Genomic DNA, 56350 nt, shown 5'->3' on the forward strand with positions numbered 1-56350 from the left:
GGGGGCGGGGAAGCCGGCCGCCGAGGCCGGCAGCGTGCCGACGGCGGTCAAGCTGCCGACCATCAGGAGGCCGGCCAGGGCGAGGTGCCTGAGTCTGCTGCGTCTCACGGGAGTTGCCCTTCGTCGTTCCAGCAAGGTGGGGGTGGAACAACCGCAGTCTGAGAGCGCTCTCGTCGGGTTGGGTCGAGCTTAGCCAGGCAGCATCGTCAGGTCCATGCCAATGCAGCCCCTTTCCGGAGCACTCCGCCCCGTCCGCCGGGTTGGCCGGTCCCGGACGGGGCACTCAGTGCTGCGTCCTTGCAGTGACGGCTTGTGGACACGGGAGGCACGCATGGCGGTGCGGCATCGGTTGATCCAGGCGAGCCCCCGGGCGGTGTGGGACGTCCTCGCCGACGGCGACCTGTACGTGCGGTGGGTGGTGGGACCCTCGAAGGTCGTCCCCAAGTCGGGCCCGTGGCCACGGGTCGGTGCGACGATCGCCTACGAGGTGCGCCTCGGTCCGCTGCGGCTGAACAACGAGTCGGTCGTCAGACACTGCGTGGAGGGCTCCCAGCTGGAACTCGAGGCGAAGGCGGGCAGACTCGGCACCGCCCGGATCGCCATCGAGCTGCGTCCGTGGGGCGAGCAGTGCCTGCTGATCGTGGACGAACACCCGTTGCGCGGCCCCGGCGGACTGCTGCACAACGTGGGCCTCGAGGCGTTCCTCCAGGTGCGGCACCGGGCGATGCTCGCCAGGCTCGCCGAACTGTGCGAGTCCCAGGCCGGTGACCAGTGCCGGCCCGACCCGGCGAACACGGCCGGATCCGTGGCGTTCGGGCCGGGAGCCGGGCGTGCCTGACGCGGTCGTGGTCGGGGCCGGCCCCAACGGGCTGGTGGCGGCGAACCTGCTGGTGGACGCCGGCTGGAGCGTGGAGGTGCTGGAGGAGCAGCACGAGCCGGGCGGAGCGGTGCGGCACGACAGCGGGGTCGCGCCCGGCTTCGTCAACGACCTGTTCAGCTCCTTCTACCCGCTCGCCGCCGCGTCCCCGGTCCTCGCCGGACTGCGGCTGGAGGACCACGGCCTGCGCTGGGCCCACGCGCCCCATGTGCTGGCCCATCCCCTGACCGACGGCACGTGCGCCGTCCTCGACCGCGACGTCGGCACCACCGCCGCCTCCCTCGACGTCTTCGCACCGGGGGACGGCGCCGCCTGGGACCGCCTGCACGGGGTGTGGGACCGCTACCGGGCGGACATCCTGGACGCCCTCTTCACCCCCTTCCCCCCGGTCCGGGCCGGCGCCCGGCTGGCTCTGCGGCTGCGCGCCGGGGGCGGGCTCAGGCTGGCGCGCACCCTGGTGCTGCCGGTGCGCCGGCTGGGCGAGGAGGAGTTCCGCGGCGAGGGCGGCAAGCTGCTCCTGGCCGGCAACGCCCTGCACGCCGACCTCGCGCCCGAGGCCGCGGGAAGCGGCGGCTTCGGCTGGCTGATGTCGATGCTCGGACAGACCTACGGCTTTCCCGTGCCGGTCGGCGGCGCCGGAGCCCTCACCGCGGCGCTGGTCCACCGGCTGCGCGCCCGCGGCGGCACCCTGCGCTGCGGGCGACGCGTCGAGCACGTCCTGGTCCGCGACCGGCGCGCGGTGGGCGTACGCACGGCCGGCGGGGAGACCGTCGCCGCCCGGCGCGCCGTCCTCGCGGACGTGTCCGTGCCCGCCCTATACGGCGAGCTCGTCGCCCCGGAGCACCTGCCGGACCAGGTCCTCGCCGACCTGCGGCGCTTCCAGTGGGACTTCGCCACGTTCAAGGTGGACTGGGCGCTGGACGGCCCCGTCCCCTGGCGGTGCGGGGACGCGGCGCGCGCCGGGACCGTGCACCTGGCCGACGGTCTCGACGAGCTGACCCGCTTCGCCGCCCAGATCGCCATGCACCAGGTCCCCGACCGCCCCTTCGCGCTGTTCGGCCAGATGACGACCACGGACGCGACCCGCTCACCCCGCGGCACGGAGTCCGCCTGGGCCTACACCCACGTCCCCCACGACGTCCGGGGCGACGTGGGCGAGGAGGGCGTCACCGGCCGCTGGGACCTGGAGGAGCAGGAGATCATGGCCGACCGCGTCGAGCGCCAGGTGGAACGCTTCGCGCCCGGTTTCCGCGCGCTGATCCGGGCCCGGCGCGTGCTCGCACCGCCGACGCTCCAGGCCATGGACGCCAACCTGGAGGGCGGTGCCATCAACGGCGGCACCACCGCCATGCACCAGCAGCTCGTCTTTAGGCCCGTGCCCGGCACCGGGCGCCCGGAGACCCCGGTGGCCGGCCTCTTCCTCGCCTCCGCGGGCGCCCACCCGGGAGGCGGCGTGCACGGGGCGCCGGGTGCCAACGCCGCACGCGCCGCGCTGCGGCAGCACCGGTTCGCGGGCCTGACGCGGATGCAGCGGGCCCTGACCCGTCGCGACCGCACCGGCGACAAACGGTGACCGCCAGTGACCGGCCCCGCCTCCGTCCCCGCATCCCCCGAGCAGAGGACCGAACGGTGACGGACCGAACGGTGACGGACAGCCCCCTCCGCCACCGCGTCGTCGTGGTGACCGGCGCCGCCCGCGGACTGGGCGCGGCCCTGGCGCAGGGCTGTGCCCGCCGAGGCGCCCGGCTCGCCCTGCTCGGCCATGAGAAGCCGCGGCTGGACGCCGTGGCGGCGGCCCTGCCCACGCCGGCGCTCGCCGTCGAGGTCGACGTCACCGACGCGGCCGCGCTGGACGAGGCGGCCGGCGAGGTCCGCGGGCGCCTGGGGCAGCCGTCGGTCGTGGTGGCGAACGCCGGAATCGCGGAGGGCGGCCCGTTCGCCACCTCGAACCCGGCCGAGTGGCGTCGCGTGGTCGACGTCAACCTGACCGGCAGCGCCCACACGGCCCGGGCCTTCCTGCCGGACCTGGTCGACACGGCCGGCTACCATCTCCAGATCGCCTCGCTGGCCTCGCTCGGCGCCGCCCCCATGATGAGCGCCTACTGCGCCTCCAAGGCGGGCGTGGAGGCCTTCGCCCACTCGCTCCGCGCCGAGGTCGCCCACCACGGGGTCGCCGTGGGCATCGCCTACCTCAGCTGGATCGACACCGACATGATCCGCGACGCCGACCGGTACGCGGTCCTGCGCGAAGTGCGCGCGCACATGCCCGCTCCGGCCCGCCGCATCCTCCCGGTGGACGAGGTCGCCGCCCGGGTGGTCGGTGCCGTGGAGCACCGCCGCGCCGCCGTGTACGTGCCCGGATGGCTGCGCATCGCCCAGGTGGCGCGGACGGCCCTGCCGCCTGTCGTCCTGCGCGTCACCCGGCGTGACCTGCCCCGGCTGGAGGCCGAGGGGGCCACGGACCCGACCGGCCCCCTCGGCGCGGGCGGACTGGCCGACCGCGCGGCGGCGGGCAGAGGGGCGTAGGGCCCGTCCGGCGATGTCCGCCTGCCTCGCGACGCCGGGCGGGCGCGCTCGCAGCGTTGCGACACCCCCACCTGGCGGAGCCACGAGGGCGTGCCGGGCCGCGCCTCGCGATCGCAGGCACCACGGACCACGAGGCCTTCGCCCTCGGGCGGACGACGGACACGCCGGACGGGCCCCGGCGCCGTACGCGCCGCCGGTGTCAGCGAAGCGCCCCGAACCTCCGTGCCAGGGCGCGCAGCAGTGCCGAACGGCCCCGGTCGGGGACCGTCCACAGCGTCTCGCCCCGCACGCCCCACCGCTCCAGCAGGGTGTTGGCCGCGAGGAACCCCGAGGTGGCGGCGCGCTCCATCAGGGCCACGGGCAGATCCGTACGGACCAGGTCCCCGGCGACGACGACGGCCGGGTCGGGCGTGCGGACCGTCGGACGGTCCCGGTACCCCCCGACGGCGAACAGGGGGCAGTCGGCCCGCCACTCGTGCCGGGCGGCGACGACGCGGGCGTGCCGGGTCTCCGGGTACACCTGGTGCAACCGGTCGACGAGACCCTTCTCCTCCACCTCCCGGACGGCCGTCGACGGCAGGGCGTAGGCGTGGAGCTCGACGACCGAACCCCCGGTGCGCGCCGACCAGCGCGCCGCCTCGCCCTCCCAGTGGGACAGCACGCTGACGTTGTCCAGTGCGCCGTAGCCGCCGGTGCCGAGGAAGCCGGGCCGGCCGGGCGCGACCGGGCGGTCCAGCCACAGCCGGGAGACCAGGAACGGCGGGGCGTTGCGCAGCCGTGCCACCCGCGCGCGCCACCCGGCGTCCCCCAGACGCGGTGAGCGGCCCACCACCCCCTTCAGTCCGCCGACGTCCAGAGCGAGCACGACCGCGTCGTACGGCCGGCAGCCGGCGCCGTCGACCACCAGACGGCCACCGGAGGGGCCCGACGGACCGGGCAGGACGGCCTCGACGGGGGCGGACGTCCGCACCTCGACCCCGCACCCCGTCAGGTGCCGCACGAGCGGATCCCACAGCGCCTGCGGAAAGGGCTCGCGGGGCACGTCGAACAGCAGTCCCTCACTGGAGCCGAGGAAGTAGATGTGGAACATCAGCGCCATCTCCGCGGCCGACAGCTCCCGCGGATCGGCGAAGAAGCTGCGGGAGAACACCTCGAAGGCCAGATGCCGGGCGGCCGCGGGAAAGCCCAGCGCGTCGAGGAAGTCGTGGGCGCTGACGTCGTCCAGCCGCTCGTGGACGCGGCGCGTACGGACGTCGAGCAGGGACAGGGCCACGGCGGGGCGCAACGCCGGCAGGTCCCGCGGCCGGAAGCTGGGGCTCAGCGCGACGAAGCCGAGCGCGCTCCACGGGGGCGTGCGCGGTACCCGGCGGAAGCCGTCGCGCAGCCCGCTGCTGTGCACCAGCGGATAGTCCGGCAGGCCGGTGAGCATGTCCAGCGCGGGATCGGCACGGCGCAACAGTCCCCGCAGGTTGTAGTACTGGCGGAAGAAGGCGTGGAAGCCCCGGGTCATCGTCGCGCGGGCGCCGCCGGGCAGGGCGACCGGCCAGCCGGCGACCCGCCCGCCGAGCACGGGCTCGCGCTCGTGGAGCACCACGCGCACGCCTCGCTCCGCGAGCACGGTCGCCGCCGCCAGTCCGGCGACGCCGCCGCCGACCACCGCGACGGACGGCGGGTCCGCGGTCACCCGCTCCCGTCCCGGCCGGGGACGGACGGCCTGTGCGCGCCGGTCCCGGCCCGGAGGCCGTGTCCCCTCGCCCCCGTTCACCGCGCGGCACCCGTCTCGGCGTCGGCCCGGCGGCCGAGGAAGGTGTGGGCGATGCCCGTCTGCCAGCCCGGCAGCGGCAGGACCCGTACCTGTGCGAACCCGGCCCGGCCCAGCCGTGCGCCGAACGCCGGCGCGGTGTCGAAGGCCGTGACGCTGCGCCACAGGTGCCGGTACAGGTCCCGGTCACCGGTGACCGTGCCGAGCGGCAGGATGACGCCCCGGCACACCGCCGCCCACACCAGCCGGTCGGCGGGCCGGCCGCCGAGCGCGTACTCGTGTACCGCCAGCCTGCCGCCCGGGGTCAGGAGCCGGTGCACCGCGCGCAGGACGGCGTCGGGATCGGCCAGGTTGCGGAACAGATAGGCGGCGAAGACCGCGTCGAAGGGGCCGGGCAGCCGGGCCCGGCGCGTTTCCTCCGCACGGGCGTGCACGAACCGCACCCGCGACGGCCAGTCCTTGGCGCGGGCCCGGCGCAGCATACCCGTCGAGGCGTCCACGCCCACGATCTCCGCGCCGGGGAACGCGGCGGCCAGTGCCGCCGTCGACGCGCCCGTGCCGCAGCCCAGGTCGAGTACCCGGTGGCCCGCGCCGCCGTCCGGGAGGCGCAGCCGGCGGGCGGAGCGGCGCAACTGGGCGTGGTAGCCGGGGTTGAGCGCGACGAGGCGGTCGTAGCGGCCCGCACCGTGGTCGAAGGCGGCGGTCAGCGCGGCGTCGCGCAGCAGGGGCATCGCAGCTCCAAGGGGCGGGGGTCGCTCAGGGCCGGCGGCGGGGCAGCCACGGCAGTTCGGCCGCCGTACGCAGCATCGGCAGGACGGGGGTGCGCACGCCGACCGCGAGGTCCTCGTACCACCGGCACCGTCCGTCGAGGAAGCGCAGCAGCCGGTGGACGGGGACGCGGTCGAACAGCCGGAAGAAGAGGTCGGGGCCGTCCACCCGGCCGGTGTCCAGCGCGCGCAGCAGCACCGCGTCCATCAGCCGGGCCCGCGCCGGGTACGGGGGCGGCGGCACCGGGCGGCGGCCGGCGCGCACGGCACGGGCGATGGCCTCGGACTGCCGCTGCACGGCGGCGAAGGTGTAGCCGGTGGAGGCGCGGGTCGCCCCGCCCGCGACCCCGATCCGGAAGACGGAGGCGGGGACGGAGCCGGGGCCTTCCGCCTGCCGCGCGAAGACGGCGTCGGTCATCGGGATCACCCCCTGCTCCGTCGACAGGATCTCCGTGCCGCCGGTGCGCAGGACGCGGCGCGTGTAGTCCTCCAGGGCGCCGTCGTACTCGGCGGACGTCAGCGGCGCGGGCCCGAACTCGGTGTACTCGACCAGCGCGGTGTGCCGGCCGGTGGGGAGCACGTAGCCGAAGGACAGGCCGCGCGCGGGCCGGGGGGTGCGGAAGTCCATCAGGTCGACCACCGCCGGGTCGAAGACCGGCCGCTCGGTGCGGACGAACCAGCCGCGGAAGTGCTGGAGAAGGCGGGTGCGGGCGGCGGGCGGCCGGTCCGGCGGGCGGGAGTCGAACACGGAGCGGGCGCGCAGGCCGATCCGGGCCCCGGCGGCGTCGGTGGCCGTCACGCACGCGGTCCCGTCCGGCAGCGGGGTCACCGTGCCGACGGTCGCCTCCAGACGCCGCAGCCCCGGCCGGTCCTTCAGGTCACGGTCCACCATCGCCTCGAAGTCGTCCGAGCGGATCATCTTGTAGCGCGCGGGCGCGAGATGCCTGCGTACGACCGCCCCGTCCCGGCTCCGCACCCGCAGCCACTCCCACGACGCCGTCGTCGCCGGGTCGAAGCGGCCCGGCCCGGACTCCCAGAAGCACCAGGTGCGGCGGGGCACCCGCAGCGGCCCCGGGGGCGGAGCCACGAGGACGACGCGGGGCCCGGGGCGGTGGGGCGTGCCGGCCGGGAGCCGGTGCGCCAGGGACAGGCCCGCCGCCCCGGCCCCGACGATCACGATGTCCGCCTCGACCACGGCCTCTCCTTCCCTCACCCGGCGGGGCCCGTCCCGCCGCACCGGACCGGGGGCGTACGACGGGGGTACGAGGGGCCCGCGCCCGGGGGTGCGCGACGAGCGCGCGACGGCTCGGCTCCGGCGCAGTATTCCGTCCCCGCGCCGACCGCGGACGCACGGCGCGCTGGACTGCCCGGGGCGGGTGCCCGCCGGGCGGGTGACCGCAGGGCCCGAAAGGGCCCGGACCGCGTCGTGCGGCACGCGGACGGGGAAGGCATGACGCCGAGCCTCCGGCGGACGGCGGCCGGCGCGGGCGGTGTGCCCGCAGCACGCCGCCCGGCCGAAGCAGCCGGCGTACCCGGCACGGCCCGCCGCCGCGCCGACGACGAGAGGACCCGGGATGTGCCCCAGCACCGCCGACCACGGCAGCCGACCGCCGCGGGACCGGCCGCCCGCGGGACGGGGCCCGCGATGACGCGGACGGTGACCGGACGCACCGACCACGTCGTGGTCGTGGGCGCGGGGCTCGCGGGTCTGTCGGCCACCCTGCACCTGCTGGGCTCCGGACGACGGGTGACGGTCGTGGAACGCGACCCGCTGCCCGGCGGCCGTGCCGGGCGGCGGGAGCTCGGCGGCTACCACCTCGACACGGGCCCGACCGTCCTGACGATGCCGGAGCTGGCCGACGAGGCCTTCGCCGCCGTGGGCGAGCGACTGGGCGACCGCGTCGACCTGCTGCCCCTGCACCCCGCCTACCGGGCGTGCTTCGCCGACGGCGGCACACTGGACGTGCACACCGACGCCGCCGCGATGGAGGCGGAGGTCGAACGGTTCGCCGGACCGCGGGAGGCGGCCGGATACCGGCGGCTGCGGGCCTGGCTGCGACAGCTGTACGCCGTCCAGATGCGCCGGTTCATCGACGCCAACTTCGACTCGCCGCTCGGCCTGCTCACGCCCGACCTGGCCCGGCTCGCCGCCGTCGGCGGCTTCGGCCGGCTGGACGCGCGCATCGCACGGTTCCTGACGGACGAACGGCTCAGGCGCGTCTTCTCCTTCCAGGCCCTGTACGCCGGTGTCGCACCCTCCCGGGCGCTGGCCGCCTACGCCGTCATCGCCTACATGGACACCGTGGCCGGCGTGTACTTCCCGCGCGGCGGCATGCACGCCCTGCCCCGCGCCATGGCCGCCGCCGCCACCGACGCCGGAGCCGACCTGCGCCTCGGCCAGGACGTCACCCGCCTGGAACGGTCCGGCAGCCGCGTCACGGCGGTCGTCACCGCCCACGAGCGCATCCCCTGCGACGCCGTCGTCCTCACCCCCGACCTGCCCGTCGCCCACCGGCTGCTGGGCCGCCGTCCGCGCCGGCCGGTCGCACTGCGGCACGCGCCCTCCGCCGTCGTCCTGCACGCCGGCACCACCCGCACCTGGCCGCACCTCGCCCACCACACGCTCTCCTTCGGCGCGGAATGGCGGCGGACCTTCGACGAACTGACCAGGACCGGCACCCTGATGACCGACCCGTCCCTGCTGATCACCCGCCCCACCGCCGGGGACCCCGCCCTCGCCCCGCCGGGCCGCCACCTCCACTACGTCCTCGCGCCCTGCCCCAACACCGACATCGGGCCCGGCGCCCGCGACTGGAGCGACCTCGCGCCCCGCTACCGCGACCGCCTGCTCGCCACCCTGGAACGCCGGGGACTGCACGGCGTCGCCGCCGCCATCGAGGAGGAGTGCCTGGTGACGCCCGCCGACTGGACCGCCCAGGGGCACGGAGCGGGCACGCCCTTCTCCGTCGCCCACACCTTCGCCCAGACGGGGCCCTTCCGTCCCCGCAACCTGGTGCGGGGCACGGACAACGCGGTCCTCGCGGGCTGCGGGACCACCCCCGGGGTCGGCGTGCCGACCGTGCTGATCTCCGGCAAGCTGGCCGCCGCCCGCATCACCGGATCACCGGTACGCCGTACGGCGGCGCGGGGCGGACGCCGATGACCCGCCGCGAACTGGACGCCGCCGGCATCACCGACCCGGCGCTGCGCGCCGCCTACACCCGGTGCCGGACGCTGAACGCCCGCCACGGACGCACCTACTTCCTGGCGACCCGCCTCCTGCCCGCCGACCGGAGACCGGCCGTGCACGCCCTGTACGGCTTCGCACGGCGGGCCGACGACATCGTCGACGACCTGGGAGCCGACGCCACACCCGCCGAGCGCGCCGCCGCCCTCTCCCGCCTCGAAGGGCGGCTGAGGCAGGCACTGGCGGGCCTGGGACCCGCCGGCGAGCCCGTGGTGCTCGCCCTGGCCGACACCGCCGCCCGGTACGCCATCGAACCGGCGCACTTCACCGACTTCATGGTCTCCATGCGCAGCGACCTCACGGTCACCGACTACGCCACCTATGACGACCTGCGCGCCTACATGCACGGCTCGGCCGCCGTCATCGGCCTCCAGATGCTGCCCGTACTGGGCACCGTGACCAGCCGGGCCCTGGCCGCCCCGCACGCCGCCGCGCTGGGTGTCGCCTTCCAGCTCACCAACTTCCTGCGGGACGTCGGCGAGGACCTGGACCGCGGCCGGATCTACCTCCCGGGGGACCTGCTGGCCGCGCACGGCGTGGACCGGTCCCTGCTCACCTGGAGCCGGCGCACCGGCCGCCACGACCCGCGCATCACCACCGCGCTACGGGCGGCGGAGGACCTCACCCGGGCGGCCTACCGCGAGGCCGCGCCCGGACTGGCGATGCTGGACCCGGTGGCGCGGCCCTGCGTCCGCACCGCCTACGTGCTCTACCGGAACATCCTCGACGCCATCGCGGCCGACGGGTACGCGGTCCTGCACCGGCGCGCGACGGTCTCCCGCCGACGGCGCGCGGTCGTCGCGGCCGACGGGCTCGCCCGGGTGCTGGCCGCCCGCACGGCGTTCCGTGGCGCCGCCGGGCGCCACGGAACACCACCGATGCCCTGCCGGAACGACGCCCACCCCGCGAAGGAGGCCGGATGACGCGGCACGCCCGCCCCCGCCGGGGCCGCCACCCCCTGCGTCTGCGCCGCCACCCCGTCCCCTGGCAGCACCAGCGGCCGACCTGGCGCGAGGCCCGGCCCGCCGTCATCGCGGGGGCACTGAAGCGCGCCCTGGCACGCCCCGCGGGCAACTGGTACGTCCTCGGCACCAGCACGGACCTCCGATCCGCCCGCCCGCTGGCCGGCACGGTCGCCGGCGTCGAGGTCGTCGTCTGGCGGGACCCGCGCGGGCGCCTGGTGGGCGGCCCCGGCGCGTGCCCCCACCTCGGGGCCCCGCTGGCGGACAGCCCGGTGCGGTGCGGCACGCTGGTCTGCCACTGGCACGGACTCGCCCTGGACGGCACCTCGTTCGCCGGCTGGGAACCCCTGCCGGTCCACGACGACGGCGTACTGGTGTGGGTGCGCCTGGACGACGTGGGCAAGGAGCCGCCCACCCCGGCGCCCGTCGTGCCCGCCAGGCCGCCGCTTGCCACGGCCCTGACGTCCGTCTGGCGCGGGGTCGGGGACTGCGATCCCGAGGACGTCGTCGCCAACCGGCTCGACCCGTGGCACGGCGCCTGGTTCCATCCGTACTCCTTCGTGGACCTCACCGTCGTCGAGGCGCCCGGGGAGTCCCCGGACGGCGGCGAGGACGACGACCGCTTCGTCGTGGACGTGTCCTTCCGGCTCGCGGGCCGGCTCGTCGTCCCCGTACGGGCCGAGTTCACCGCACCGGAGCCCCGCACCGTCGTCATGCGCATCACCGACGGAGAGGGCACCGGCTCGGTCGTGGAGAGCCACGCCACGCCACTCGGCCCGGACCGCGACGGCCGCTCGCGCACCGCGGTCGTCGAAGCGGTGCTGGCCACCTCGGACCGGCCGGGTTTCCCCGTGGCCCGCCGCCTGGCACCGGCCCTGCGCCCGCTCATGCGGGCCGCCGCCGGCCGCCTGTGGCGCGACGACCTCGCCTACGCCGAACGCCGCGGCCGGCTGCGCGACCGCGGCCGGTCTCCCGGCTGAACGGAGGCGGACCGGCATGCAGACCTTCCTCCCCCACCCCGGCTTCCGCGAGTCGGCCCTCACCCTCGACCGGCGCCGGCTCGGCAAACAGCGGGTCGAGGCGCTCCAGGTGCTGCGCGGCCTGACCGTGCCCGGCTACGGCTGGCGCCGGCACCCGGCGGTGCGGATGTGGGCGGGCTACGAGGAGGCACTCGTCCGCTACGGCCTGGAAGTCTGCCGGGTCTGGCGTGAGCAGGGGCACCAGGACAGTTGCGCGGCCTCACTCGTGGCCGGACTGGCCGCGTGCCGCCCGGGCGAGCCGGTGCGGGACCAGCCGGACCTCGCGGACGCCGGGGAGCTGCCGCCCTGGCTCGGGGACGACGCCTTCCACCGCAGCCACCGGTCGGCCCTGGTGCGCAAGGACCCCGGCGTGTACGCCGCACGTTTTCCCGGTGTCCCGGACGACCTGCCCTATGTGTGGCCGGCTTCGGACCGGGAACGGGGGGAGCCGGGAAGCGGCGGGTAGGGCGGCTCAGGCCCGCTGCCCCCCGGAGAGCTGCTTCAGGTCGACGGTCTGACCGGCCGGCGGCTGCTCGGGCCGCACCGGTTCGTCGTACTCGCCGAAGGTGACGCTGCCCGGGTTCTCGCCGCCCTCGGTCGTCGTCCGCAGGATGTACGGTTCGCCCTCCGTGGCGACGTACAGGGCGAGTGTCTGCCCGGCGGAGGTCTTCTTCGTGAGCTTCAGGGCCTCCTTGCCGTCCACCTCCGAGGTGGAGCCCCGCTTCATGCCCCGGCGGTCGGACTTGTCCTCGTCCATGGCGGCGATGAAGCCCTGCTTGTCGCAGACCCCGGCGGTGGTGGCGTCGTTCGCCGGCATCCTCACCCACTTGCCCTGGAGCTTCGGCACCATCTTCCGTGCCGTGTCGGGCTGCCGCTTCAGGGCGTTCAGCCAGTACTGCTCGTCACCGCGCAGGTAGAGCGTCGCGTCGGTGTGCCGCACGTCCGCCTCGGCCCCACCGGCTCCGATGGTGCCCTGGCAGTTCTTCTCCTGGTCGACCGAGACGTCGATGGTGACGGTGCTGCCGTCCTTCAGACGGGTGTCACCCTTCAGGTGCACGGACTTCGCCCGCTGCGTGGCCTCGACGGCCTTCGCGGCGATGTCGTCGGCGCTCTGCCCCTCGAAGGGCGTGCTCTCGCCACCCGAATCGCCGCCGCAGCCGGCCAGTAAGGCGGCGGAGACGCTCATGGCGGCCACAGCGGTCGCTACTTTGCCGGTGCGCACTGGCATTCCCTTCCCGTGTCGGTACTTCTCCGTCACATCCCTTGCTGTCCCGATGCGTTGGCACCGGGGAGTTTCGACTACCCCCGATTCCCGCGCACGCACGTGAAGGGCGGGCCGTGGCGCCGTGGGAGGGCCGGCGCCGCCGATTGGTCCCCGACGGCGTCCACGAAGTGGACCCCGCGGCGGGCCGCCGTGCTTTCTAGCGTGGCGGTCATGAACACCACCACCACGCGCGGGGTCCTGCTCGCCGCGCTCGCCTGTGTCCTCGTCGGAGGGTCCTTCACCGCCAACAGCCTCCTCGGGGACTACCCGTACGCGGGCGGCCAGTTCCTGCGCTACGGCCTGGCCTTCCTGCTGCTCGTCCCGCTCGCCGGGCCCGGCGCCGCGACCCGGCTGCGCTCGCTCGGTGCCGGCCGGTGGCTGCGCCTCGCGCTGCTCGCGGCCGTCGGCATGGTCGGCTTCAACCTGGCCGTCCTCGCCGCGGAACGCACGGCGGAACCCGCGGTCCCCGGGGTCTTCGTCGGCTGCGCGCCCGTGGTGGTCGCCGTCGTCGTCCCGCTCCTGGACGGGCGCCGGCCGCAGCGCCTGGTGCTGTACGGGGCGCTGCTCGTGGCCGTGGGCGCCTTCACGGTCCAGGGATGGGGGCGCACCGACGGCGCGGGCATCGCCTTCTCCGTGTGCGCCCTGGTCGGCGAGGTCGGGTTCGCCGTCCTGGCCGTACCGGTGCTGCGGCCCCTGGGGCCGCGGCTGCTGTCCACCGTGGTGTGCGGGATCGCGGCCGTCGAGTCCGCGGCGGCAGGTGTCCTGGCCGACGGTTCCGGGTGGCTGCGGCGGCCGGACGCGGTCGAGACGGGCGCGCTGCTGTGGCAGGCGGCGGTGGTCACCGTCATCGGGTTCGTGTGCTGGTACATGGGCATGCAGCGGATCGGCGCCGAGCGCGCCACCCTGTTCTCCGGCCTGATCCCCGTCGCCGCCGCCTGCACGGCACCGCTCGTCGGCACGGGATCCTACGGTGCCGCGCAGGCCGTGGGCAGCGCCCTGGTCTGCGCCGGAGTCGCCGTGGGGTCGGGGGCGTCGCTCCGGTTCGCGCGCCGGGGCCGCCCCGCCGGGAGGAGTCAGCGGGCCTCGGAGCGCTCCTTGGCGAAGCGGTAGAGGTCCTTCGAGGTGGTGATGAGCTCCCGCTGTTCCTGCCGGGAGCCGACCATGGGCTGCGAGCCGTTGAGCGGCACCTGGGCGCTCTCCGGCATGAACTTCACGGTCACCAGGCCGATCGCGCCGGCCACCATCAGGTAGTAGGCGGGCATCATGTCGTCGCCTGTGATGTTCACCAGTGCCTCGGTGAACAGCGGCGTGGTGCCGCCGAAGGCCGCGACGGAGAAGTTGAACCCGATGCCCATGGCCGCGTAGCGCACGGCGGTCGGGAACAGCGCGGGCAGGGTCGCGGCGCTCGGCGCGGCGAAGCAGGCCAGCAGCGTGGACAGGAGCAGGACCCCGGCGATCGGCGCCCAGGTGCCGTCGGCCTTCAGAAGCAGGAAGGCCGGTGCGGCGAGGACGATCATGGCGGCGGCGCCGACGGCGTAGAGCGGGCGCCGGCCGACGTGGTCGCTGAGCCGGCCGAGGAAGGTGATCAGCAGCACGATCCACACCATGCCGATCAGCACCAGGACGTCGGCGAAGCCGCTGGAGCGCTCCAGGGTCTCCGTCTGGTACGTGGGCAGGTAACCGGTGACCATGTAGTTGGTGACGTTGTAGAGCAGCACCAGGCCCATGCAGATGAGCAGCGGACGCCAGTGGTTCCTGATGATGGTCTTGAACTCGCTGCCCGCCGACTGCTGGGCGAGGCTCTGTTCGTGCTTGTCGAGCTGCTGCTGGAAGGCGGGGGACTCCTCGAGCTTGAGCCGCATGTACAGGCCGATGAGGCCCAGCGGACCGGCGATCAGGAACGGCAGACGCCAGCCCCAGGAGAGCATCTGGGCGTCGGTCAGCGTCAGGTTCAGGACGGTGACCAGCGCCGAGCCCAGGGCGTAGCCGACGAACGTGCCGAAGTCGAGCCAGCTGGAGAGGAAGCCGCGCCGGCGGTCGGGTGAGTACTCGGCGACGAAGGTGGTGGCGCCGCCGTACTCGCCACCGGTGGAGAAGCCCTGGACCATTCGGGCGAGCAGCAGGAGGACCGGGGCGGCGATGCCGATGGTGGCGAAGCTGGGGATCAGCCCGATGGAGAAGGTGCCGAGCGCCATCAGGATCATGGTGGTGGCGAGCACCTTCTGCCGTCCGATGCGGTCCCCGAGCGGGCCGAAGACGAGGCCGCCGAGCGGGCGCACGACGAACGCCGCGGCGAAGGTGGCGAACGAGGAGATGACCTGGGCGGCCGGGGAGGCGCCCGGGAAGAAGACCTTGCCGAGGGTGGCGGCCAGGTAGCTGTAGACGCCGAAGTCGAACCACTCCATGCAGTTGCCGAGCGCCGAGGCGCCCACGGCGCGTTTGAGCAGCGGCCCCTCGACGACCTTGACGTCCTCCTCACGGAAGGCCCGCTTGTTGCGCCCAAGCCGCCGGGACAGCTCCTCGCGCACCTGGTGCGGCAGGCGCGCGACCGTACTGGGCATCTTCACCCGGCCCAGGGGGCCGGACCTGCCGTCAGGCTTCGCGTCGTCCACGCTGCCGCCTTTCTGTCGCCTCACCACGATTCGCCTAAGCGAATTCTGCGCCGCAATGATCGTCCGGCGCATGCCGAGGCTGCTGCCCGGGTTCGCGCGGATCACACCCCGCGCACCGGTGTCGAGGCGGGGGCGGGGGCGGGGTGAGGGCTCAGGGTCGCGCGGGGCGGCTCCAGCGGGTGGAGCCGCCCCGCGCGCGCCGGGGAGGGCGGCGCCCTGGTCGGTGAGCGGCGCGCCGACCCGGGAGCGGGTGGGCCGTATCCGGTCGTGGTGCGGGGCCCGTCCGTTCCCGGGTGCCGGGGCCGAGCGCGGCGCGTCCGGTCTCCAGGGCCTCGCTCACCGAGCCGGGCGGCGGCCACCCGACGGTCCGTCCCGGCACCGTGCGGGGCGTGCGGTCACCGCCGCCCGGACCACTGCCGGTGAGTGGGCTACCGGCGGCTGCGCACCAGGAGGTACAGGAAGTACGGCGTACCGATCACCGCCGTCATGAGCCCCGCGCCGAGCTGGGCCGGGGCGATCACCGTGCGGCCGAGCAGATCGGCCGCACAGACGAGGGTGGCGCCCAGGAGGATCGAGACCGGCACGACCCGTACGTGTCGCCGGCCCACGAGTGCGCGTGCCGCGTGCGGGGCCACGAGCCCCACGAACCCGATGGTGCCCGCGCAGGCCACGGCGGTCGAGCTGAGCACCACACTCAGTACGAGGAAGCCGAGGCGGCCCGGCGCCAGCCGCAGACCGAGCAGCCGCGGCGTGTCCTCGTCCAGGGAGATCAGGTCCAGCTCGGTGCGGCGGGCCACCGCCACCCCGGTGCCGACCACCAGCGCCACCGCCACCGGCACGACGTCCGGCATGGTCCGCCCGTAGGTGGAACCCGACAGCCAGGTCAGGGCCTTGGTCGCGTTGAACGGGTCCGTGAGCACGATCAGCAGGCTGATCAGCGCCGCCGTCGCCGAGGCGACGCCGATGCCGACCAGGACGAGCCGGTTCTGCTGGAAGCCGCCCCGGGCGGCGAGCCCGAAGACGAGGACGGCGGTGATGCCGGCCCCGGCGAACGCGGCCCCGGCGATCCCCCACGTGCCCGCGGCCGGCACGGTGGTCACCAGGATCACGGCGCCCAGCGCGCCCCCGCCCGTGACACCGAGGACGTTCGGCTCCGCGAGCGGGTTGCGGGTGACGGCCTGCACCAGTGTGCCGGCCAGGGCGAGCGCCGCACCCGCGCCGAGCGCGGCGAGCACCCGGGGCACCCGCGTGTCCAGCACGAAGGAGACGGTCCGCCCGGCCTTCCCCTGCGCCCAGTTGACGACGTCACCGAGCAGGAGCTTGCTGTCACCCACCAGCACGGCGGCGATCACGAGGCCCACCAGGACGGCTGCCAGGACGGCGACCGTGGCCAGGAACACCGCCCGGCTCGGGATGCGCAGCCGGTCCGGGGCGCCGGCCCCGGCGGTGTCCCGCAGCCGCTGTGCCATGACGACGAGGAACACGGCGCCGACGAGGCTGGTGACCACGCCGGTGGGCACGGACACGGCGCGGTCGTCCGCCACCAGGACCCGCAGCAGGACGTCCGAACCGAGCACCAGGGCCGCGCCGGTCAGAGCGGCCGCGGGCATGGACGTACGGGACCGCGCGAAGCCGCGGAAGCGGCGGGAGAGCGGGCGGACCAGGGCGGGCGCGCACAGGCCGACGAAGCCGATGGGGCCGGCGAGCGTGACCGCCGCGGCGGACAGCAGCGCGGCCAGCACGACGACCGTGACCCGGGTGGCCCGGACCGGGACGCCCAGCCCGCGCGCCACGTCGTCGCCGAGGGCGAGCGCGTCCACGCGACGGGCCGTCAGCAGCAGCCCGACCAGCCCGACGAGGGCGACGGGCAGCATCTGCAGGACGCCGTCGAAGCCGTTCTGGCCGATGCTGCCCTGGTTCCACTGGTAGAGGCCCTCGGTCTGCTCCGGGAAGAGCAGGAGCAGACCCTCCGTCATGGAGTTGAGGCCCAGCATCAGCGCGGTGCCGGCGAGTACGAGCCGGACGGTGCCCGTGCCGAGGCCGGACAGGCCGAGCACGACGGCCGCCGCCGCCAGGCCGCCGGCGAAGGCGACGCCGGAGGAGGCGATCATCGGGAGCGAGACGCCGGTGGCGCCGGCCAGCCCGAGCGCCAGGTAGGAACCCGCGTTCACCGCGAGGGTGTCGGGGGAGGCCAGCACGTTGCGGCTGACCTTCTGGAGCACCGCGCCGGCCATGCCGAGGACGGCGCCGACCAGCAGGCCGGCGGTCATGCGCGGCAGCCGGGACGCGATCACGACGGACGCGTCGTCCGGTTCGGCCTGTCCGGTCAGGGCCTTGAACACCTCGGCCGGTCCGACGGCGGCGGTGCCCTGGGTGATGTCGACGACGGCGAGGACGGCGACCAGCAGGACGATCCCGGCCGTCACCGCGGCCGCGCCCGACCGGGACGTCGGGACCGTCGACGGACGAGTCGCGGGCTTGGTTGCGGTGACGGCCATGGCCTCGCTACTTCGTCAGGGCGCCGACGACGGCGTCGATGTACGCCTTCATCGACCCGGGACCGCCGAACATCCAGATGCCGTCGTGCAGCCGGTGCACGTCGCCGGCCTTGACGAACGGCAGGGACTTCCACACGGAGTTCTTGGTCAGGGCGCCGGTGAACGGGGTGCTGTTCTTGTCCTCGTCGCTGGCGATGTACGCGAACTGGACGTCCTTCGGGAGGGCGGTGAGCCCCTCCACGTCGGTGGATCCGAGGCCGTAGGCCTCGTCGCCCTTCACCTTCCAGGCGTTCTTCAGCCCGATCGCCTCGTTGACCTCACCGATGAGCGAGGTCGCGGTGTAGGGACGGATCGAGACCTGGTTGGAGTTGACGTAGCCGTCGGCGAAGGCGATCTCCTTGCCCGCCATCCTGGCGTCGGTCAGGGCCTTCTTGCCCTCGGCGACCTTCGCCTCGAAGTCCTGGCGGACGGTCTTCGCCTTGTCCGTGGTGCCGGTGGCCTTGGCGATGAGGTCGACGTTCGCCAGCATCTGGTCGATCTGGCCGGTGCGGTCGGCGGACTTGACCTCCAGCACCGGGGCGACCTCGCGCATCTGCTTCACGGCGGCGGGCGGCAGGTCCGTGGTGGCGACGATGAGGTCGGGGGCCAGGGAGGCGACGGTGTCCATGCTCGGCTCGCCCCGCGTGCCGATGTCCTTGGGCTTGTTCTTCAGCGGAGCCGCGGTGTCCCACGTCGTGTAGCCCTTGACGTCCGCGACGCCGACCGGGTCGACACCCAGCGAGACGAGGCTCTCGACGACGTTCCACTCGGTGGCGACGACCTTGGTGGCCGGGCCGTCCAGCTTCACCTCGTTGCCCTTGCCGTCCTTGAGCGTGATGGCCTCGGAGGCCTTCTTCTCCGTCTTGTCGGCGGCGGGCTCGGTGGTGCCGCAGGCGGCGAGGGTGAGCGCCGCGGCGGTGGTGGCGGCCGCGGTGAGGAGGAGGCGTCTCATGAGGTGGTGCCGAGCCTTTCGGTTCGTATGTGGTGGCGGCCGATCGGGCGGGTGCGCAGCCGGCCGGTCAGGGGGTCGGTGTCGACGTCGATCCGGATGCCGTAGACGGCGGTCAGGCGTTCCGGCGTCAGCACGTCCTCGGGCAGGCCGTCGGCGACGATCCGGCCCGCTTCGAGGAGCGTGATCCGGTCGGCGACGGCCGCCGCCTGGTCGAGGTCGTGCAGGACGACACCGACGGCGATCCCGTGGTCGTCCGCCAGGTCGCGGATGAGGTCGAGCAGTTCTATCTGGTAGCGGAGGTCGAGGTAGGTCGTCGGTTCGTCCAGGAGCAGTACGCCGGTCTCCTGGGCGAGGCAGCTCGCGAGCCACACCCGCTGCAACTGCCCGCCGGACAGGTGGTCGGCGCCGCGGTCGGCGAGTTGGCCGACGCCGGTGAGCGCGAGCGCCCGGTCGACGGCGGCCGGGCCGTCCGGATCCGGCCGCCCCCAGCGGCCCCGGTACGGATAGCGGCCGAACTCGACGACGTCCCGCACGGTCAGTCCGCCGGGCGTGGGGCGCGCCTGCGTCAGCAGCGCGACGTACCGCGAGAACTCCCGGGACGTCAGCGCCAGGCCGTCGGTGTCGCCGTCGATCCTGAGTGTGGCGCTGCGGGCGTGCTGCAGCCGGGCGATGGTCCGTAGCAGCGTCGACTTCCCGCTGCCGTTCGGGCCCACCAGGACGGTCACTTCGCCGGGCCTGAGCCTGACCGCCGCGTCGTGCACGACATCGACACCGTCGTACGACACGGTCACGCCGGTCGCCGACAGTTCATGCCCGCGCAGGCGCGGGGTACCGGCTGCGTCTTCACCTGATCTCACGTGGCGAAGGTTAGCCTAACCTAATAAGTGCTGGTAGAGGCGGGGGTCACGGATACCGGCGGCGACCGCGTCGCCCCTTCTGCCCGAAGCCGGACGACGGACTCAACTCGCTTGCCACGACTGGGGTTTCCACAGACCGGCCCGGTTCAGGGACTGCGGGCAGTGGAGGTAGATCTCGTCGATCTCCATGAGCAGCGCCAGGTCCGGACGCCTGCCGTTGCGCGCCATCGCGTCGAAGAAGGGCGCGTCGGTGAGGATGCGGACCCGGCCGTTGACCCGCAGCACATCCTTGCCGCCGGGGACCAGGTAGAGCAGGCCGGCGTGCGGGTTGTCGAGGATGTTGTGGAAGCTGTCCCCCCGCCGGTTGCCCGGCCGGTCGGGCAGGGCGATGGTGGCGGGACCGAGGACGTGCGTGAATCCCGGGGCGTCGCCGCGGGGTGAGACGTCGCAGTTGCCCTGCGCGTCGGAGGTGGCCAGGAGGCAGAACGGGGAGCGGGCCATGATGTCCCGGTCGTCGTCCGTGAGCCGTTCGTGGACCTTGTCGATGACGATGGGCCAGGGCTCGCCCAGCAGGTCGCGCAGTTCGGCGCGGGAGCCGAGTTCGACCCAGCCGTCCTCGGGGACGGTGTCCGACCGGTCTCCGGTCACGTCGATCGTGTGTGGCAAGGCCCGCTCCCAGGTGTGTGCGTGCCGGAAGCGGGTGCTTCCGGAGGTGGTTGCACAGAGAACATTATCTGGCGTTAGGTTCGCCTTACCTAACACCCGGCAGGGGCAGGGTCCGGGGCGGACGGTAGCTCCACTCCCGGTCCGCGTCGGTGATCTCGCGCAGCACCCGCGCCGGTGTCCCGGCGACGACCACCATCGGCGGCACGTGTGCCGTCACCACGCTGCCCGCACCGACCACCGACCCCCGGCCGATGGTGACCCCCGGCATGATCAGTGCGCCGGCCCCGATCCACACGTCGTCCTCGACGCGCACCGGCGCCGAGAACTGCGTACCGTCCCTGCGCAGGTCCGGGTGGACGGGGTGTCCGGTGGTGCTGACGGTCACGTGCGGGGCGAACATGACCCGGTCCCCGACGAAGACCTCGACGTCGTCGACGAGGGTGAGGCCGAAGTTGGCGTAGACGTCGTCGCCCAGGTGCACGTGGTTGCCGTAGGCGACGTGCAGCGGCGGTTCGATCCACACCCCCGTGCCCAGTGAGGCGAGAAGCTCCTGCAGGATCGTCCGGCGGCCGTCCTCGTCCCGGGGGGCGGTGCGGTTGTAGGCGTCGGCGAGCTCCTTCCCCCGCAGGCGCTCCTCCGTCAGGACCTCCAGGCCCGGGGCGCCGTCCGTGTACAGCTCCTGCGCCGCCATCCTGCGGCGTACTTCCAGTTCACGCGGATCCAGGGTCATACGTCCTCCTCCGGTCACCGGCCGGCCGGCTCCGTCCGCACCGCGGAGGGGCGGTGCGGACGGAGCCGGCCGCGTGTGCGGTGGTTGTCAGCCGGTGCTCGTGGCGGTCACGTCCGTCACGGTCCAGCGCTGGTTCGCGCCGGAGTTGGGCGGCCACGTCGTGACGGCCGCGCCCGCGTGGGTGGCCTGGCCGCCGACCTCGAGGAGGCGGCCGGTGCCGGCGTTGACCAGCGTCCAGGTGCCGTCACCGGTGGTCGACACGATCCACTCGGCGGCCGCGTCGCGCCCGCCCCGGTCGGGTTCGGCCACCGGGACGTCGTCGCGTACGGCCAGCCGCGTGCCGTCCTCCGGGTCGGTGAAGACGTAACGGTCGCGGACGCCGTCGTCGTGGCGCACCGCGCTCAGCCGCCACTGCCGGGCGCTTCCGGCCTCGGCGCCCAGTACCAGGTTCGTGCCGTTGTCCGCGACGGTGACGGGCTTGCCGCTCTGCACGCCGGTCAGCGTGTAGGTGTGGCCCTTGCGCAGCAGGGCGGCGTCCTCCGCGACGCCCGAGACGCCCTTGACCGCGAAGGAGGTCACGGACTGCGCGGGCACGGTGAAGGTGGCCGCGCGGTCCTCGACCCTGATCGGGGCTCGCTGCTCGAGCTTGCCGTCGGCGCTGGTCACGACCGGGGTGACGGTCGCCCCGCGGCGCACGTCGCGGAACTTCGACAGGTCGATGGTGACCGTGCGGGCCTCGGTGGTGCGGTTGACGTGGACGAGCGAGGCGCCCTTGCCGTCGCGGGTGACGGCGGCGGCGCTGGAGGTGTCGTCCGTCTTGATCAGCCGGTCACCGGGCTTGATGAAGTGGGTGAAGTTGCGGGCCGTGTCGAACTTGGTGTTGGTCCGGATCGGGCAGGTCTCGAGCGTGTCCTCGGCGGTGCAGCTGAACGGGATCTGGATGCTGCCCCAGTTGCCGCCCTTGGCGGACTCGCCGCCCGGCCTCATGTTGTCGTAGTCCTCGACGGGCTGCCAGAACACCCAGGCGCGCGGCTCCAGTTCGCGCAGGTCGTCCACGATCTGCTGGGCGAGGCCGAGACCGGGGCGCATGTCCTCGAAGTCCTGGCCGTCGCCCCAGTCGCCGCCCACCTCGCTCATCCACAGCGGCTTGCCGGCCGCCTTGGACAGGTCGCGCACGGTGGTGCGCTGCCCGGTGCCGTAGGTGTGGACGTTCATCTGGCCGACCAGGTCACGGTCGGCCGGGGAGTAGGCGCTCCAGTTCTTGGCGAAGGTGCCCGGGTTGGTCTCGTCCATCGCCGAGATGTCCGCCTTGACCTTGGCCTTCTTCAGCGCTGGGGCCAGGGCGCGCAGGACCTCGCGCTGGAGCTCGGGACCCATGTGGGCCCCTTCCTGCCGGCCGCCGACGGGTTCGCCGTCCGCGCCCAGAGTGGTGCCCCAGTAGGGGGTGTTGGGTTCGTTGAACGGGTCGACCGTGTCGACCTCGATGCCCTCCGCCTGCTCCAGCCGCCGGGTCGCGCCGGCCAGGTAGGCGGCGAAGTCGTCGACCGACTCGGACCTGAGCTGGTCGGCGGAGGAGTCGAAGCCGCCGGAGACGTAGCCGCTGACCGTCATGAACCAGGGCGGCGAGTTGCTGAACGTCTCCCAGTGGTCGATGTCGTCCTTGATGCGCTCGACCCACCAGCGCTGGGTCGCGTCGGCGTCCTTGTTCCAGTCGGCCGGGTCGTCGGCGCTCCACCAGCCGGTGTCCTCGCGGGTGGTGCCGGCGGGCGCCTTCCACCAGCCCTCGACGGCGCCGCCGGCCCGCAGGTAGTCCTTGACGTCCGGCGCGTTGCCGCCGCCGATGTTGTAGCGGGCGATGTTCAGCCCGAGGCCGTCGTCGTCGAACAGGAGCCGGGCCAGCTTCTCGCGGATCTCGGGCGGGTAGTCGCCGGTCGCGTTGGCGAACCAGACCAGGCTGGTGCCCCAGCCCTCGAACTTCTCCTGCTGGTACGACGGGTCCGGCCGCACGGTGACGGAGGCGGTGGCCGTGGCCGGTTCGGCCTGGGCCGGGACGCTGATCGATGCGGCCCCCGTGGCCAGGGCGGTCAGGGCGGCGGCCCCGAGGAGGCGTCTGCTGCGGGTACGGCGTGCCATCGTGTGCTCCCAACTGACAGGTGTGGTCGCTGCGGTGGCCCCTCCCGCCCGGTTTAGGGCAGGAGGGGGCGGCCCCGGAGCGGGTGCGTGCCGCTCCGGGGAGTCGTGGGTGGTGCGGTGGCGGTACGGGTCCTCGGCCGCTCCCGGACGGGCCGGTGTGGCTCAGGCGGTGGGCGTGCGCAGCACGGCGACGCCCCGCGGCGCGAGGACGACGGCGCCGTCGGCGCCGGTGCCGCCCACCAGGACCTCTCCGGTGAGCCCCGGGACGGTCACGGTCTCGTCGGTCCGGTTGACCAGGAACCGGAACCGGCCCCCGGGGCCGCGGCGCACCGTGACCTCCACCGAGCCGCGCACCTCGGCGGGCAGTTCGCTCGCCACGCCGGCCGGTTCCAGCAACCTCGGCAGCAGCGCGGCGAGCCCGTCGGCGCCGAGCCGGGTGGAGACGTAGGCGGCCGAACCGCCGCCCGCCGGACGCCGGGTGACGGCCGGGCGGCCCGCGTGCGTGCCGGTGCGGTAGTGGGCGAGGACCTCGGTCCCGGGCGCGGTGGCGGTGATGTGGTCGGTCCACAGGTCCCCGGTGCTCGCGTCGTCCAGCTCCACGGTCTGCCCGGCGGGCAGCGGGCCGAACTCCTCGATGCGGATGCCGAGCAGCTCCCGCAGGGCGCCCGGGTAGCCGCCGAGCCAGACGTGGTCGTTCTCGTCGACGACGCCGGAGAAGTACGTGGTGACCAGGTGGCCGCCCTGCTCGGCGTAGCGCGTGAGGTCCTTGGCGAGCTCGGCCGGGACCAGGTGCAGCACGGGCGCGATCAGCACCCGGTGCCGGCTCAGGTCGGCGCCGGTGGTGACGACGTCGGCGCGGATGCCGAGGGAGAGCAGCGCGGAGTACCAGTCGAGCGCCTCCCGGTGGTAGTCGAGCAGCGACGTGGGGTGCGAGTCCTGCTCGCTCGCCCACCACGACTCCCAGTCGAAGAGGATGCCGACCTCGGCGGCCTCCCGCTCGCTCCCGGCGACCGGCGCCAGCGTCTTGAGCGTGTCGCCGAGCGCGGCGACCGCGCGGAAGAGGTCGCTGTCGGCGCCGGCGTGCGGGACCATCGCCGAGTGGTACTTCTCGGCGCCCGCCGCCGACTGGCGCCACTGGAAGAAGCAGACCGCGTCGGCGCCGTGCGCCACGTGCGTCAGCGAGTCCCTGGCCAGCTCACCCGGCCGCTTGGCCAGGTTCACCGGCTGCCAGTTGACGGCACTGGTCGAGTGCTCCATCAGGAACCAGGGCCGGCCCCCGGCGATGCCGCTGGTCAGGTTCGCCGAGAACGACAGCTCGTCGCGGTCCCGGGGGCTCGGCACGACGTAGTGGTCGTTGGCGACGAAGTCCACCTCCCCCGCCCAGTCGGCGTAGTTCATGCCCTTGGTGCCGGGCATCACCATGAAGTTGGTGGTGACGGGGACGTCGGGTGTCAGCTCCCGCAGGAGGTCCCGCTCCGCGCGCAGGTGGTCCTTGAGCGCGTCCGAGGAGAACCGCTTGAAGTCCAGCTGCTGGGTCGGGTTCGGGTGCGAGGCGGCCAGCCGCGGCGGCAGGATCTGCTCCCAGTCGCTGTAGCGCTGCGACCAGAACGCCGTGCCCCAGGCGTGGTTGAGGGCGTCCAGCGTGCCGTACCGCGCGCGCAGCCAGTCACGGAAGGCGCGGGCCGCGTCGTCGGAGTAGTCGTACACGTTGTGGCAGCCCAGCTCGTTGTTGACGTGCCAGGCGACCAGGGCCGGGTGGCCCGCGTAGCGGGTCGCCAACTCCCGGACCAGGCGCAGGGCGTGCTCGCGGAAGACCGGTGAGGTGGGGCGCCAGTGCTGGCGCGCGCCCGGCCACAGCGTCTCGCCGCGGTCGGTGACCGGGAGGATCTCCGGGTGCGCGGTGGTCAGCCAGGGCGGCGGGGAGGCGGTGGCGGTGGCCAGGTCGACGCCGACGCCGTTCTCGTGGAGGAGGTCCATGACCTCGTCGAGCCAGGCGAAGTCCCAGGTTTCGGGACCGGGTTGGATGCGGGCCCAGGAGAAGATGCCGAGCGACACGATGTTCACGCCGGCCTCGCGCATCAGCCGGACGTCCTCCTCCCACACCTCCCGGGGCCACTGCTCGGGGTTGTAGTCGGCGCCGAAGGCGAGACGGGAGGCGGGCGTACCGTCCTGCGTGGGCTGGAGACGGGACAGGAGGGTGGAGATCATGGCGGTCCTTCCGGTGTGGGGGCGAGCGGTGCGCAGGGCGGCGCGGGAGCCGCGCCGCCCTGCTGCGGGCCGCCGCATCGCGTGTTACTTCTCGACGGTGAAGCCCTGCTCCGTGCCGTACTTGACGGAGGCGTCCTGCCAGGACTTCAGGCCTTCGGCCAGCGTGGTGCCGGAGACGTAGGCCTTGCCGACGGTGTCGTTGAAGACCGAGTTCGCGTACACCTGGTAGGGCAGGTACGACCAGTCGTCGGCGACGTTCGCGGCGGACTCGGCGAAGATCTTGTTGGCCTTCTGGCCGCCGAAGTAGGGGAAGGCGGTGTCCTGGAACCTCGTGGACCGCAGATCCGCGGTGGTCGCCGGGAAGGCGCCGCTCTCCAGGCGGGTCTGCACGCCCTTGCCCGCGTTGGCGTACTCGACGAAGGCGTAGGCCAGCGCCTCGTTCTCGCCCAGCTCCGGCAGGGCCAGCGCGCTGCCGCCGTTCTCCGCGCTCGCCTTGGCGCCCGCGGTCCACTGCGGCAGCGGGGCGACCCGCCAGTCACCGGCGGCGTCCTTCACACCCGAGGCGAGGTTGGCGGGCATCCAGGCGCCGGTGGCGAGGGTGGCGATGGTGCCGTCGCCCAGGCCCTTGTACCACTCGTCGGTCCAGGAGTTGACGGGGGCGAGCAGCTTCTCGTCGATGAGCTTCTGCCAGGTGCCGGTGTACGTCTTGGCGCCCTGGTCCGAGAAGTCGATCTTCACCTTGGTGCCGTCGACGGTGTAGGGGCGCGAACCGGCCTGCCAGAGCATGCTGGTGGTGGCCCCGGCGTCGCCGATGTCGGCGGTGATGTACGCCTTCGGGTCGGCCTTGTGCAGGGCGCGGGCCGCGTCCAGGTACTCGGCCCAGGTCGTGGGCACCTTGATGTCGTACTTGTCGAAGACCTTCTTGTTGTAGAACAGCGCCATCGGACCGGAGTCCATCGGCAGGGCGTACACGCCGTCGCCGCCGGCCTTCACCCCGTTCCACGGGCCGGGGGAGAACGAGGCGGACAGCTTGTCGGCGCCGAAGGCCTTGAGGTCGGTCAGCTGCTTGGTCAGCGTGTACTGGCCCATCGCGTAGTACTCGATCTGGGCGACGTCCGGAACGCCCTTCTTCGCCGAGATGGCGTTCTGGAGGGCCGTGTACTGGTCGTTGTGGGTGCCCGCGTTGACGAGGTCGACCTTGACGCCGGGGTGTTCCTTCTCGAAGTCGGAGGCCACCTGCTTGAGCGTGGGCTCCCACGCCCAGACCGTGAGGGTACCGCCCTTCTTCAGGGCCGCCTGGATGTCCGCCGGGGAGAGCGCCTTCTGGCTCGACTCCCCGTCGTCGGAGCCGCAGGCGGTCGCCCCGAGGGCGAGGGCGCAGACGAGGCCTATGCCGCGCAGCAGGCGGCGCGAGTGCTTGGGCATGGGTGTGCTTCCACTTCTTCGTGGCCGGAACCGGCACCGTTGAGGGTTGTGAGGGGCAAAGTGAGAGGGGGAGCGGGCGGGCGGCTACTCCTTGACGCTTCCGGCGGCCAGTCCCGACTGCCAGTACTTCTGGAGCAGCAGGAACGCGGCGATCAGCGGCAGGATGGTGATGAGCGACCCGGTGACGACCAGGTTGAAGACGGCCTCGCCGCCGGCGGTCGCGGCCTGGGCGTTCCAGCTGTTCAGGCCCAGCGTCAGCGGATACCAGTCGGGGTCCTTCAGCATGACCAGCGGCAGGAAGTAGTTGTTCCAGGTCGCGACCATGGTGAAGAGGAGAACGGTGACGATGCCGGGCGCCAGCAGCGGCAGGGCGACCTGGAAGAAGGTGCGCACCTCGCCGGCGCCGTCGATGCGGGCGGCCTCCATCAGCTCGGCCGGGATGGCCTCGGTGGCGAACACCCACATCAGATACAGGCCGAACGGCGAGATCAGGGACGGGATGATCACCGCCCAGGGGGTGTTGGTGAGCCCCATCTTGCTGAACATCAGGAAGGTCGGCACCGCCAGCGCGGTACCCGGCACGGCCACCGCGCCGATGACGACGGCGAAGACGGCACGCCGGCCGGGGAAGTCGAACTTGGCGAGCGCGTAGCCGCCGAGCACGGCGAGGAAGGTGGCGCCGCCCGCCCCCAGCCCCACGTACAGCAGGGTGTTCAGCAGCCAGCGGGTGAAGACGCCGTCGTTGTAGGTGAACGTCTCGGTGATGTTGTCCCACAGCGCGAAGTCGCCGTCGAACCACAGACCGAAGGAACGGGACAGTCCCTCCTGCGTCTTGGTGGCGCTGATGGCCAGCCAGATGAGCGGCACCAGGCTGTACAGCAGCACCAGGGAGGTGAGGACGGTCAGCAGGACGCTGCGCCGGGGCTTGTCGGCGGAGTGCCGGCGCCGGGGGGCGCGCAGCCGGGGCACGGAGCCCGGCGCGCCGGGCGACGCGGGCGCGGAACGGTCGGAGGCGGTGACGACGGGACTGGTCATCGCTGCTTCACACTCCCTTGCGCATGCCGCGCAGCTGGACGACGTAGGCGATGACCATCGTGATCAGCCCCATGACGATGGCGACCGTCGCGGAGTAGTTGTGCTGCTGCCCGTTGAAGGACAGCGAGTACGTGTAGTGGTTCGGCGTGTAGTCGGTGGTGATGGCGTTGGGGGCCAGGGCCTGCAGGATGCTGGGCTCGTTGAAGAGCTGGAAGCTGCCGATGATCGAGAAGATCGTGGCGATGACCAGGGCGCCGCGGATGGCCGGGAGCTTGATGGCCGTGATCACGCGGATCTGCCCGGCGCCGTCGATCTGCGCCGCCTCGTACAGCGAGTGCGGGATGACGCGCAGCGCCGAGTAGAAGATCAGCATGTTGTAGCCGACGAACTCCCAGGTCACGATGTTGCCGATGGAGGCCAGCACCAGGCCGGGGGAGAGCGGGTCGGGCAGCGAGACGCCCAGCGCGCTGTTGATGTCACCGACCAGGCCGAAGCGGGTGCCGTACATGAAGCCCCACATCAGGGTGGCCACCACGGCGGGCACGGCGTACGGCAGGAAGATGGAGATGCGGAAGAAGTCCCGGCCGTACAGCCGCCCGCTGTCCAGCGCCAGAGCCACCAGCAGCGCGATGCCGAGCATGATCGGCACCTGGACGGCCAGGAAGAGCGAGACCCGGCCGAGCGAGGCCCAGAACTGCTCGTCCTCCAGTGCCTGGGAGTAGTTGTCCAGGCCGACGAACGTGGTGCCGCCGATGAGCTGGTCGCGGAAGAGGCTCAGGTAGACCGAGTACGCGATCGGCGCGAGGAAGACCAGGGCGAACACGGCCACGAAAGGACCGAGGAACCCCCACCCCGTCCAGGAGCGGCGGTCCCGCCTCGCCGGGGGTGGGGCAGGCCGCGGTTCGGCGGCGGCCCGCGGTTGCAGCGTCGTCATGTCGTTCCTCGCTCGTCCATGTCCTGGAGGCTCATCATGTTTGCGTAAACATCCGATGCCCGGGAAGGGGTCCGAGAGGTGTTATGTTTACGTAAACATTGGATGGCGGCATGTCTACACTGCCCCGAGGACGACGGTCAAGGGTCCGTCGGGAACCGGGACTCGAACAGGTGCGGAGAGGTGGCGGACGGCAAGTGGACACGGCTGAGGGAGTCGCGGGCGCCCGGGACGAGGGCACGCGACGCCGGCGGGGCGGCCGGGTACCGACGGCGTCCATGGCGGACGTGGCCCGGCTGGCGGGGGTCTCCTCGCAGACCGTCTCCCGCGTCTCCAACGGCTACGCCGGGGTGACCGAGGAGACCCGGCAGCAGGTGCTGGCGGCCATGAAGGAGCTGGGCTACCGGCCCAACAGCGCGGCCAGGGCGCTCAAGCGCGGAGAGTTCCGCACCATCGGCGTCATCACCTTCTCGCTGGCGACCACGGGCAACGTGCGCACGCTGGAGGCCATCGCCACCTCCGCGGCGAGCGAGGGTTACGCGGTGACGCTGCTGCCGGTCGCCGTCCCCACCCAGGACGAGGTGCGGGGCGCGTTCTCGCGGCTGGAGGAACTGGCCGTCGACGCGGTGATCGTCATCATGGAGGTCCACCTGCTGGACGCCGCGACCCTCAAACTGCCGCCCCACGTCCAGGTCGTCGTGGTCGACTCCGACGCCGGCGACCACTACACGGTCGTCGACACCGACCAGGCCGGCGGCACCCGCGCCGCCGTGCGGCATCTGCTGGACCTCGGGCACGACACGGTGTGGCACCTGGGCGGGCCGGAGGGCTCCTTCGCCGCCCAGCGCCGCACGGACGCCTGGCGCCGCACGCTCACCGAGGCGGGCCGCACCACGCCGCCCCTCGTACGGGGCGACTGGTCGGCGGAGTCCGGCTACCGGGCCGGCCTGGAACTCGCCGCCCGCGAGGAGTGCACGGCCGTCTTCGCGGCCAACGACCAGATGGCCCTCGGCCTGATGCGCGCCCTGCACGAACGCGGCCGGCGCGTCCCCGAGGACGTCAGCGTCATCGGCTTCGACGACATCGCCGAGTCCGGCTCCTTCCTGCCGCCGCTGACCACCGTCCACCAGGACTTCGCCGAGGTGGGGCGGCTCTGCGTGCAGGCCGTGCTGCGCAAGATGCGCCATGACGGCCCGGAGCGGGGCACGACGCTGGTACCGACCCGACTGGTGACCCGGGCGAGCACGGCGGCGCCGCGGAGGTGAGGACGCGGGGCCGAGGGCCGCCTTTGCGTTCGGCTTCCACGCGGCGGTCCGGGCCGGCCCAGGCCGGTCCGCGGCGGGTCGACGGCCGGTCGGCGGCCGAACGGGTGAGTGCCGTCCGGTTTACCGACCGCCGGGGAAGGCAACTCCAGAAGCCCGTCGTCGTTCCCCCACGCCCAGGAGAGCTCCATGACCCAAGTCGCCGACTATGTGCTCCAGCGCCTGTCCGAGTGGGGCGTCCAGCGTGTGTACGGCTATCCGGGCGACGGCATCAACGGTCTGCTCGGCGCGTTCGACCGCGCTGACGGAGACCCGGAGTTCATCCAGGCGCGGCACGAGGAGATGGCCGCGTTCATGGCCTGCGGGCACGCGAAGTTCACCGGTGAGGTGGGGTGCTGCGTCGCCACGTCGGGTCCGGGCGCGGTACACCTGCTCAACGGTCTGTACGACGCCAAGCTCGACCACCAGCCCGTGGTGGCCGTGGTCGGCCAGCAGAAGCGGCTGTCGCTGGGTACCCACTACCAGCAGGAGATCGCCCTCGACCAGCTGTTCGCGGACGTGTCCGAGTACTGTCAGATGGTCGTCCACCCGGGCCAGGCCCGGCACGTGATCGACCGCGCCTTCAAGACCGCGCTGACCACCCGCGGGGTCGCCACGATCATCATCCCCAACGACGTGCAGGAGGAGGAGGCCCAGCCCTCCCCGCCCAGGGAGCACGGCTCCGTCTTCTCCAGCGTGGGCTGGAGCCGCCCCCGGGTCCTGCCCGACCTCGACGAACTGCGCAGGGCCGCCGACGTCCTCAACGCGGGCGACAAGGTCGCCATGCTGGTCGGCCAGGGCGCGGCGAACGCCGAGGCCGAGGTGGCCGAGGTGGCCGAACTGCTCGGCGCCGGCGTCGCCAAGGCACTGCTCGGCCGCGAGGTCCTGCCCGACGACCTGCCCTACGTCACCGGCCCCATCGGACTGCTGGGCAGCAAGGCCAGCGACAACATGATGCAGGGCTGCGACACCCTGCTCATGGTCGGCAGCAGCTTCCCGTACTCCGAGTGGCTGCCCGAGGAGGGACAGGCCCGGGGCGTCGAGATCGACATCGACGGCCGCATGATCGGCATCCGCTACCCGATGGACGCGCACCTCGTCGGCGACTCCAGGGAGACCCTGCGCGCGTTGATCCCCATGCTCCAGCGCAAGAAGGACCGCGGCTGGCGGGAGAAGATCGAGAAGGACGTCCGGGAGTGGCACGACCTGTGCGACCGCTGGGCGGGCGAGCACTTCGGCAAGACGATCAACCCCCAGTCCGTCGCCGCCGAGCTGTCCCCGCGGCTGCCGGACGGCGTCATCCTGACGGCGGACTCCGGCTCGGGCACCAACTGGTGGGCACGCCACCTCATGCTCCGCGACGGCATGCGGGCCTCCCTGTCCGGCACGCTCGCCACCATGGGCCCCGGGACGCCCTACGCGATCGCGGCGCGGTTCGCGTACCCCGACCGGCCGGTGATCGCCTTCATCGGGGACGGCGCCTTCCAGATGAACGGCATGAACGAGATGATCACCGTCAAGCGGTACCTGGACCGCCTGTCCGGGCCTGCCCCGCTCGTCTTCTGCGTCTTCAACAACCAGGACCTCAACCAGGTCACCTGGGAGCAGCGCGCCATGGCGGGCGATCCCAAGTATCCGGGCTCCCAGGACATCCCCGACGTCCCCTACGCCGCCTACGCCGAACTCCTCGGCCTCAAGGGCATCGTCTGCGCCGACCCGAAGAAGGTCGGTGCCGCCTGGGACGAGGCGCTCGCCGCCGGCCGGCCCGTGGTCCTGGAGTTCAAGGTCGACGCGGAGATCGCGCCGATCCCGCCCCACATCATGAAGGACCAGGGCAAGAAGGCCATCAAGGCGGCGCTGCACGACCCGCAGCTCACCGGGATCGCCACCAAGGGCGTACGCCAGAAGCTCACCGAGTACGCCGAGCACCTCCCGGGCCGGGGCCGGAAGTGAGCGGCGGGCGACGGGTCCGGCGTAGCGGCCGGCACGACCGGGCGGGCGGCCCCGGTGTCGTGGTCGTCACCGGGGCGAGCGGCGGCGTCGGCCGCGCCACCGCACGGGCCTTCGGCGCCCGCGGGAGCGCCGTGGCCCTGCTCGCGCGCGGCGAGTACGCCCTGGAACGGGCGGCCGAGGAGGTCCGGGAGGCCGGCGGTCGCGCGCTGCCGCTGGTCGTGGACGTCTCCGACCCGGTGGCGGTGGACGCGGCGGCCGACCGGATCGAGGAGGAGCTCGGCCCGATCGACGTCTGGGTGAACGCGGCGTTCTCGACGGTCTTCGCGCCCGTGCCCGAGATCAGGCCCGAAGAGCTGAAACGGGCCACGGAGGTGACCTACCTCGGCTTCGTCCACGGCACCCAGGCCGCCCTGCGGCGCATGATGCCCCGCGATCGCGGCACCATCGTCCAGGTGGGGTCGGCGCTGGCGCAGCGCAGCGTCCCGCTCCAGGCGGCCTACTGCGGGGCCAAGCACGCCATCCAGGGGTTCACCGCGTCCCTGCGCTGCGAGCTGCTGCACGACCGCAGCGGGGTGCGGGTGACCATGGTCCAGATGCCCGGGCTCAACACCCCGCAGTTCAGCTGGGTCCTCACCCGGCTGCCCCGGCATCCGCGCCCGGTGGCTCCCGTCTACCAGCCCGAGGTCGCCGCCGAGGCGGTCCTGTACGCCGCCGACCATCCCGGGCGGCGCGAGTACTGGGTGGGCGGCTCCACCGTCGCCACCCTGCTCGGCCAGAAGGTCGTCCCGGGACTGCTGGACCGCTACCTGGCCCGCACCGGTTACGAAGGACAGCAGACCGACCAGCCGGTCGACCCGGCGCGGCCGGTCAACCTCTGGAAGCCGCCGGACGGCACCGCGCCGGCCGACTACGGCGCGCACGGCGTCTTCGACGACGAGTCCCACGCGCGCAGCGTCCAGTTCTGGATCTCCCGCCACCGCCGCCCGCTCGCCCTGGCCGCCGCCGTGACCGGAACCGTCGCCGCGGCGGTGGCCGACGGCGTGCGCCGACGGTCCCGCGGCGGCCGGACGGCGGCTTTGCCGCGGTGGGCCGCCCGTTCCGGCCGGAGCGCGTGGGCGACGGCCCGGGAGGGGCTGCCGCACGGCTGACGACCGGCCGGCGCGACGGGCTGCGGGCCAGCGCGTGCCGGCGGGAACGGTCGCCGGCGGGAAGGGTCACTGCCGGTCGATGTGGCGGGTCCACCAGTGGTGCTCGCAGAACCAGTGACCGACCATCGCGCCCCCGAAGACGACGAATCCGACCCCGATCAGCCAGGACTCCACCACGAGCACGATGCCGACCGTGCCGTAGCTGATCGCGTTGTCGAGGATGAGCGGGGTGAAGACGAGGAAGGAGAAACCGCGCAGGCCGATCAGGCCCACCATGGTCGCGAGCGCCCCCGGCAGCAGGTCCCGCCAGCGGACCTGGCTGCCCAGCAGGAAGTGCTGGCCCCACCAGAAGAACAGCATGCCCGTCGCCGTGGACAGCGCGATCCGTGCCGTCCCGTGCAGAGCGGTCCGCGTCTGCACCTCCTGGTAGAGGTAGGCGGTCAGGGCGACCACCCAGGTCAGCTGGCGCCAGACGCGGTGCCACGGGCCGGAGGGCAGCCCCCAGACGCGCTCGTAGCCGTTCTGCACGCTGGCCGCGAAGGACACGCCGAACACGGCGAGCGCGATACCGCCCCACACGCTCGTGGTGCCGATGACCTTGGTCGGCGGGCTGATGATGTCGGTCAGCACCCGGGCGGACCGGCCGGACAGCCCCATGCCGTCGGCCAGCCAGGACGCGAAACCCCCCCGCCCCAGGGGATCGGCGGCGGCCACCACGATCAGCAGCGGCGCCAGCGTCACCAGGGCCAGGGTGGCGAAGCCCATGGCCCGGTGCATCAGCTCCAGCTCCCGGCCCCGGCGGACGAGGGCGGACGCGGCCAGCCGGTCCCACACACGGTGGAACGGCCGCCACAACCGGTTCACGGGCTGCTCCTCGGGCGTCCTTTCGATGGCGCGCGGACGCGGAACTGAATGACCCGGCGGCGCGCCGGACAAACGTCGCGTCACCCGGTCGCCGGTCTCCGCCGCCGCGGACCGCCGTGCCGCGACGGCCTTCGCACGGATCGAACGGCGAGGGCGCCTGGTCAGGGGCGCGGAGTCAGGGGCGCGGAGTCAGGGGTCCATGCGCTGCTGCTCGCGCATGCGCTCGTTGTGCCAGGCGATGGCGGCGCGTATCTGCGGCTCCTGAAGGCCGGTCCGGCAGCCGAGCTGGTCCATGGAGAGCGCCGGCGGGCCCGTGGTCAGGGCCCGGGTGAGTTTCGCCGCCCACAGCTCCTCCTGCACGAAGGGCCGGTCCGCGTAGTCCTTCTTGATCGCGTCGAAGTGGTCGTCGCAGCACGCGGTGATGAGCCGCAGCCCGTCGAACCACTCGTTGGTGGTGTGCGCCGCGGAGGAGTCCGGTACGTATCCGCTCACGGACTCGTCCTTCGGGAAGACCCTGGCGCACAGGTCGCACAGTTCGATGGGGACCGGCTTCGCGGGCCGCCGGCCCTTCCTGCTCTTGCGCTTCCACATAGCGACTCCCGGGATGCCACACAGCAGTGTCGACGCCGGTGTGCCGGAAACGAGTTCGGCGTCCGGAATGCCGGAGTTACCCGCAGGGCGGGGAGCAAACGCCCCGCGGGTGACCGGGCGACGCTACGCCAGCCTGACCGGCAGCTCGAACAGGTCGTTCTGCGTGACCACCGGCTTGTTGCGCAGGTCCGACACCGGCACCGCCAGGTCCAGGCGCGGGAAACGGGCGTAGAGCGCGGGGAGCGCCACGCCGGCCTCCAGGCGCGACAGGGCCGCGCCGGGGCACACGTGGGGGCCGTGCCCGAAGGAGATGTGCCGGTTGCGCGAGGCGCGGGTGATGTCGAACTCGCCCGCCGTCGGACCGTGCGCCCGCTCGTCCCGGCCCAGCGCGCCGTACGACACGATCAGCGCGTCCCCGGCGGGCAGCACCTTGTCGCCGACCGGGACGTCCTCGGTCGCGAAACGGATCAGGACGTGCGAGGTCGGGGTCGAGTAGCGCAGCGTCTCCTCGATCACCGCGGACCAGTCCGCCTCCCCGGACAGCACCAGGTCCCGCTGTCCGGGATGTGCGGACAGGTTGACCACGGCGTTCACGATGAGCGAGATCGTGGTCTCGTGGCCGGCGGCCACCATCAGCTGGAGCGTGGAGACGATCTCCTCGTCGCTGAGGTGGTCGCCGTCCTCGGAGGCGAGGATCAGCGCGCTGGTCAGGTCGTCGCCGGGCGCGGCGCGCTTCGCGGCGACCGTGTCGGCCATGATCCCGGCCAGCTCGGTGAGGGTCGCGACGACCTCCGCCGGGGGCGTCTGCGTCGAGAAGAACTTCTCGAACAGCACCTTCAGCCGCGGCAGCCGCGCCTCCTCGATGCCCATCAGGTCGGCGATGACGTACATCGGCAGCGGGTAGGCGAAGGCCGACTTGAGGTCCACCACGCCGCCGTCCGCGGGCAACTCGTCCAGCAGCCGGACGGTGAGCTCGGTGATCCGCTCGCGCATGTGCTCCACCCGGCGCGCCGTGAGCGCCTGCGCGACGAGCGTACGCAGCCGGCGGTGCTCGGCGCCGTCCACGGTGAGCATGGAGCGGCCGGGGTTGGCCAGCCCGATCAGCGGCCAGTCCGCGGGGATCTCGCCGCGCTGCCACGCCCCCCACACGTTGATGTCCTTGACCAGCCGGGGGTCGGTGAGGAGCGACTTGGCCTCCGCGTGGTGGGTCACCGCCCAGACGGGCACACCGCCCGGCAGCTCCACCGCCGCGAGCGGCCCGGCCGCGCGCAGCCGGGCGCTCTCGCCGTCCAGGTCGGTGACGAACGGATCCAGCGGGATCCGCGCTTCTTCGGTGCCGGTCGTCATGCTGACGTGCCTCCCAGGGCAGTGGTCGGGGTGAACCGCACGGGCAACTCGGTCAGCCCCCGCAGCCAGGGCGAGGGGCGACGGGTGAGGGACCCGGCCGGTACGGCCAGGTCGATGTCCGGCAGCCGGTCGAGGACGACCTCGATGCCGGTCCGCGCGATGACCTCGGCGACCTCCTGCGCGGGAAAGGGGCAGCGGTGCTCGCCGTGGCCGAAGGAGAAGTGCGCGTTGTTGCCGCCGGTGAGCGCGGAGCCGTCGGTGCGGATCTGCGGGTCGGAGTTGGCGCCCTGCAGCCCGAGCAGCACCAGGTCACCGGCGCGGATGTGGCGCCCGCCGAGCCGGGTGTCGCGCGAGGCCCACCGGCCGGCCACGTTCTGCGTGGGCGTGTCCTCCCACAGCACCTCGTTCATGGCCTCGGCGACGCTGTTGCGGCCACCGAAGAGGGAGGCGGCGAAGCGGTCGTCGGTCAGCATCAGGCGCAGCGAGTTGCCGATCCAGTCCGCCGTGGGCTGGTGGCCCGCGGCCATCATCACCATGAGGTCCTGGGCGACCTCCTCCTCGCTGAAGCCGCTGTCGTCGGCCAGCATCCGGGACGCGACGTCGTCGGCGGGCGCCGCCTTCCGCTCGGCGAGCAGCCGCCCCATCGACGTGGCGAGGTGCGTCTGGCCGGCGATGGCCCGCTCCCTGCCGTCGATCATGTCGTTGAGGGCCGTGACCAGGGCCGGTCCCTGCTCGTCGGAGAAGCCGTACAGACGGGCCAGCACGCGTACCGGCAGCAGCATGGCGTAGTCGCCGACCAGATCGGCCTCGCCCTTGGCGCAGAGCCGGTCGACGAGTTCGTCGGCGAACCGTTCGGCGTGGCCGCGCAGGACGTGCGGGTCGACGGCCTCCAGCGCGTCGCTGATCATGGCGGCGCGTTCGCGGTGCCGCTCGCCGACCGTGTAGAGGATCGACGGCTGCTTGCGGCCGATCATCGGCAGCAGGGGCCAGTCGTCGGGGATGTTCTCCCACTGGTTCCACAGGTCGGAGTCCCGGCTGAACAGCACCGGATCGCCGGTCACCTGGTGCAGTTCGCGGTAACCCAGCACCAGCCAGGCGGGGACGTCCCCGTCCAGGAGCACAGGTGTGACGGCACCGTGCTCACGCCGCATCTGCCGGTACAGCAGGGCGGGTTCGGTCTGGAAGCGGGGGCCGCTGAGCGGTACGGCGGAGGGGGCGTCGGTGCTCACACGAACTCCTGTCGGGGCCGGGCCGCCTGGCCGGCGTAGTGGGCCTGGAGGTGCTCGACGAGCGTGATCAGCACGTGCTTGGCGGACTCGCGGGACCGTGCGTCGCAGGAGACGAGCGGCACCCGCGGATCCAGGTCGAGGGCAGTGCGTACGGCCTCGGGCGGGTGCTGGGGCCCGCCGAAGTCGTTGCAGGCGACGATGAACGGCGTTCCGTGGTGCTCCAGGCGGTCGATGGCGTACCAGGAGTCGTCGATGCGGCGGGTGTCGACGAGGACCACCGCGCCGAGCGTGCCGGAGAACAGCCGGTCCCACAGGAACCAGAACCGTTCCTGTCCGGGCGCGCCGAACAGGTACAGCACGTTGTGCGCGTCGAGGCTGATCCGGCCGAAGTCGAAGGCCACGGTCGTCGCGGTCTTGCCGCGCACCTCGCTGATGTCGTCGACCGCCTCGCCGGCCTGCGTCATCGTCTCCTCGGTGTTGAGGGGGCGGATCTCGCTGACCGAGCGGACCATGGTCGTCTTGCCGACGCCGAACCCGCCCACGACCACGATCTTCAGGCCGTTGTCGGCGGACGCACCCAGGGGGGTGCGGGCGTCAGAGATTGCGGAGTCCAACGAGCACCTGCTCCAGGATGTCGGGATCGGGGACGGCTGCCTTGGGGTGGCGCGCGCTCACACGGCCCGTGGCGTGCAGGTCGGAAAGCAGGATCTTGGTGATGCTCACCGGGAGCCGCAGTTCGGCGGCGATCTCCACCACGGCCGTGGGGGCTTCGGTCATCCTGAGGATCGCCGCGTGCTCCGACTGCATGCCGGGCGTCGGCTCGCACTCGGCGACCACGAGGGTGACCAGGTCGAAGGGGTTGTCGGGGCCCGATCGGCTGCGTCCCTGGGTGACGGTGTAGAGGCGGTCGGGCGCGTCGTCCCTGCCGGGGCGGCTCATGACGTACGGGGCCGCGCGGTGAGGTGCTCGCCGAGCTGCTCGACGAACTCGCTCATGTTGTGCCCGACGAGTCCCGCGTCCGCGTCCTCGGAGGTGACCACGGCGAGGTGCGCGCCCTCACCGGCCTCCACGATGAACAGGACGCCGCCGTAGAACTCGGTCATGGCCGAGCGCACCCCGCCGCTGCCGTCGCCGAACTCCACGGAGGCGCCGTGGGACAGCGACTGGATGCCGGCGGCGATCGCGGCGAGCTGGTCGGCCTGGTCGACGGAGAGCTCCGGGGTGCGGCACAGCTTGAGGCCGTCACGGGAGAGGACGAGTGCGTGCCGCGCACCCGGCGTGCGCTCCAGGAGGCCCTCGATGAGCCAGGTGAGCTTCTCGTCGGCGGTGGTCGAGCCGGTCATGGGGTGGTGTCGCCTTCCGGGTGCGCGTGCGAGTGGGACGGGTGATCGGGGGCCGTCTCGGCCGGTGCGGGGGCGGCGGGCTCCGCCCGCGGGGCACCGTCCCGCGCGGGGCCGGTGGCCCGTACGGCCTGGCGGAAGCTGCTGAAGCGGGCCGCGCGTGCCTTCGCGTCGCCGGCGGGCGGCGTGGTGCGCGGCTCGGTGGACCGGGCGGCGCGGGCGCGTTCCGCCTCGGCGAGGGTACGGCCGCGGCGGCGCCTGGGCAGCCCCGTGACCGGCTCGGCGGACCCGGTCGTCGCGTCCGGCCCGCGGTCCGACGACTCGTGGGCGGGCAGCGGCTCGGGATCCACGTCGGCGGGGCCGGCCGGCTCGGCGGGCGGTGCGGAGGCGCGGGGCGGAGCGACCGGGACCGTGGGCAGGGGGTGCGCCACCGGGCCGTCGGAGGCGGCCGGGCCGCTCAGGAGGTCCTGGGGCACGAGCATCAGCACGCCCGTACCGCCGCGCGCGGACGGCCGGAAGGACACCTTCAGCCCGTACTTGAGGGACAGCCGGCCCACCACGGCGAGACCCAGCCGGGTGCCCGTCAGGCCGCCGAGTCCGGCGGACGCGCCGGACACCGCCTGCTGGGCCCGGCGCAACTGCACCTCGCCCATCACCAGGCCGCTGTCCTCCACGGACACGATGACGCCGGCGGGCACCTCCTCGACGTACACGTGGACCTCGGCGGTCGGCGGGGAGAAGTTCGCGGCGTTGTCGAGGAGTTCGGCCAGGGCGTGCATGACGCCCTCGGCGGCGTGTCCCGCGACCGCGGCGTCGCTGGCCGAGTGCACGCGCACCCGCTGGTAGCCGGCGATACGTCCCATGGCGCCGCGCAGAATGGACTCCATGCCGATGGGCCGCGCCCAACGGCGTCCGGAGCGGGCCCCCGTGAGGACGGCGACGGAGTCGGCGAGCCGGCCGGCCTGCGCGGTGCGGTGGTCGAGGTGGAGCAGGTCGGCCAGGACGTCCTCGTCGCTGTGCCGTTCCTCCATCGCGCGCAGGTCGGCGAGCATCCCGGTGGCCAGCGCCTGCATCCGGGCGGCCGCGTTGGCGGTCGCGGAGACCGCGGCGGCCCGCTCACCGTCGGCCCGGTCGAGCCGCGCCCGCAGCCGGCCGGCCTCCTCGGTGAGCCGGGCGACCTCCTGGTCCCGCTGTTCGGCGAGACGCACCCGCTCCTGCTCGAAGCCGTCCGTGAGCCGCCCCCGCTCGCGGTCGAACTCCACCACGAGGCGGGCCCGTTCACGATCGGCCTCCGCCCGCAGGCGCTCCCGCTCCTGACGCGCCCGCTCGGCCAGCCGTAGCCGTTCCTGGGCGAGCCCTTCGGCGTCCGCGCGGGCGGCGTCCAGCAGTCGGCGGGTGACCCGTTCCCCGCGGGCGGCGTGCACGGCCACGGTCACGGCGGCGCAGAGCAGGATCGCCGCGGCACTCGCGCCCAGGGCGAGCGGGAGGCGCACGGAGGACGGCGCCGCGGCGACGGAACCGCCGACGACGAGCGCCGAGACCACCGCGCAGGGCAGGCCCACGACTGCGAGGGCGCGGGAAGCGGTTCGGTCGCGGGGGCGGGCGGGCGCGGTCATCAATCGGGTCCTCGCCAGGCCGCCGGAGCGGCCCTCGTGTCGTCCTTGGGGGCGCGGGCGGGCAGCGGGCAGCCATCACACGGCGCGCAACTGGCGATCACTATACGAGAGTTTGTGATCGGAGGATGGGGAAAACCGATCAATCGCCGGGCTCGTTCCGTCAGTTCCCGGCTGTCTGCTGTCTGCCGTCTGCCGTCTGCCGTCCGCCGTCCGCAGCCGCACCCGTGGTCCGTCCGACGGACGCGGGACGGGCCGACGCCGGTGGAGCGCGGGGAAGGCCGCCCTGACGGCGACCGAGCAGCCGAGCTGTCCGGGCGATGACCCGCGCACCGCCCGGGGGCTGGTGCCGGAGCTTGTCGGGGCGGCCCCGGCATGCCCCTCGCCGGTCACCCCCGGTGGCCCGCACCGGCTCTGACCGTGATGTCAGCCGGCATCCGGCCGGAGCCGGTCGGCGGCCTCGGGCGGCTGGATCCGCATACCGGGGCGGCGTCGGTGCACGGTCAGGTACGTCACCCCGTCCGGGCCGGCCAGGACACCGCGCGTCGCACCGTGGGGCAGCCAGGCCAGGGCGCCGGCACGCAGGGGGCGCTCGCCGTCGGCGCACAGGAGGGCGGCCTCGCCGTCGAGGACCAGTACCAGGACGTCGAGGTCCGGTTCGGTGTGGGTGTCGACCCGCCCCGCCGGGGGGATCCGGACGACGTTGGCGTCGAGCTGCCGCCCCGGCTCCGCGAGCTTCCACAGCGCGCCGGCCGACGCGTCGACGCCGGACGACAGGAGCTCCGCGGTGTCGCACAGGACCCGGGGGAGGGCGGGGCCCGCCGCCGGGAGGGTGGAGCCGCTGTCTTCCGCTGCCATCCGGTGTCACCGTCCGAAGTGCTCGACTGTGCCGACGGACCGCCCGGGTGGGCGGCCGGCCCCGGCCTGGCCCGTCGTGACGCAGTCCACAGGGTCACCGCCGGAAGTAAAGACGAACCTAGCATGCGTATTTGATAGCGTCCTGGTCGTGAGGCTGACGAAGTTCACCGACCTGGCCCTGCGTTCCGTCATGCGCCTGGCGGTCCTGGGGGAAGGTGACGACCCGCCGGCCACCCGTGAGGTGGCCGAGGTCGTGGGCGTGCCGTACACGCACGCGGCGAAGGCCATCACGCGCCTGCGGCACCTCGGCGTGGTGGAGGCGCGGCGCGGGCGCGGCGGCGGGCTGACGCTGACCGACCTGGGCAGGCGTGCCTCGGTGGGCTGGCTGGTGCGCGAGCTGGAGGGCGACGGCGAGGTGGTCTCCTGCGAGGGGGAGACGCCGTGCCCGCTGCGAGGGGCCTGCCGGCTGCGGGGCGCGCTGCGCGACGCCCAGGAGGCGTTCTACGCGGCGCTCGACCCGCTGACCGTGGCGGACCTCGTCGCCTCGCCGACCGGCCCGGTCCTGATCGGCCTTTCGGACCGCACCTCCGCCTGAGGGGCGCACGGACGGGCTGCCGACGCGCCGAGCCGTGACGTAAAACACGAATATTATCTACCACTTAAGGAGTCGCTGTGCTCTCCGAACAGTCCGTCCCGGTGGTCCGGGCCACCCTCCCGGCGGTGGGAGCGGCCATCGGTGACATCACCGAGCTGTTCTACCGGAAGCTGTTCGACGCCCACCCCGAACTGCTGCGGGACCTGTTCAACCGGGGCAACCAGGCCAACGGGGAGCAGCAGCGCGCACTGGCGGGCTCCATCGCCGCGTTCGCCGGCATGCTGCTGGAGCGGCCCGACGCCCGTCCGGACGCGATGCTGTCCAGGATCGCGCACAAGCACGCCTCCCTCGGCGTCACGTCCGACCAGTACAAGATCGTCCACCGTCACCTGTTCGCCGCCATCGCGGAGGTGCTCGGCGACGCCGTCACCCCCGAGGTCGCGGCGGCCTGGGACGAGGTGTACTGGCTGATGGCCAATGCGCTCGTGGCCGTCGAGACCCGCCTCTACCAGGAGGCGGAGGTCGCCGAGGGAGAGGTCTGGCGCCGCATGGAGGTCGTCGAGCGGCGCGAGGAGAGCCTTGACGCCGTCTCCTTCGTACTCCGGCCCGCCGACGGCGGCCCCGCGGGGCCGTTCCGTCCGGGCCAGTACGTCAGCGTCCAGTCGCAGCTGCCGGACGGCTCCCGGCAGATCCGCCAGTACAGCCTGTCCGCGGCGCCCGGCCGGTCCGACTGGCGCATCACCGTCAAACGCGTCCACGGCGAGGGGCAGCCGGACGGCGAGGTCTCCTCCTGGCTCCACGCGCACACACGCGTGGGCGACGTGCTCACCGTGTCCGCGCCGTTCGGCGATCTGGCACTGGCGCAGGGCGACGGCCCCCTGCTGCTGGCCTCCGCCGGAATCGGCGTCACCCCCGTGCTGGCCATGCTGGACCATCTGGCCGCCACCGGCGCGACCCGCCCCGTGACCGTCGTGCACGCCGACCGCACCCCCGCCGACCACGCCCACCGGCGGGAGCAGCTCGACCTGATACGCGCACTCCCCGACGCCCGGCTCCACCTCTGGTACGAGGAGCCCGGCGACGGCGCGCCGGAGGCGTCGACCGGCCGCGCCGACATCGGCGGCCTGGAACTGCCCGAGGGGCTCACGGCCTACCTGTGCGGCCCGGTGCCTTTCATGCGTGCCGTCCGCGGCGACCTGCTGCGCCGCGGGGTGCCCGCGGAAGCCATCCACTACGAGGTCTTCGGCCCCGACCTCTGGCTCGGACAGCAGTAGCGGGCGACGGTCACGCGCCGTGGGGGACGAGCGCGTGACCGCCGGGGTTTTCCGTACGGACGTTAGACCGCAGCGGTGAACGCGGTGGCGATGGCGGTGTCGACGCGCGCGTGGACGACCAGGCGCGGGCCCGAGGTGTCGGCGTTGTTCTCCAGCAGCCGCCGGACCGGCGCGCTGTGGGTGACGACGGACATCAGGACGCCGAGCCGACCACACCACTGGTGGGCCCGGAGCACGGCACTGACCGCGGCATGGCCGGCGGCCCGCTCGGTGAGGACGATGACGACGGGGGTCGGCTGATGGGCGTCGACCAGATGGGTGATGCGCGTGGTCAGCGCGGCCCGCCCGTCGATTCCCGGGTCCTGGTCCACGGTGATGACCAGGACCCCATGCTCCAGGGTGTGGGACAGCATTGTGGCCTCCGATCCGACGCCTGGTGGCGAAGTTGTGTTCAGTGAAAGGGCCCGGCGTCGGGTCCGCAATGCGCTGATGCCGTTCCGGGGGAGCCGTGGGGGAGCCCGGGGGACGTCCCGGGCCGGATTCGGGAGCACCGGTACTGAGTACGATCGTCCGGTCCGTCCCCGATCGCCGCGAGGAGCCCGACCGGTGCCCGCCCCCCTGCCCCCGCCCCGTACCGGGGCGGGCCTGCTGACCCCGGAGCACCTGACGCGGACGGAGGACGGCGAACGGCTGCACGCCCTGCTCTGGCGCCCCGGCCCGGGCTGGCGGATGGCCAGCAGCGCCGTACTGGGCGGCGGGATCGCCGAGCGCGCCTGGGTGCTCAACGCCCAGGTGGCCCACGGCTACCGCCGTACCGACCCCGCGCGGCACCTGGCCGACCTGGCCCGTGCCGCCGGTGCCCGGGGGCCGGGCGTCGGCCTGATGACGGCCGCGGACGTGTCCGCCCCCGGCCGTGCGCGGGACGGCGGCGCGGAAGCCGCGGTGACCGCCGGCATCTCGGTACGCGGATGGGCGGCCTCGCCCGAGGAGGGCGTCCCCGGGGCCGTGGCACCGGGGACGATCAACATCGTCGTCGCGCTGCCGGTCGCACTGGACGACGCCGCCCTGGTCAACGCGGTGATGACGGCGACCGAGGCCAAGGTCCAGGCCCTGCTGGAGTCGGGCCACGACTGCTCCGGCACCCCCACGGACGCCGTGTGCGTCGCGGCCCGCGCACCGGGGACCGGAGCCGACGTCCACTCCTTCGCCGGCCCCCGGTCCGAGTGGGGAGCCCGGCTGGCCCGGGCGGTCCACCGCGCCGTACTCGCCGCTCTCCCCGCCGCCGGCGTTGCTGAACCACCCCATGCGGAACCCGCGTTCCAGGCTCCCGAACCGGAGAAGGCCGACCGCCTGGCCGCCGCACCGGCAGTCCGCGTCGAGGACGGCGAGCCGGCCGGGACGGGCTGGGCCGGCCGCGGGTCCTGGCGGCCCACGACACCGGGTCCTTCACTCCGGTGACCGACGACACCTGCGTGCTGCGCTCCGGCGGCCAAGCGGGACGGGGAGTTCGGGGGAGGCCTGGCCATCCCGTCGCGGACGCCGCTCACCCACGCTCCGGGGCAACCGCCTGAAGGGGCCCGCGGCGCGCCGCGCACCACGAGGGAGGACCGGCGGCGCGGGGGACCCCGCCGCACGCGTGCGGCGGTGCTCAGCGCCGGGAGGTCTTCTGCAGCGCCTTGTCGAGGGCGGCCTTGAAGCCGTTGGCCCACAACTGGTTCACCCGGCTGCGCTCGTTGGCGTTCGGGTAGGCGTTCGTGCAGGAGGGGCCGGGGCCGCCGCCCGACATCAGCTCGCTGCACGGGCCGGAGTAGTGGTCGGGCAGACCGAGCACATGACCGGTCTCGTGGGCGGTGACGCGGGTCGAGTCGTACTGCTGGTTCTGCCGGTAGTCGAGGAAGATGTAGCCCCTGCCGTGCCCGTCCGTGGAGGCGTACGAGCCGCGCGAGTCGTTGCCCTCGTAGTACGCGAAGTCGGCGCCGGAGCTCGACTCCTGGAGGCGCACGTTGGCCACGGAGCTGTTCCAGATCGAGGTGCTGCGGGATATCTGCGAGCGGAAGCTGGGCGCGCTGGTGGCGCTGTAGTAGACGGTGACGGCGGCCGTCGAGCTCGGGTCGGCGGCGCGCTTCTCGGCGACGGACTTGATGACCGCCTCGAAGAACGCCCGGTTGTTCCGGGCGTCTTCGCCGGATCCGGCCGTCGGCTCGTATCCGACGGCGGCGGCCCGGGCCGGAGCCTCGGGCGCGGTGGCCGTCGCGGCCGGGCCGGTACCGAGCACGGCCGCCGTCAGGCCGAGACCGACCGCGGTGGACAGCAGGGGCAGACTGATGCGCATCGATGACTCCTTGTGTGGGGGAGTGGGGGAGAGAAGTCGTCACCGGTGAGTGTGGAGCGCCCATGAGCCCGCTGTGATGATGGCAACCGGTGATAGGGCCGGGCTATCACCCGCCGCTGCGCCGGCCCGGGAACCGGTTCGGCCGGAGCGCAGAACTCGCCCTGGTCCGCCGCGTTTTGTTCACCTGGCGCAACCAACTGTTCCGCTCTACGCTCCCTGCATGGAGCTCGAGGTGAGGCACCTACGCGCGCTGTGCGCCATCGCCGACGCCGGCAGCCTGCACCGGGCGGCACGCCAACTCGGCGTCACCCAGCCCACCTTGAGCACGCAGCTGAGCCGCATCGAACAGGCCCTGGGCGGGCCCCTGTTCACCCGTGGACGCACCGGCTGCCGCCCCACCCCGCTCGGCCGCACGGTCCTCGGCCGGGCCCGTCCGCTGCTGGCCGACATGCGCACCCTGGTCCGCGAGGCCCGCGCCGCCGCGGCCGGCGGCGACAGCAGGCTGCGCGTCGGCTCCACGGCCAGCCGCGCCCTGGCCGGCTGGCTGCGCAGGCTCAGACAGCCGGGCCTGGAACCGACGCTCCAGATGGACGTCTCCGCCAACGCGCTGCTGCGCCGGGTCACCGACGGCCAGCTCGACGTCGCCTTCGTGCACGAGGTCGAGGGCTGCCCGCTGCGCGTTCCCGAGGGCCTGCGGCTGCGCGTCCTCGTCGAGCGGGAGCCGCAGTTCGTCATGCTGCCCGCGGACCACCCGGCGGCCACCCGGCCCGTCGTCCGCCTCTCCGACCTGGCCGACGACCGCTGGATGGTCGACCCCACCGTCGACGGCGAGTGGGACGGGGTGCACCGCATGCTGCGCGCCGTGGGCCTCGACCCCCGCGTCCTGCACGGCGACTACCACACCGCCGCGTCCCTCGTCGCCACCGGCGAGGTGGTGACCGTATGCCAGCCCAGCTCCCTGTCACGCCCCGACACGGCGGTGCGGCGTCTGTACGGCGACCCCCTCGGTGTCCGCCTGCTGCTGGCCGCGCGCACCCGGGCCGAGCTGGACGCCGTCTACCCGGCCCTGGAGGAGGCGTACTGGGAGGTGGCCCGCCAGTCCACCGCGTACCGGGAGTGGCTGGAACGCGCCGGGCTCCGCCCCGTCGAGGCGTGCCCGCCCGGAACCGTCACGGCGACCGACCGGGCGGCGTTCGTACCGGTCCGCTGAGCGGGTCGGCCATTGGGGTGGTTTCCCCCCGGAACCGGTATGACAAAACGCCCATACGGTTACGGAGAGAGGCATGAGCTCTGTACGACGTCTCCCGCCCCTTCGTTCGATGGCCGTCATCTGCGCCCTGGGCGGCGCGGTTCTCCTGATGACCGGCTGCACGAACGCCGACACGGCACGCTCCAGTGTCGCCGAGGCGGCTCAGACCACTCCCCCCACCGACACGTCATCCCCTACCGACACCACCTCCCCCTCTCCCACGTCCTCCCTGACCGAGGACCAGGCCGAGCGCAAGGCCCTGGTCCCGATGGCGAAGGTCACCTGGGACAAGGCGGCCGACACCGCCGTCAAGGAGGTCCCCGAGGGCAAGCTCGTCGCCCTCGAACTCAAGCGCACCTCGGCCGACGCCACGACGTCGACCGGCTCGCCCAGCCCCAGCACGCCGAACCCGGCCCCCAGCCAGGACGCCCCGGAGTGGGAGGCCAAGGTCGCCGCCTCCGACGGCACCGTCCACCGCGTCGACATCGACGCCGTCTCCGGCAAGGTCTTCCGGACCCAGGCCGAAGACCAGGACTCGGACGACAAGCAGAAGGTCTCCGACCGGCTGGGCAAGGCGACCCAGACACCCGAGCAGGCCGTGAAGGCGGCCACCGACAAGACCAAGGGCACCGTCACCGGTGTCGAGCTGGACGAGAACGACGACCAGCAGCTCCTGTGGTCCGTCGACGTCGTGTCGACCGACAACTGGAACAAGACGACCGTGGACGTCGACGCGACGAACGGCAAGATCCTGCGAGAGCACGTGGACCGCGACTGAGCCCCGACGCGCGGCACACCGCGACCGGCATGGCCGGCGGTACGCGACGGACACCGCCACAAGCGCGACGGGAGCAGCGGGTGGAGTGACCCCGCTGCTCCCGTCGTGGTCTCCCCCCGTCGCCGCCGGCCGCGCTCCGGCGACGGCGAGGGTGACGACCGCCGGCGACCGCGGTGGCCGGGGCGGTGGCTAGGATCGCCCGCATGACGGCACCCGAACCGACCATTCTCGCCACCTCCGGTGGTCACCGCGCGGGTGGCCGGACCATGGTGGCGTTCGACGCCCTGGTGCACCACGCGGTGGACCTCTCGGGCGCGCACGGCCGACGTCCCCGCGTCCTGTACGTCGGCACGGCCATCGGGGACGCCGAGCACTTCACCGCCCGCATGACGGAGGCCGCCCGCGTGGCCGGGTTCGACCTGACCCCGCTGCACCTGTTCCCCATGCCCAACGTGGAGGACGTGGAGGGGACCGTTCTCGCCCAGGACGTCGTCTGGGTCATGGGCGGCTCGGTGGCCAACCTGCTGGCCGTGTGGCGCGTGCACGGCCTGGACCGCGTCATGCGCCGGGCCTGGGAGGCCGGCGTCGTGCTCAGCGGGGTGAGCGCGGGCTCCCTGTGCTGGTTCCGGGGCGGCGCGACCGACTCCTTCGGGCCCGAACTGCGCCCCCTCACCGACGCCCTGGGCTTCCTGCCCTACGGCAACGGCGTGCACTACGACGTCGACCCGGGCCGCCGCCCGCTGATCCACCGGCTCGTCGCCGACGGCACCCTGCCGACGGCCCACTGCACGGACGACGGCGTCGGTCTCGTCTACCGCGGCACCGAACTGGTCGAGGCCGTGACGGAGATACCCGGCAAGTGCGCCTACGTGGTCGCCCGCGACGGCGACGCGGCGGTGGAGGAACGCATCGAGCCGCGAGAACTGCCCGGCGTGGCGTGATCCGGTGACGTCCTCGCCCTCCGAGGCGTCAAGTCCCTGACGGGCGGGTTCCGTCGAGACCGGGCGCGAGGAGGTCGCGGTCACCGCACCGGCCCGGGCCGTCCGGCCCGCCGTCCGTGTTTGCCGCCGCGGTGAGAGGCAAAGCGGTGTCCATGAGCGATCCGAACAAGGAAACGAACCAGAAGTCCAACGCCACACGCACCGCGCAGTCCAGGGTCCGCGGCGCCGCGGACAAGGCGACCGCGCCCGCCTCGCGGGCCGGGCAGGCCGCGTCCGGCAAGGCCGCTGACGCGGCGTCAGCGGCCAAGGCCGGTGCCCGGCGTTCGGCCGAGGCCGCGAACGGTGCCGTGCGGACGGCGGCCAAGGGCGCCGAAGCCGGCCGTCAGGCGGTCGTCGCCACCTCGGGGCAGGTCGCGGCCACGGCCAAGACGGCGTGGACGGTCATCGCCCACCGCAAGCTCGTCGCCGCGGGCCTGGGAGCCGGCATCACCGCCCTGAGCGCCGCGTCGTACGCGGTGGGCCGCCGCGCGGGACGCCACACGCACGGTCCCCTCACCCGGCTCACCGGCGGCCGGATCTGACGCCTGCCACGCGGAACGCCGGGGCCGACGGACGCCGAACAGCCCGGGACCAGCGGCTGCGGCACCTCCGCCTCGGTCACGGCGTTCGGCCCCGCCTCGGCCGGGACGCCCGGTACCGCTCCCCGGAAGGGGGAAGATGGACCGCGAGCGAATGCCCGACCGATGCGGAGGAGTGCGCGCATGCAACACGACCGAGCCGGCAAGCCGGCCGGCCCCGAGGACCTGATCGACGTCGCCCGGCTGGTGACGGCGTACTACGCGCTGCACCCGGACCCGGCCGAGCCCGGCCAGCGCGTGGCCTTCGGCACGTCCGGGCACCGCGGATCGTCCCTGACGGCGGCCTTCAACGAGGACCACATCGCGGCGACCAGCCAGGCCATCTGCGAGTACCGCGAAGCTCAGGGCACCGACGGCCCGCTCTTCCTGGGCGCCGACACGCACGCCCTGTCCGAGCCGGCGCGGATCACCGCGCTGGAGGTGTTCGCGGCCAACGACGTGACCGTCCTCATCGACGCCGCGGACGGCTACACCCCCACGCCGGCGGTCTCGCACGCCATCCTCACCCACAACCGGGGCCGCACCTCCGGCCTCGCCGACGGCGTGGTCGTCACCCCCTCGCACAACCCGCCCGCCGACGGCGGCTTCAAGTACAACCCGCCGGGCGGCGGCCCGGCGGGTTCGGAGGCGACCTCCTGGATCCAGGACCGGGCCAACGAGATCATCGCGGCCGGCCTGAAGGACGTACGGCGCGTCCCCTACGCCAAGGCGCTCGCCGCGCCCGGCACCGGCCGCTACGACTTCCTCGACACCTATGTCTCCGACGTGCCGGGCGTCCTCGACCTCGACGCCGTCCGGTCGGCCGGCGTGCGGATCGGTGCCGACCCGCTGGGCGGCGCCTCCGTCGCGTACTGGGGCCGCATCGCCGAGCAGCACCGCCTCGACCTGACGGTGGTCAACCCGCTCACCGACCCCACCTGGCGGTTCATGACGCTCGACTGGGACGGCAAGATCCGCATGGACTGCTCGTCGCCGCATGCGATGGCCTCCCTCATCGAGCGGCGCGACCGCTTCGACATCGCGACCGGCAACGACGCCGACGCCGACCGGCACGGCATCGTCACCCCGGACGCCGGGCTGATGAACCCCAACCACTACCTCGCCACCGCCATCGCCTACCTGTACGCCCACCGCGCCGACTGGCCCGCCGACGCGGGCGTGGGCAAGACGCTGGTCTCCTCCGGCATGATCGACCGGGTCGCCGCGGACCTCGGGCGACGGCTGGTCGAGGTGCCCGTCGGCTTCAAGTGGTTCGTGGACGGACTGGTCGACGGCACGCTCGGCTTCGGCGGTGAGGAGTCGGCCGGGGCGTCGTTCCTGCGCCGGGACGGTTCCGTGTGGACCACGGACAAGGACGGCATCGTCCTCGCCCTGCTCGCCTCCGAGATCACCGCCGTCACCGGCGAGACACCCTCCCAGCACTACGCCGCCCTCACCGCCCGCTTCGGCGAGCCCGCCTACGCCCGTATCGACGCGCCGGCGACCCGCGAGGAGAAGACCCGCCTGGCCAGGCTGTCCCCGGCCCAGGTCACCGCGGACACCCTCGCCGGGGAGCCGGTCACCTCCGTGCTCACCGAGGCGCCGGGCAACGGCGCGCCCATCGGCGGCATCAAGGTGACCACCGAGAACGCGTGGTTCGCCGCCCGGCCTTCCGGCACCGAGGACGTGTACAAGATCTACGGCGAGTCGTTCCTCGGGGCGGACCACCTCCGCCAGGTGCAGGACGAGGCCAGGCACGTGGTGCTCGGCGCCCTGGGCGGCTGACGCCGTGCCGGGCCCCCGGGCCGGTCAGCGACGACCGGCCCGGGGGAGCGCCACGGTCAGCCCGCGGATCTCGTAACCGTCGATCGCCTCCTGGAAGGCGACGTGCGGCTCGCCGCTCATGCGGATGCCGTCGAGGGCGAACAGGCGGCTGAGGAACACGTCGGTCTCCAGAAGGGCGATGTGCGCCCCCGGGCACCGGTGCGACCCGTCACCGAACGAGAGCCCCGCACCGACACCGGCGGCGCGGCCGGGCCGGACCAGCAGCGGATCGTCGCCCACGACCTCCGGGTCGGCGTTGGCGTCGTCCAGGAGCAGCTCGGCATGCTCGGGGACCTCACCGACCTGCCGACCACACTGGACCGGATCGTGGCCGACGGCTGGACGCCCGTCGGCGGGCATGTCAGCAGCCGCCGGGAGCTCGACGACTACGAGTGGGCCCGGACCGGCTCGCCGGCCTCCCGGGCCCTGGATCACCCCACCGACCGGACAGCGCGCAGGCGCTCGAGGCGGCCACCACCCACCGCCGCCAGTGGCTGCGCGTCTACCGGGACGTACTGGGCTTCGTCTGCCTGGTCCTGCGCCCGACGGGCGACTGGACCCCGGCGTGCGCCGGTGACCGGGCCCGTGTGTGATGTTTCCCGGGTTTGGGGGTAGACGGGCCGGCATAGCGGTCGAGGCTCAGGAAGAGGGCGGATCGGATGGACGGGGCTGCCCGGAACGGGGACCAGCCGGCGGAAGCCCTGGTCAGGGTTTCGGCGGAGTACGAGGGCATTCCCGGTGACATCGCCCGGGGCAGGGAGCTGGCCCGGTGCTTCCTGACCCGGCTGCGGGCGGTCCCGGGCCTGCCGGTGTCCGACCGTGCGGTGGACGTGCTGCAACTGGTGGTCAGCGAGCTGCTGACCAACTCCTGCAAATACGCCCCAGGCCCCTCCCTGGTCGATCTGGAACTGGCCGAGGACCGGGTGGAAGTGACGGTGTGGGACAGCGACCCGGTGCTGCCGATGGCCGAGCGAGCGGACCCGGACCGGATCGGCCGGCACGGGCTGGAGATCGTCATGGCCCTCTGCCAGAGCTTCGAGGTGCACCGTGAGCCGGTCGGCAAGCGCATGAGGGCCGCGGTGCGGCTCGCCGACGACCTGAGCCCCACGGCCGTCGGTCACCCGTCCTGATCCCTGCCGGGCCGAGGCGACCACCGCCGCACCGGGCCGTCGGACCCGCCGCTCCTACCGTTCCACGGGCCGTCGGCCCGGTGCCGGGAGCCGGTACACCACGCCGCGGCGCAGCGGCCCTTCGGGCACGCCGGGGTCGTCGAAGTCGTCGGCCGGGTCGCGGGTCATCCCGAGACGGCGCATCACCGCCTGTGAGCGCAGATTGGTGGCCGTCGTCACCGCGAGGACCTCCGCGAGCCCGAGTTCATCGAAGGCGAAGTCCACCACGGCCCGCGCGGCCTCGGTCGCGTAACCGTGGCCCCAGGCCGGGCGGGCCAGCCGCCAGCCGGCCTCCACCCCGGTGAACGGCATGCCGTCCTCCACGGGGTCGAGCCCGGTGAACCCGATGAACTCACCGGTCGCGGCGACCTCCACCGCCCACCATCCCCACCCCCGCTGGTCGAGGTCGGCCCGGAAACAGGCCACGGACGCGTCGCTCTGCTCCCGGGTGAGCACCCCGGGGAAGTGCTCGCGGACCACCGGGTCGGCGTTCATGGCGGCCCACGGGGCCAGGTCGGACTCCCGCCACCGGCGGAGCACGAGACGATCGGTTGCGAGCTCGGACATCACGCCAGCCTAGGCAGCGCGACCCCGCCGGGCCACCGAATTGAGGCGACGACCCACCCGCGCGCGTCACCCCGGCACGCCCCCCCCGCGCACAGGACCGGCGGCGGAGGCCTGCCCGCCCCCCGCCTTCGGCCTCCGGAGCGGTTCACCCCCGCCACCTGGGGGAACCTGGCGGGATGGACGGCATCGGAAGGCTGTGAGGGTCGTGACACCACGCTGGGCGGGCCACCGGGAGGACGACGAGCCAGGGCACGGACGGACGGGCGGTGTCCCCGAGTCCGACGTCGCCCGCGCCGTCCTGCGTGATCTCGGCGCGGGTGTGCTCACCCTCGACACGGCCGCCCGGATCACCTCGGTGAACCCCTGGGCCGAGCGGATGCTGGGACGTTCCGCGCGGGACATGATCGGGCATGACGCGCACGACCTCCTGCACCGGCACGCCGACGGCTCTCCCGTGCCGCGCGAGCGGTGCGCGCTGCGCAACCCCCTGCGCGGAGCACCCGCCGAGGAGGGGAGCGAGGAGTACTTCCAGCGGTCCGACGGCACCACGGTACCCATCATCTGGGCGGCCACCCCGCTCATGGGCCGGGGCCGGCGGGAAGGTCTCGTGCTCGTCTTCCGCGACTTCAGCCTGCACCGCGGCGTCGCCGAGGAGAACGAGGCGCGGACCAGCGCACTGGAGGCCCTGACCGCCCAGCTGCACCTGGTCGCCGAGATCTCCACGGTGCTGATCCCCACGGAGCGCGTCTCCACCACGCTCTGCCGCCTCCTGCGGCTGCTGGTGCCGGAACTGGGCCAGTGGGCGGCGGTCGACGTCTACCCGGGGCAGTCGGACGTACTGGAACGGGTCGCCGTCCGCAGCAGCACCCACCCGCACCGGGCGGGACGACTGCGGGGGCCGGTGGCCCCGCTGCCGGACCCGGCCCGTGCCGCGCTGACCCGGCTGCTCGACGGCGACCGGCCCGTCCCGCTGAACGCCGGGCAACTGCTCCGGGACCCGGAGAACCCGCTCGCCGCGACCCACGGCATGCTGTTCGAACGGCTCGGCGGGCACGCGGCCGTCGTCGTCCCCCTCCGCACCCGGCAGCGGTCCTACGGAATGCTGACCGTGGCCCGCACCGGGGACCACCCCGCCCCCACCGAGGCCGAGGTCGCCCTGCTGGCCGACATCGGCCGCCGCGTCGGACTGGTCCTGGACAACGCCCGGCTCTACCACGAGCAGCAGAACGTCGCCGCGACGATGCAACGCCAGCTGCTGACCCCCCTCCCGCAGGTCGACCACCTCCGCATGGCCGCACGTTACCGGCCCGCCGAGAGCGCCATGGAGGTCGGCGGCGACTGGTACGACGCCTTCCTGCTCGCCGACGGCGTGATGGCCCTGGTCATCGGGGACGTGGTCGGGCACGACCTGCAGGCCGCCGCCCACATGGCCGAGGTCCGCAACATGCTGCGCGCCCTGGCCTGGGACCACCAGGAGCCGCCCAGTGTGATCATGCGGCGCCTCGACGAGGCCGTGACCAACACCAGCGACGCGCCCATGGCCACCCTCGTCTTCGCCCGGGTCGAAGGCCGCGAGGGCGGCCCCTGGCGACTGCACTGGGTCAACGCGGGCCATCCGCCGCCCCTGCTCGTCACCCGGGACGGCGGTACCCGCTTCCTGGAGGGCGGCCACGGCCCGCTGATCGGCATGAGCGCCACCCTGCGCCTCGGCCTGAGCTGGCCCGACGCGCGCGAGGAGCTGCCGCCGGAGAGCATCCTCCTGCTCTACACCGACGGACTGGTGGAGAGCCGTGACCGTCCGATCGACCTCGGCATGGCCCGGCTCCGCCACCATGCCGGCGTCCTGGCCTGCCGACTGGAGGGGGGAAGCGTCGACGGCTTCTGCGACGAGCTGCTCGCGCGTGTCGCGCCCCGCGGCGACGACGTCGCCCTGGTCGCCCTGCGCCTGCCCCCGGCCGGGGTCGGCGCCCCCGGCGACACGGCACCGCCCCCGCCGCCCCAGTCCGCGCACAGCCAGGCCTCCCCCGACCGGGCCGCTCCGGGCTCGCGCCGCCAGCGGCCCGAGGTGACGGACCCGACCCACGTCGACCCGGAGGAGTAGCGGACCGGGGCCGCGGTGACGGGCCGACCGGAGCGCGCTCTCCTCCTCGTACCCGTCCCGCCCCGGGCCGCGTGCGCGGATGGCGCACGCTTCGACCATTGGGGGGACGCCGCGCCGCTGACGCCGAGGGGCCGGGCATTCTCCGGGGCGTCCCCCGGCCGGTGGATGCCGGCCCCGAGACCGGCGTCCTCGGGGAGCGCTCGCGGTTTTGGCGGGGGACCACGGTCGGCTTCCGCGTCACCGGGGCGTGGCCCGCCGCCCAACCAGGCGCGGCAGCAGGCCGGTTGACGACGGGCCGACGTGCCGGCCAGGTTCCGCGGACCCCCGGCCGGTACCTCCGTACGGGCTGCCGGACGCGGCGGCCGTTCACCCGGCTGAGCGCCTTGAGTGGTGCGAGACGGAGGGTTGGCTGACGGTGATTCACGTCGGGACTGGGTCACTTCAGCTGACGAAGCACCAGCTGCCCGGTCGTGACGGAAGGAATCTCAGATGCGTTCTGCTCGCACCCTCCTGCTCACATCGGCCGCCTCGGCCGTCCTGGTCCTGGGCGCTCCTGGCGCCTACGCGGCCGGGGGAGACTGGAACAACGACGACTCTTCCTACAGCAAGGAGCACGACAACGGAGGCAAGCACGACGAACCGCGTGGTGGGATGCACACGGGTGGCGGTGCGCTGACCGCGGTGTCCGAAGGTGACTGGGACAACGGCGGCCGTGATTCCGGCGGGGACAAGAAGGACGACGGTGACAAGAAGGACGACTCCGGGTCCTACAAGTCCGACTCCGACAAGAAGGACGACGGCGACAAGTCCTGGGGCGGCGACCACGACAAGCCGCGCGGTGGGATGCACACCGGTGGCGGTGCGCTGACCGCCGTGAACGAGGGTGACTGGGACGGCGGCGGCCGCGACTCCGGCGGCGGCCGTGACTCGGGCTCCTCCTACAAGGACGAGGGCGACAAGTCCTGGGGCGGTGACCACGAGAAGCCGCGTGGCGGGATGCACACCGGAGGTGGCGCCCTCGACGCGTCCGGTACGACCGCCGGCGGGCTCGCCGTCCTGGCCGTCGCCGGGGCCGGTCTGTACGCCGTCCGCCGCAGGAAGTCGGCTCGCGGGGTGGCGTAAGCCATGCCGGGCGTCATAGCAGTCGGGCCGCCACCCGCGCACCGGTGTGGCGGCCCGGCTCGCTCCCCGCCCACACCCCTCCGCCCTGCTGCCCTGCCCTAGTGAGGTGGTCCTCGATGGCAGTCTCCCCTTCCTCCCCCTCCGACGACAAGCCGGCACCGGCCGGCCAGGGGTCTCACTCGGGCATGACGGTGCTGTGCGCCATTGCCCTCCTGGTCCTGGCGGTGAGCCTGCTCGGCGGCAACGACACATCGGCCGGCACCTCCTCCCGCCCACCGCTCGCCGCGCAGCCCGGCGTGTCCGCCCCGTCCACCCCGTACCCCGGCGTGTCCGCCCCGCCCGCCGCCGGACCGGCGGAGAAGGACCTGCCCCGGTCGAAGCCGGTGCGCCTGCTCATCCCGGACATCTCCGTCGACGCGCCCTTCACGGACCTCGCCATCGGCGCGGGCGGGCAACTGGAGGCTCCGCCGCCGGACGACACCAACCTCGTCGGCTGGTACGCCAAGGGAACCTCCCCGGGGGAGACGGGCACCTCGATCATCGCCGGGCACGTGGACACGAAGACGTCCGCGGCCGTCTTCGTCCACCTCCACAAGCTGGACGAGGGCGACGTCTTCCACGTCGGACGCGCCGACGGCCGCAGGGCGACCTTCGTGGTCGACGCCCTGGAGACCTTCGACAAGGACGACTTCCCCAGCGAGCGCGTGTACGGCGACACGGACCGGGCCGAGGTACGGCTCATCACCTGCGCGGGGGACTACGACCGCAAGGCGAAGGACTACACGGACAACCTGGTGGTCTTCGCCCACCTCGTCTGAGGCCGCCCGGTGCCCCGGTACCGCGCAGGTCACCCGCCCAGTTCACACAGGTCGCGCGCCACCGGGGCCCGGCACAGGATCGAGGCACGCTGGCGTCGCATCCCGCGGCCGACGTTCAGTTCCGCCCCCGCGAAGGAGATGTGCGCAGGATGACCACCATGTCCACCCCTGCTTCCGACCCGCTGACCCGACAGGTGTCGCACCAGGTC

Annotated in this window: 51 protein-coding genes and 2 pseudogenes (1 of these 53 cut by a window edge); 25 read left to right on the forward strand and 28 right to left on the reverse strand. The window is 73.6% G+C overall.

Features of this window, described 5'->3' with window-relative positions:
• The first annotated feature begins 331 nt into the window (after window positions 1-331).
• The 3 genes from KUM32_RS00745 to KUM32_RS00755 all read left to right on the forward strand — a co-directional run bounded on the left by KUM32_RS00745 (window position 332) and on the right by KUM32_RS00755 (window position 3403).
• Complete coding sequence (locus KUM32_RS00745; RefSeq protein WP_217139756.1) at window positions 332-838, forward strand: SRPBCC family protein; 507 nt, start codon at window positions 332-334, stop codon at window positions 836-838.
• Complete coding sequence (locus tag KUM32_RS00750) at window positions 831-2450, forward strand: NAD(P)/FAD-dependent oxidoreductase (RefSeq protein ID WP_217139757.1); 1620 nt, start codon at window positions 831-833, stop codon at window positions 2448-2450. Before KUM32_RS00745 ends, KUM32_RS00750 begins: the two co-directional genes overlap by 8 nt.
• A gap of 71 nt (window positions 2451-2521) precedes the next feature.
• On the forward strand, window positions 2522-3403 hold the full coding sequence (locus KUM32_RS00755) for an SDR family oxidoreductase (protein WP_217139856.1): 882 nt from the start codon (window positions 2522-2524) through the stop codon (window positions 3401-3403).
• Between the two features lie 199 nt (window positions 3404-3602).
• On the opposite strand, the gene KUM32_RS00760 is transcribed toward KUM32_RS00755, so the two are convergent.
• The 3 genes from KUM32_RS00760 to KUM32_RS00770 are packed head-to-tail and all read right to left on the reverse strand — an operon-like array spanning window position 3603 to window position 7127.
• The gene (locus KUM32_RS00760) at window positions 3603-5168 is read right to left on the reverse strand and encodes an FAD-dependent oxidoreductase (protein ID WP_217139758.1); all 1566 of its coding nucleotides are present in this window, start codon (window positions 5166-5168) and stop codon (window positions 3603-3605) included.
• Window positions 5165-5896 carry a methyltransferase domain-containing protein gene (locus KUM32_RS00765; RefSeq protein ID WP_217139759.1) on the reverse strand — a complete coding sequence of 244 codons (732 nt, stop codon included), beginning with the start codon at window positions 5894-5896 and terminating at the stop codon, window positions 5165-5167. The genes KUM32_RS00760 and KUM32_RS00765 overlap by 4 nt, the downstream gene beginning before the upstream one ends.
• A gap of 25 nt (window positions 5897-5921) precedes the next feature.
• A complete protein-coding gene (locus KUM32_RS00770; RefSeq protein ID WP_217139760.1) occupies window positions 5922-7127 on the reverse strand; it encodes a lycopene cyclase family protein in 1206 nt (401 codons plus the stop codon).
• Between the two features lie 450 nt (window positions 7128-7577).
• Between KUM32_RS00770 and crtI the strand changes: the two genes are divergently transcribed.
• From crtI to KUM32_RS00790, 4 genes are read left to right on the forward strand one after another with little or no spacing between them, the layout of a single operon-like run.
• Window positions 7578-9095: a phytoene desaturase family protein gene (gene crtI / locus KUM32_RS00775; protein ID WP_217139761.1), complete on the forward strand. Its 1518-nt coding sequence runs from the start codon at window positions 7578-7580 to the stop codon at window positions 9093-9095.
• Complete coding sequence (locus KUM32_RS00780) at window positions 9092-10102, forward strand: phytoene/squalene synthase family protein (protein ID WP_217139762.1); 1011 nt, start codon at window positions 9092-9094, stop codon at window positions 10100-10102. Before crtI ends, KUM32_RS00780 begins: the two co-directional genes overlap by 4 nt.
• Window positions 10099-11121, forward strand: coding sequence for a DUF5914 domain-containing protein (locus KUM32_RS00785; RefSeq protein WP_217139763.1), 1023 nt, complete (start codon window positions 10099-10101; stop codon window positions 11119-11121). The genes KUM32_RS00780 and KUM32_RS00785 overlap by 4 nt, the downstream gene beginning before the upstream one ends.
• Window positions 11122-11137: 16 nt before the next feature.
• The gene (locus KUM32_RS00790; protein ID WP_217139764.1) at window positions 11138-11626 is read left to right on the forward strand and encodes an MSMEG_6728 family protein; all 489 of its coding nucleotides are present in this window, start codon (window positions 11138-11140) and stop codon (window positions 11624-11626) included.
• A gap of 6 nt (window positions 11627-11632) precedes the next feature.
• On the opposite strand, the gene KUM32_RS00795 is transcribed toward KUM32_RS00790, so the two are convergent.
• Entirely contained in the window at window positions 11633-12346 is a 714-nt protein-coding gene (locus KUM32_RS00795; RefSeq protein WP_254404849.1) for a hypothetical protein, read from the reverse strand.
• A gap of 249 nt (window positions 12347-12595) precedes the next feature.
• Here KUM32_RS00795 and KUM32_RS00800 point away from each other — a divergent pair, with 249 nt between their 5' ends.
• Window positions 12596-13534 carry a DMT family transporter gene (locus KUM32_RS00800; RefSeq protein WP_217139766.1) on the forward strand — a complete coding sequence of 313 codons (939 nt, stop codon included), beginning with the start codon at window positions 12596-12598 and terminating at the stop codon, window positions 13532-13534.
• Here KUM32_RS00800 and proP read toward each other — a convergent pair.
• From proP to KUM32_RS00855, 11 genes are all read right to left on the reverse strand, one after another.
• Window positions 13498-14985, reverse strand: coding sequence for a glycine betaine/L-proline transporter ProP (proP, locus tag KUM32_RS00805; RefSeq protein WP_217139857.1), 1488 nt, complete (start codon window positions 14983-14985; stop codon window positions 13498-13500). The two genes, KUM32_RS00800 and proP, sit on opposite strands and share 37 nt — an antisense overlap.
• 479 nt (window positions 14986-15464) lie before the next feature.
• Window positions 15465-17534: an iron ABC transporter permease gene (locus KUM32_RS00810; protein ID WP_217139767.1), complete on the reverse strand. Its 2070-nt coding sequence runs from the start codon at window positions 17532-17534 to the stop codon at window positions 15465-15467.
• A 7-nt stretch (window positions 17535-17541) separates the two neighbouring features.
• Window positions 17542-18525, reverse strand: coding sequence for an iron-siderophore ABC transporter substrate-binding protein (locus tag KUM32_RS00815; protein ID WP_217139768.1), 984 nt, complete (start codon window positions 18523-18525; stop codon window positions 17542-17544).
• Entirely contained in the window at window positions 18522-19382 is an 861-nt protein-coding gene (locus tag KUM32_RS00820; protein ID WP_217139769.1) for an ABC transporter ATP-binding protein, read from the reverse strand. Before KUM32_RS00820 ends, KUM32_RS00815 begins: the two co-directional genes overlap by 4 nt.
• 102 nt (window positions 19383-19484) lie before the next feature.
• Window positions 19485-20048 (reverse strand): MSMEG_1061 family FMN-dependent PPOX-type flavoprotein, encoded by a 564-nt coding sequence (locus tag KUM32_RS00825; RefSeq protein ID WP_217139770.1) that lies wholly within the window; start codon window positions 20046-20048, stop codon window positions 19485-19487.
• Window positions 20049-20133: 85 nt separating this feature from the next.
• Window positions 20134-20778: a sugar O-acetyltransferase gene (locus KUM32_RS00830; protein ID WP_217139771.1), complete on the reverse strand. Its 645-nt coding sequence runs from the start codon at window positions 20776-20778 to the stop codon at window positions 20134-20136.
• A gap of 87 nt (window positions 20779-20865) precedes the next feature.
• Window positions 20866-22911, reverse strand: coding sequence for a glycoside hydrolase (locus KUM32_RS00835; RefSeq protein WP_217139772.1), 2046 nt, complete (start codon window positions 22909-22911; stop codon window positions 20866-20868).
• A 162-nt stretch (window positions 22912-23073) separates the two neighbouring features.
• The gene (locus KUM32_RS00840) at window positions 23074-25119 is read right to left on the reverse strand and encodes a beta-galactosidase (protein ID WP_217139773.1); all 2046 of its coding nucleotides are present in this window, start codon (window positions 25117-25119) and stop codon (window positions 23074-23076) included.
• A gap of 84 nt (window positions 25120-25203) precedes the next feature.
• Complete coding sequence (locus KUM32_RS00845; RefSeq protein WP_217139774.1) at window positions 25204-26544, reverse strand: sugar ABC transporter substrate-binding protein; 1341 nt, start codon at window positions 26542-26544, stop codon at window positions 25204-25206.
• A gap of 84 nt (window positions 26545-26628) precedes the next feature.
• Window positions 26629-27579: a carbohydrate ABC transporter permease gene (locus KUM32_RS00850; protein WP_217139775.1), complete on the reverse strand. Its 951-nt coding sequence runs from the start codon at window positions 27577-27579 to the stop codon at window positions 26629-26631.
• A 7-nt stretch (window positions 27580-27586) separates the two neighbouring features.
• Window positions 27587-28513, reverse strand: a complete 927-nt coding sequence (locus KUM32_RS00855; protein WP_217139776.1) for a carbohydrate ABC transporter permease — start codon at window positions 28511-28513, stop codon at window positions 27587-27589.
• Between the two features lie 194 nt (window positions 28514-28707).
• On the opposite strand from KUM32_RS00855, the gene KUM32_RS00860 reads away from it, so the two are divergent.
• From KUM32_RS00860 to KUM32_RS00870, 3 genes are all read left to right on the forward strand, one after another.
• Window positions 28708-29775 (forward strand): LacI family DNA-binding transcriptional regulator, encoded by a 1068-nt coding sequence (locus KUM32_RS00860; RefSeq protein ID WP_374227470.1) that lies wholly within the window; start codon window positions 28708-28710, stop codon window positions 29773-29775.
• Window positions 29776-29961: 186 nt separating this feature from the next.
• Window positions 29962-31764 carry a thiamine pyrophosphate-requiring protein gene (locus KUM32_RS00865; protein WP_217139777.1) on the forward strand — a complete coding sequence of 601 codons (1803 nt, stop codon included), beginning with the start codon at window positions 29962-29964 and terminating at the stop codon, window positions 31762-31764.
• A complete protein-coding gene (locus tag KUM32_RS00870) occupies window positions 31761-32912 on the forward strand; it encodes an SDR family oxidoreductase (RefSeq protein ID WP_217139778.1) in 1152 nt (383 codons plus the stop codon). Before KUM32_RS00865 ends, KUM32_RS00870 begins: the two co-directional genes overlap by 4 nt.
• 66 nt (window positions 32913-32978) lie before the next feature.
• Here KUM32_RS00870 and KUM32_RS00875 read toward each other — a convergent pair whose 3' ends face one another.
• From KUM32_RS00875 to KUM32_RS00915, 9 genes are all read right to left on the reverse strand, one after another.
• Window positions 32979-33776 (reverse strand): ribonuclease BN, encoded by a 798-nt coding sequence (locus tag KUM32_RS00875; protein ID WP_217139779.1) that lies wholly within the window; start codon window positions 33774-33776, stop codon window positions 32979-32981.
• 189 nt (window positions 33777-33965) lie between these two features.
• Window positions 33966-34367: a hypothetical protein gene (locus tag KUM32_RS00880; protein WP_217139780.1), complete on the reverse strand. Its 402-nt coding sequence runs from the start codon at window positions 34365-34367 to the stop codon at window positions 33966-33968.
• Window positions 34368-34490: 123 nt separating this feature from the next.
• Complete coding sequence (locus KUM32_RS00885; protein WP_217139781.1) at window positions 34491-35714, reverse strand: cytochrome P450; 1224 nt, start codon at window positions 35712-35714, stop codon at window positions 34491-34493.
• Window positions 35711-36943 (reverse strand): cytochrome P450, encoded by a 1233-nt coding sequence (locus KUM32_RS00890; RefSeq protein ID WP_217139782.1) that lies wholly within the window; start codon window positions 36941-36943, stop codon window positions 35711-35713. The genes KUM32_RS00885 and KUM32_RS00890 overlap by 4 nt, the downstream gene beginning before the upstream one ends.
• Window positions 36940-37557 (reverse strand): ATP/GTP-binding protein, encoded by a 618-nt coding sequence (locus tag KUM32_RS00895; RefSeq protein ID WP_217139783.1) that lies wholly within the window; start codon window positions 37555-37557, stop codon window positions 36940-36942. The genes KUM32_RS00890 and KUM32_RS00895 overlap by 4 nt, the downstream gene beginning before the upstream one ends.
• A complete protein-coding gene (locus tag KUM32_RS00900; protein ID WP_217139784.1) occupies window positions 37538-37882 on the reverse strand; it encodes a DUF742 domain-containing protein in 345 nt (114 codons plus the stop codon). The genes KUM32_RS00895 and KUM32_RS00900 overlap by 20 nt, the downstream gene beginning before the upstream one ends.
• Window positions 37879-38286, reverse strand: coding sequence for a roadblock/LC7 domain-containing protein (locus KUM32_RS00905; protein WP_217139785.1), 408 nt, complete (start codon window positions 38284-38286; stop codon window positions 37879-37881). Before KUM32_RS00905 ends, KUM32_RS00900 begins: the two co-directional genes overlap by 4 nt.
• A complete protein-coding gene (locus KUM32_RS00910) occupies window positions 38283-39899 on the reverse strand; it encodes an ATP-binding protein (RefSeq protein WP_217139786.1) in 1617 nt (538 codons plus the stop codon). Before KUM32_RS00910 ends, KUM32_RS00905 begins: the two co-directional genes overlap by 4 nt.
• A 423-nt stretch (window positions 39900-40322) precedes the next feature.
• The gene (locus KUM32_RS00915; protein WP_217139787.1) at window positions 40323-40754 is read right to left on the reverse strand and encodes a hypothetical protein; all 432 of its coding nucleotides are present in this window, start codon (window positions 40752-40754) and stop codon (window positions 40323-40325) included.
• Between the two features lie 148 nt (window positions 40755-40902).
• Here KUM32_RS00915 and nsrR point away from each other — a divergent pair, with 148 nt between their 5' ends.
• Window positions 40903-41349 carry a nitric oxide-sensing transcriptional repressor NsrR gene (gene nsrR / locus KUM32_RS00920; RefSeq protein WP_217139788.1) on the forward strand — a complete coding sequence of 149 codons (447 nt, stop codon included), beginning with the start codon at window positions 40903-40905 and terminating at the stop codon, window positions 41347-41349.
• Between the two features lie 77 nt (window positions 41350-41426).
• Entirely contained in the window at window positions 41427-42623 is a 1197-nt protein-coding gene (locus KUM32_RS00925) for a globin domain-containing protein (RefSeq protein ID WP_217139789.1), read from the forward strand.
• 62 nt (window positions 42624-42685) lie between these two features.
• Here the strand turns inward: KUM32_RS00925 and KUM32_RS00930 are convergent, their stop codons facing one another.
• On the reverse strand, window positions 42686-43036 hold the full coding sequence (locus tag KUM32_RS00930) for a hypothetical protein (protein ID WP_217139790.1): 351 nt from the start codon (window positions 43034-43036) through the stop codon (window positions 42686-42688).
• A 193-nt stretch (window positions 43037-43229) separates the two neighbouring features.
• On the opposite strand from KUM32_RS00930, the pseudogene KUM32_RS00935 reads away from it, so the two are divergent.
• A pseudogene (locus KUM32_RS00935) lies at window positions 43230-43907 on the forward strand (adenosylcobinamide amidohydrolase); the annotation flags it as partial.
• Window positions 43908-44271: 364 nt separating this feature from the next.
• Here KUM32_RS00935 and snpA read toward each other — a convergent pair.
• The gene (gene snpA, locus KUM32_RS00940; RefSeq protein ID WP_217139792.1) at window positions 44272-44955 is read right to left on the reverse strand and encodes a snapalysin; all 684 of its coding nucleotides are present in this window, start codon (window positions 44953-44955) and stop codon (window positions 44272-44274) included.
• Between the two features lie 220 nt (window positions 44956-45175).
• On the opposite strand from snpA, the gene KUM32_RS00945 reads away from it, so the two are divergent.
• The 5 genes from KUM32_RS00945 to pgm all read left to right on the forward strand — a co-directional run bounded on the left by KUM32_RS00945 (window position 45176) and on the right by pgm (window position 50325).
• Window positions 45176-46165 (forward strand): LysR family transcriptional regulator, encoded by a 990-nt coding sequence (locus tag KUM32_RS00945; RefSeq protein ID WP_217139793.1) that lies wholly within the window; start codon window positions 45176-45178, stop codon window positions 46163-46165.
• 73 nt (window positions 46166-46238) lie between these two features.
• Window positions 46239-46982: a PepSY domain-containing protein gene (locus KUM32_RS00950; protein ID WP_217139794.1), complete on the forward strand. Its 744-nt coding sequence runs from the start codon at window positions 46239-46241 to the stop codon at window positions 46980-46982.
• Between the two features lie 203 nt (window positions 46983-47185).
• Entirely contained in the window at window positions 47186-47923 is a 738-nt protein-coding gene (locus KUM32_RS00955; RefSeq protein ID WP_217139795.1) for a peptidase E, read from the forward strand.
• Window positions 47924-48075: 152 nt separating this feature from the next.
• The gene (locus KUM32_RS00960; RefSeq protein WP_217139796.1) at window positions 48076-48504 is read left to right on the forward strand and encodes a hypothetical protein; all 429 of its coding nucleotides are present in this window, start codon (window positions 48076-48078) and stop codon (window positions 48502-48504) included.
• A 180-nt stretch (window positions 48505-48684) separates the two neighbouring features.
• Window positions 48685-50325, forward strand: coding sequence for a phosphoglucomutase (alpha-D-glucose-1,6-bisphosphate-dependent) (pgm, locus tag KUM32_RS00965; protein ID WP_217139797.1), 1641 nt, complete (start codon window positions 48685-48687; stop codon window positions 50323-50325).
• Between the two features lie 24 nt (window positions 50326-50349).
• On the opposite strand, the gene KUM32_RS00970 is transcribed toward pgm, so the two are convergent.
• Window positions 50350-50724 (reverse strand): hypothetical protein, encoded by a 375-nt coding sequence (locus KUM32_RS00970; RefSeq protein WP_308408561.1) that lies wholly within the window; start codon window positions 50722-50724, stop codon window positions 50350-50352.
• Here KUM32_RS00970 and KUM32_RS00975 point away from each other — a divergent pair.
• Window positions 50635-50957 (forward strand): annotated as a pseudogene (locus KUM32_RS00975) (hypothetical protein); the annotation flags it as partial. The gene KUM32_RS00970 and the pseudogene KUM32_RS00975 sit on opposite strands and share 90 nt — an antisense overlap.
• A 66-nt stretch (window positions 50958-51023) precedes the next feature.
• A complete protein-coding gene (locus tag KUM32_RS00980) occupies window positions 51024-51494 on the forward strand; it encodes an ATP-binding protein (protein ID WP_217139798.1) in 471 nt (156 codons plus the stop codon).
• A gap of 54 nt (window positions 51495-51548) precedes the next feature.
• Here KUM32_RS00980 and KUM32_RS00985 read toward each other — a convergent pair whose 3' ends face one another.
• Window positions 51549-52100, reverse strand: a complete 552-nt coding sequence (locus tag KUM32_RS00985) for a GNAT family N-acetyltransferase (RefSeq protein WP_217139799.1) — start codon at window positions 52098-52100, stop codon at window positions 51549-51551.
• A gap of 205 nt (window positions 52101-52305) precedes the next feature.
• Here KUM32_RS00985 and KUM32_RS00990 point away from each other — a divergent pair, with 205 nt between their 5' ends.
• The 4 genes from KUM32_RS00990 to KUM32_RS01005 form a co-directional block, all read left to right on the forward strand.
• Window positions 52306-54201 (forward strand): SpoIIE family protein phosphatase, encoded by a 1896-nt coding sequence (locus KUM32_RS00990; protein ID WP_217139800.1) that lies wholly within the window; start codon window positions 52306-52308, stop codon window positions 54199-54201.
• 489 nt (window positions 54202-54690) lie between these two features.
• On the forward strand, window positions 54691-55323 hold the full coding sequence (locus KUM32_RS00995) for a hypothetical protein (protein ID WP_217139801.1): 633 nt from the start codon (window positions 54691-54693) through the stop codon (window positions 55321-55323).
• Between the two features lie 116 nt (window positions 55324-55439).
• Entirely contained in the window at window positions 55440-56141 is a 702-nt protein-coding gene (locus KUM32_RS01000; RefSeq protein ID WP_217139802.1) for a class F sortase, read from the forward strand.
• A 149-nt stretch (window positions 56142-56290) separates the two neighbouring features.
• A protein-coding gene (locus KUM32_RS01005; protein WP_217139803.1) for a SchA/CurD-like domain-containing protein crosses the window boundary here: on the forward strand, window positions 56291-56350 show its 5' end (the start). The gene runs 1080 nt beyond the window's last position; the window shows 60 of its 1140 coding nt (coding positions 1-60); the start codon lies at window positions 56291-56293; the stop codon falls past the right edge of the window.

The organism is Streptomyces sp. AC627_RSS907, from assembly GCF_019049165.1.

Coding starts and splice junctions, on each gene's coding strand:
- KUM32_RS00745 (WP_217139756.1), top strand. CDS start 332: ATGGCGGTGCGGCATCGGTTGATCCAGGCGAGCCCCCGGGCGGTGTGG.
- KUM32_RS00765 (WP_217139759.1), bottom strand. CDS start 5,896: ATGCCCCTGCTGCGCGACGCCGCGCTGACCGCCGCCTTCGACCACGGT.
- crtI (WP_217139761.1), top strand. CDS start 7,578: ATGACGCGGACGGTGACCGGACGCACCGACCACGTCGTGGTCGTGGGC.
- KUM32_RS00780 (WP_217139762.1), top strand. CDS start 9,092: ATGACCCGCCGCGAACTGGACGCCGCCGGCATCACCGACCCGGCGCTG.
- KUM32_RS00785 (WP_217139763.1), top strand. CDS start 10,099: ATGACGCGGCACGCCCGCCCCCGCCGGGGCCGCCACCCCCTGCGTCTG.
- KUM32_RS00790 (WP_217139764.1), top strand. CDS start 11,138: ATGCAGACCTTCCTCCCCCACCCCGGCTTCCGCGAGTCGGCCCTCACC.
- KUM32_RS00795 (WP_254404849.1), bottom strand. CDS start 12,346: ATGAGCGTCTCCGCCGCCTTACTGGCCGGCTGCGGCGGCGATTCGGGT.
- KUM32_RS00800 (WP_217139766.1), top strand. CDS start 12,596: ATGAACACCACCACCACGCGCGGGGTCCTGCTCGCCGCGCTCGCCTGT.
- proP (WP_217139857.1), bottom strand. CDS start 14,985: ATGCCCAGTACGGTCGCGCGCCTGCCGCACCAGGTGCGCGAGGAGCTG.
- KUM32_RS00810 (WP_217139767.1), bottom strand. CDS start 17,534: ATGGCCGTCACCGCAACCAAGCCCGCGACTCGTCCGTCGACGGTCCCG.
- KUM32_RS00815 (WP_217139768.1), bottom strand. CDS start 18,525: ATGAGACGCCTCCTCCTCACCGCGGCCGCCACCACCGCCGCGGCGCTC.
- KUM32_RS00830 (WP_217139771.1), bottom strand. CDS start 20,778: ATGACCCTGGATCCGCGTGAACTGGAAGTACGCCGCAGGATGGCGGCG.
- KUM32_RS00835 (WP_217139772.1), bottom strand. CDS start 22,911: ATGGCACGCCGTACCCGCAGCAGACGCCTCCTCGGGGCCGCCGCCCTG.
- KUM32_RS00840 (WP_217139773.1), bottom strand. CDS start 25,119: ATGATCTCCACCCTCCTGTCCCGTCTCCAGCCCACGCAGGACGGTACG.
- KUM32_RS00845 (WP_217139774.1), bottom strand. CDS start 26,544: ATGCCCAAGCACTCGCGCCGCCTGCTGCGCGGCATAGGCCTCGTCTGC.
- KUM32_RS00850 (WP_217139775.1), bottom strand. CDS start 27,579: ATGACCAGTCCCGTCGTCACCGCCTCCGACCGTTCCGCGCCCGCGTCG.
- KUM32_RS00855 (WP_217139776.1), bottom strand. CDS start 28,513: ATGACGACGCTGCAACCGCGGGCCGCCGCCGAACCGCGGCCTGCCCCA.
- KUM32_RS00865 (WP_217139777.1), top strand. CDS start 29,962: ATGACCCAAGTCGCCGACTATGTGCTCCAGCGCCTGTCCGAGTGGGGC.
- KUM32_RS00880 (WP_217139780.1), bottom strand. CDS start 34,367: ATGTGGAAGCGCAAGAGCAGGAAGGGCCGGCGGCCCGCGAAGCCGGTC.
- KUM32_RS00885 (WP_217139781.1), bottom strand. CDS start 35,714: ATGACGACCGGCACCGAAGAAGCGCGGATCCCGCTGGATCCGTTCGTC.
- KUM32_RS00900 (WP_217139784.1), bottom strand. CDS start 37,882: ATGAGCCGCCCCGGCAGGGACGACGCGCCCGACCGCCTCTACACCGTC.
- KUM32_RS00905 (WP_217139785.1), bottom strand. CDS start 38,286: ATGACCGGCTCGACCACCGCCGACGAGAAGCTCACCTGGCTCATCGAG.
- KUM32_RS00910 (WP_217139786.1), bottom strand. CDS start 39,899: ATGACCGCGCCCGCCCGCCCCCGCGACCGAACCGCTTCCCGCGCCCTC.
- KUM32_RS00915 (WP_217139787.1), bottom strand. CDS start 40,754: ATGGCAGCGGAAGACAGCGGCTCCACCCTCCCGGCGGCGGGCCCCGCC.
- KUM32_RS00930 (WP_217139790.1), bottom strand. CDS start 43,036: ATGCTGTCCCACACCCTGGAGCATGGGGTCCTGGTCATCACCGTGGAC.
- snpA (WP_217139792.1), bottom strand. CDS start 44,955: ATGCGCATCAGTCTGCCCCTGCTGTCCACCGCGGTCGGTCTCGGCCTG.
- KUM32_RS00945 (WP_217139793.1), top strand. CDS start 45,176: ATGGAGCTCGAGGTGAGGCACCTACGCGCGCTGTGCGCCATCGCCGAC.
- KUM32_RS00950 (WP_217139794.1), top strand. CDS start 46,239: ATGAGCTCTGTACGACGTCTCCCGCCCCTTCGTTCGATGGCCGTCATC.
- KUM32_RS00955 (WP_217139795.1), top strand. CDS start 47,186: ATGACGGCACCCGAACCGACCATTCTCGCCACCTCCGGTGGTCACCGC.
- KUM32_RS00960 (WP_217139796.1), top strand. CDS start 48,076: ATGAGCGATCCGAACAAGGAAACGAACCAGAAGTCCAACGCCACACGC.
- pgm (WP_217139797.1), top strand. CDS start 48,685: ATGCAACACGACCGAGCCGGCAAGCCGGCCGGCCCCGAGGACCTGATC.
- KUM32_RS00970 (WP_308408561.1), bottom strand. CDS start 50,724: ATGCCCGCCGACGGGCGTCCAGCCGTCGGCCACGATCCGGTCCAGTGT.
- KUM32_RS00980 (WP_217139798.1), top strand. CDS start 51,024: ATGGACGGGGCTGCCCGGAACGGGGACCAGCCGGCGGAAGCCCTGGTC.
- KUM32_RS00985 (WP_217139799.1), bottom strand. CDS start 52,100: ATGTCCGAGCTCGCAACCGATCGTCTCGTGCTCCGCCGGTGGCGGGAG.
- KUM32_RS00995 (WP_217139801.1), top strand. CDS start 54,691: ATGCGTTCTGCTCGCACCCTCCTGCTCACATCGGCCGCCTCGGCCGTC.
- KUM32_RS01000 (WP_217139802.1), top strand. CDS start 55,440: ATGGCAGTCTCCCCTTCCTCCCCCTCCGACGACAAGCCGGCACCGGCC.